The 57,671-nt window shown below is 40.3% G+C and carries 56 protein-coding genes and 1 riboswitch (1 of these 57 running past the window's edge); of the genes, 21 read left to right on the forward strand and 35 right to left on the reverse strand.

Annotated features, from left to right (window positions below; all coding sequences use genetic code 11):
* Positions 1–154: 154 nt before the first annotated feature.
* Positions 155–505, reverse strand: a complete 351-nt coding sequence (locus VB693_RS20880) for a histidine triad nucleotide-binding protein (RefSeq protein ID WP_190708591.1) — start codon at positions 503–505, stop codon at positions 155–157.
* Between the two features lie 67 nt (positions 506–572).
* On the opposite strand from VB693_RS20880, the gene VB693_RS20885 reads away from it, so the two are divergent.
* Positions 573–2,102: a YifB family Mg chelatase-like AAA ATPase gene (locus VB693_RS20885; protein ID WP_323267937.1), complete on the forward strand. Its 1,530-nt coding sequence runs from the start codon at positions 573–575 to the stop codon at positions 2,100–2,102.
* A gap of 115 nt (positions 2,103–2,217) precedes the next feature.
* Here VB693_RS20885 and aspS read toward each other — a convergent pair whose 3' ends face one another.
* The 5 genes from aspS to VB693_RS20910 form a co-directional block, all read right to left on the reverse strand.
* Positions 2,218–4,005, reverse strand: a complete 1,788-nt coding sequence (gene aspS, locus VB693_RS20890) for an aspartate--tRNA ligase (protein WP_323267938.1) — start codon at positions 4,003–4,005, stop codon at positions 2,218–2,220.
* Positions 4,006–4,146: 141 nt separating this feature from the next.
* Positions 4,147–4,377, reverse strand: coding sequence for a type II toxin-antitoxin system HicB family antitoxin (locus VB693_RS20895; RefSeq protein ID WP_323267939.1), 231 nt, complete (start codon positions 4,375–4,377; stop codon positions 4,147–4,149).
* A complete protein-coding gene (locus tag VB693_RS20900) occupies positions 4,374–4,610 on the reverse strand; it encodes a type II toxin-antitoxin system HicA family toxin (protein WP_323267940.1) in 237 nt (78 codons plus the stop codon). Before VB693_RS20900 ends, VB693_RS20895 begins: the two co-directional genes overlap by 4 nt.
* A gap of 135 nt (positions 4,611–4,745) precedes the next feature.
* Positions 4,746–5,162: a hypothetical protein gene (locus tag VB693_RS20905; protein ID WP_323267941.1), complete on the reverse strand. Its 417-nt coding sequence runs from the start codon at positions 5,160–5,162 to the stop codon at positions 4,746–4,748.
* Between the two features lie 67 nt (positions 5,163–5,229).
* Entirely contained in the window at positions 5,230–6,096 is an 867-nt protein-coding gene (locus tag VB693_RS20910; protein WP_323267942.1) for a zinc metalloprotease HtpX, read from the reverse strand.
* Between the two features lie 425 nt (positions 6,097–6,521).
* Positions 6,522–6,605, forward strand: a riboswitch (Fluoride riboswitch).
* Between the two features lie 96 nt (positions 6,606–6,701).
* Here VB693_RS20910 and VB693_RS20915 point away from each other — a divergent pair.
* The 3 genes from VB693_RS20915 to VB693_RS20925 are packed head-to-tail and all read left to right on the forward strand — an operon-like array spanning position 6,702 to position 9,148.
* Positions 6,702–8,324, forward strand: coding sequence for a cation:proton antiporter (locus VB693_RS20915; RefSeq protein WP_323267943.1), 1,623 nt, complete (start codon positions 6,702–6,704; stop codon positions 8,322–8,324).
* A 7-nt stretch (positions 8,325–8,331) separates the two neighbouring features.
* Positions 8,332–8,805 carry a fluoride efflux transporter CrcB gene (crcB, locus tag VB693_RS20920; protein WP_323267944.1) on the forward strand — a complete coding sequence of 158 codons (474 nt, stop codon included), beginning with the start codon at positions 8,332–8,334 and terminating at the stop codon, positions 8,803–8,805.
* A 19-nt stretch (positions 8,806–8,824) separates the two neighbouring features.
* Positions 8,825–9,148, forward strand: coding sequence for a DUF190 domain-containing protein (locus tag VB693_RS20925; RefSeq protein ID WP_323267945.1), 324 nt, complete (start codon positions 8,825–8,827; stop codon positions 9,146–9,148).
* Positions 9,149–9,194: 46 nt separating this feature from the next.
* Here VB693_RS20925 and VB693_RS20930 read toward each other — a convergent pair whose 3' ends face one another.
* The gene (locus tag VB693_RS20930; protein ID WP_323267946.1) at positions 9,195–10,745 is read right to left on the reverse strand and encodes an aminotransferase class I/II-fold pyridoxal phosphate-dependent enzyme; all 1,551 of its coding nucleotides are present in this window, start codon (positions 10,743–10,745) and stop codon (positions 9,195–9,197) included.
* 393 nt (positions 10,746–11,138) lie between these two features.
* On the opposite strand from VB693_RS20930, the gene VB693_RS20935 reads away from it, so the two are divergent.
* The 3 genes from VB693_RS20935 to ychF all read left to right on the forward strand — a co-directional run bounded on the left by VB693_RS20935 (position 11,139) and on the right by ychF (position 13,463).
* Positions 11,139–11,516 (forward strand): hypothetical protein, encoded by a 378-nt coding sequence (locus VB693_RS20935; protein WP_323267947.1) that lies wholly within the window; start codon positions 11,139–11,141, stop codon positions 11,514–11,516.
* Between the two features lie 619 nt (positions 11,517–12,135).
* Positions 12,136–12,333, forward strand: coding sequence for a hypothetical protein (locus tag VB693_RS20940; RefSeq protein ID WP_323267948.1), 198 nt, complete (start codon positions 12,136–12,138; stop codon positions 12,331–12,333).
* Positions 12,334–12,371: 38 nt separating this feature from the next.
* The gene (ychF, locus tag VB693_RS20945; RefSeq protein ID WP_323267949.1) at positions 12,372–13,463 is read left to right on the forward strand and encodes a redox-regulated ATPase YchF; all 1,092 of its coding nucleotides are present in this window, start codon (positions 12,372–12,374) and stop codon (positions 13,461–13,463) included.
* 136 nt (positions 13,464–13,599) lie between these two features.
* On the opposite strand, the gene VB693_RS20950 is transcribed toward ychF, so the two are convergent.
* Positions 13,600–14,517, reverse strand: coding sequence for a hypothetical protein (locus VB693_RS20950; protein ID WP_323267950.1), 918 nt, complete (start codon positions 14,515–14,517; stop codon positions 13,600–13,602).
* Positions 14,518–14,680: 163 nt separating this feature from the next.
* Here VB693_RS20950 and VB693_RS20955 point away from each other — a divergent pair, with 163 nt between their 5' ends.
* The gene (locus VB693_RS20955) at positions 14,681–15,778 is read left to right on the forward strand and encodes a glutamate--cysteine ligase (RefSeq protein ID WP_323267951.1); all 1,098 of its coding nucleotides are present in this window, start codon (positions 14,681–14,683) and stop codon (positions 15,776–15,778) included.
* A 112-nt stretch (positions 15,779–15,890) separates the two neighbouring features.
* Here the strand turns inward: VB693_RS20955 and VB693_RS20960 are convergent, their stop codons facing one another.
* A complete protein-coding gene (locus VB693_RS20960; protein WP_323267952.1) occupies positions 15,891–17,753 on the reverse strand; it encodes a penicillin-binding protein 2 in 1,863 nt (620 codons plus the stop codon).
* A 45-nt stretch (positions 17,754–17,798) separates the two neighbouring features.
* A complete protein-coding gene (locus VB693_RS20965; RefSeq protein ID WP_323267953.1) occupies positions 17,799–18,473 on the reverse strand; it encodes a hypothetical protein in 675 nt (224 codons plus the stop codon).
* A 415-nt stretch (positions 18,474–18,888) separates the two neighbouring features.
* On the opposite strand from VB693_RS20965, the gene VB693_RS20970 reads away from it, so the two are divergent.
* Both VB693_RS20970 and VB693_RS20975 read left to right on the forward strand, forming a co-directional pair.
* Positions 18,889–19,047 carry a hypothetical protein gene (locus tag VB693_RS20970; RefSeq protein ID WP_190708816.1) on the forward strand — a complete coding sequence of 53 codons (159 nt, stop codon included), beginning with the start codon at positions 18,889–18,891 and terminating at the stop codon, positions 19,045–19,047.
* A 236-nt stretch (positions 19,048–19,283) separates the two neighbouring features.
* Positions 19,284–19,607 carry a hypothetical protein gene (locus VB693_RS20975; protein WP_323267954.1) on the forward strand — a complete coding sequence of 108 codons (324 nt, stop codon included), beginning with the start codon at positions 19,284–19,286 and terminating at the stop codon, positions 19,605–19,607.
* A gap of 102 nt (positions 19,608–19,709) precedes the next feature.
* On the opposite strand, the gene VB693_RS20980 is transcribed toward VB693_RS20975, so the two are convergent.
* The 10 genes from VB693_RS20980 to VB693_RS21025 all read right to left on the reverse strand — a co-directional run bounded on the left by VB693_RS20980 (position 19,710) and on the right by VB693_RS21025 (position 31,070).
* Complete coding sequence (locus VB693_RS20980; RefSeq protein ID WP_323267955.1) at positions 19,710–21,032, reverse strand: CO2 hydration protein; 1,323 nt, start codon at positions 21,030–21,032, stop codon at positions 19,710–19,712.
* Positions 21,033–21,138: 106 nt separating this feature from the next.
* The gene (locus VB693_RS20985; RefSeq protein WP_323267956.1) at positions 21,139–22,641 is read right to left on the reverse strand and encodes an NADH-quinone oxidoreductase subunit M; all 1,503 of its coding nucleotides are present in this window, start codon (positions 22,639–22,641) and stop codon (positions 21,139–21,141) included.
* 148 nt (positions 22,642–22,789) lie between these two features.
* The gene (locus tag VB693_RS20990) at positions 22,790–24,649 is read right to left on the reverse strand and encodes an NAD(P)H-quinone oxidoreductase subunit F (protein WP_323267957.1); all 1,860 of its coding nucleotides are present in this window, start codon (positions 24,647–24,649) and stop codon (positions 22,790–22,792) included.
* 331 nt (positions 24,650–24,980) lie between these two features.
* Positions 24,981–25,154 carry a hypothetical protein gene (locus VB693_RS20995; RefSeq protein WP_323267958.1) on the reverse strand — a complete coding sequence of 58 codons (174 nt, stop codon included), beginning with the start codon at positions 25,152–25,154 and terminating at the stop codon, positions 24,981–24,983.
* A 9-nt stretch (positions 25,155–25,163) separates the two neighbouring features.
* Positions 25,164–25,289, reverse strand: a complete 126-nt coding sequence (locus VB693_RS21000) for a hypothetical protein (protein ID WP_323267959.1) — start codon at positions 25,287–25,289, stop codon at positions 25,164–25,166.
* Between the two features lie 2 nt (positions 25,290–25,291).
* A complete protein-coding gene (locus VB693_RS21005; protein WP_323267960.1) occupies positions 25,292–26,284 on the reverse strand; it encodes a glycosyltransferase family 2 protein in 993 nt (330 codons plus the stop codon).
* Positions 26,285–26,488: 204 nt separating this feature from the next.
* Positions 26,489–27,763 (reverse strand): ABC transporter ATP-binding protein, encoded by a 1,275-nt coding sequence (locus VB693_RS21010; RefSeq protein WP_323267990.1) that lies wholly within the window; start codon positions 27,761–27,763, stop codon positions 26,489–26,491.
* A 2-nt stretch (positions 27,764–27,765) separates the two neighbouring features.
* Positions 27,766–28,611 (reverse strand): ABC transporter permease, encoded by an 846-nt coding sequence (locus tag VB693_RS21015; RefSeq protein ID WP_323267961.1) that lies wholly within the window; start codon positions 28,609–28,611, stop codon positions 27,766–27,768.
* 25 nt (positions 28,612–28,636) lie between these two features.
* The gene (locus VB693_RS21020; RefSeq protein ID WP_323267962.1) at positions 28,637–29,710 is read right to left on the reverse strand and encodes a glycosyltransferase family 2 protein; all 1,074 of its coding nucleotides are present in this window, start codon (positions 29,708–29,710) and stop codon (positions 28,637–28,639) included.
* 70 nt (positions 29,711–29,780) lie between these two features.
* On the reverse strand, positions 29,781–31,070 hold the full coding sequence (locus tag VB693_RS21025) for a glycosyltransferase (protein ID WP_323267963.1): 1,290 nt from the start codon (positions 31,068–31,070) through the stop codon (positions 29,781–29,783).
* Positions 31,071–31,503: 433 nt separating this feature from the next.
* Here VB693_RS21025 and VB693_RS21030 point away from each other — a divergent pair, with 433 nt between their 5' ends.
* The gene (locus VB693_RS21030) at positions 31,504–33,048 is read left to right on the forward strand and encodes an FAD-dependent oxidoreductase (protein ID WP_323267964.1); all 1,545 of its coding nucleotides are present in this window, start codon (positions 31,504–31,506) and stop codon (positions 33,046–33,048) included.
* Between the two features lie 233 nt (positions 33,049–33,281).
* Here VB693_RS21030 and VB693_RS21035 read toward each other — a convergent pair whose 3' ends face one another.
* Positions 33,282–33,632, reverse strand: a complete 351-nt coding sequence (locus VB693_RS21035) for a Rieske (2Fe-2S) protein (protein WP_190708795.1) — start codon at positions 33,630–33,632, stop codon at positions 33,282–33,284.
* A gap of 370 nt (positions 33,633–34,002) precedes the next feature.
* On the opposite strand from VB693_RS21035, the gene VB693_RS21040 reads away from it, so the two are divergent.
* The gene (locus VB693_RS21040; protein ID WP_323267965.1) at positions 34,003–36,594 is read left to right on the forward strand and encodes a GAF domain-containing protein; all 2,592 of its coding nucleotides are present in this window, start codon (positions 34,003–34,005) and stop codon (positions 36,592–36,594) included.
* 11 nt (positions 36,595–36,605) lie between these two features.
* Here the strand turns inward: VB693_RS21040 and VB693_RS21045 are convergent, their stop codons facing one another.
* On the reverse strand, positions 36,606–37,283 hold the full coding sequence (locus VB693_RS21045; RefSeq protein ID WP_323267966.1) for a hypothetical protein: 678 nt from the start codon (positions 37,281–37,283) through the stop codon (positions 36,606–36,608).
* Positions 37,284–37,922: 639 nt separating this feature from the next.
* Positions 37,923–38,489: a DUF2808 domain-containing protein gene (locus VB693_RS21050; protein WP_323267967.1), complete on the reverse strand. Its 567-nt coding sequence runs from the start codon at positions 38,487–38,489 to the stop codon at positions 37,923–37,925.
* 208 nt (positions 38,490–38,697) lie between these two features.
* Here VB693_RS21050 and VB693_RS21055 point away from each other — a divergent pair, with 208 nt between their 5' ends.
* The 3 genes from VB693_RS21055 to VB693_RS21065 are packed head-to-tail and all read left to right on the forward strand — an operon-like array spanning position 38,698 to position 40,303.
* A complete protein-coding gene (locus VB693_RS21055) occupies positions 38,698–39,186 on the forward strand; it encodes a hypothetical protein (RefSeq protein WP_323267968.1) in 489 nt (162 codons plus the stop codon).
* A 27-nt stretch (positions 39,187–39,213) separates the two neighbouring features.
* The gene (locus tag VB693_RS21060; protein WP_323267969.1) at positions 39,214–39,885 is read left to right on the forward strand and encodes a hypothetical protein; all 672 of its coding nucleotides are present in this window, start codon (positions 39,214–39,216) and stop codon (positions 39,883–39,885) included.
* Positions 39,886–39,934: 49 nt separating this feature from the next.
* Positions 39,935–40,303, forward strand: coding sequence for a hypothetical protein (locus VB693_RS21065; RefSeq protein ID WP_323267970.1), 369 nt, complete (start codon positions 39,935–39,937; stop codon positions 40,301–40,303).
* On the opposite strand, the gene VB693_RS21070 is transcribed toward VB693_RS21065, so the two are convergent.
* The 4 genes from VB693_RS21070 to VB693_RS21085 form a co-directional block, all read right to left on the reverse strand.
* Positions 40,295–41,239, reverse strand: coding sequence for a hypothetical protein (locus VB693_RS21070; RefSeq protein ID WP_323267971.1), 945 nt, complete (start codon positions 41,237–41,239; stop codon positions 40,295–40,297). The genes VB693_RS21065 and VB693_RS21070 overlap by 9 nt on opposite strands.
* A gap of 23 nt (positions 41,240–41,262) precedes the next feature.
* The gene (locus VB693_RS21075) at positions 41,263–41,931 is read right to left on the reverse strand and encodes a hypothetical protein (protein ID WP_323267972.1); all 669 of its coding nucleotides are present in this window, start codon (positions 41,929–41,931) and stop codon (positions 41,263–41,265) included.
* 82 nt (positions 41,932–42,013) lie between these two features.
* Entirely contained in the window at positions 42,014–42,688 is a 675-nt protein-coding gene (locus VB693_RS21080; RefSeq protein ID WP_323267991.1) for a response regulator transcription factor, read from the reverse strand.
* 54 nt (positions 42,689–42,742) lie between these two features.
* Positions 42,743–43,840: a HAMP domain-containing sensor histidine kinase gene (locus tag VB693_RS21085; protein ID WP_323267973.1), complete on the reverse strand. Its 1,098-nt coding sequence runs from the start codon at positions 43,838–43,840 to the stop codon at positions 42,743–42,745.
* 684 nt (positions 43,841–44,524) lie between these two features.
* Between VB693_RS21085 and kdpA the strand changes: the two genes are divergently transcribed.
* From kdpA to kdpC, 4 genes are read left to right on the forward strand one after another with little or no spacing between them, the layout of a single operon-like run.
* On the forward strand, positions 44,525–46,204 hold the full coding sequence (kdpA, locus tag VB693_RS21090; protein WP_323267974.1) for a potassium-transporting ATPase subunit KdpA: 1,680 nt from the start codon (positions 44,525–44,527) through the stop codon (positions 46,202–46,204).
* A gap of 46 nt (positions 46,205–46,250) precedes the next feature.
* Positions 46,251–48,314 (forward strand): potassium-transporting ATPase subunit KdpB, encoded by a 2,064-nt coding sequence (kdpB, locus tag VB693_RS21095; protein ID WP_323267975.1) that lies wholly within the window; start codon positions 46,251–46,253, stop codon positions 48,312–48,314.
* 21 nt (positions 48,315–48,335) lie between these two features.
* On the forward strand, positions 48,336–48,581 hold the full coding sequence (gene kdpF / locus VB693_RS21100) for a K(+)-transporting ATPase subunit F (RefSeq protein ID WP_323267976.1): 246 nt from the start codon (positions 48,336–48,338) through the stop codon (positions 48,579–48,581).
* A gap of 1 nt (position 48,582) precedes the next feature.
* A complete protein-coding gene (kdpC, locus tag VB693_RS21105) occupies positions 48,583–49,227 on the forward strand; it encodes a K(+)-transporting ATPase subunit C (RefSeq protein WP_323267977.1) in 645 nt (214 codons plus the stop codon).
* 73 nt (positions 49,228–49,300) lie between these two features.
* On the opposite strand, the gene VB693_RS21110 is transcribed toward kdpC, so the two are convergent.
* Positions 49,301–50,173: an S-methyl-5'-thioadenosine phosphorylase gene (locus VB693_RS21110; RefSeq protein ID WP_323267978.1), complete on the reverse strand. Its 873-nt coding sequence runs from the start codon at positions 50,171–50,173 to the stop codon at positions 49,301–49,303.
* A 185-nt stretch (positions 50,174–50,358) separates the two neighbouring features.
* On the opposite strand from VB693_RS21110, the gene VB693_RS21115 reads away from it, so the two are divergent.
* Positions 50,359–50,562: a hypothetical protein gene (locus VB693_RS21115; RefSeq protein WP_323267979.1), complete on the forward strand. Its 204-nt coding sequence runs from the start codon at positions 50,359–50,361 to the stop codon at positions 50,560–50,562.
* Positions 50,563–50,725: 163 nt separating this feature from the next.
* On the opposite strand, the gene VB693_RS21120 is transcribed toward VB693_RS21115, so the two are convergent.
* The 7 genes from VB693_RS21120 to VB693_RS21150 all read right to left on the reverse strand — a co-directional run bounded on the left by VB693_RS21120 (position 50,726) and on the right by VB693_RS21150 (position 56,917).
* Positions 50,726–52,537 carry an ABC transporter ATP-binding protein gene (locus VB693_RS21120; RefSeq protein ID WP_323267980.1) on the reverse strand — a complete coding sequence of 604 codons (1,812 nt, stop codon included), beginning with the start codon at positions 52,535–52,537 and terminating at the stop codon, positions 50,726–50,728.
* Positions 52,538–52,542: 5 nt separating this feature from the next.
* Positions 52,543–53,490 carry a hypothetical protein gene (locus tag VB693_RS21125; protein ID WP_323267981.1) on the reverse strand — a complete coding sequence of 316 codons (948 nt, stop codon included), beginning with the start codon at positions 53,488–53,490 and terminating at the stop codon, positions 52,543–52,545.
* A gap of 250 nt (positions 53,491–53,740) precedes the next feature.
* Complete coding sequence (locus tag VB693_RS21130) at positions 53,741–53,872, reverse strand: hypothetical protein (RefSeq protein WP_277880790.1); 132 nt, start codon at positions 53,870–53,872, stop codon at positions 53,741–53,743.
* 112 nt (positions 53,873–53,984) lie between these two features.
* On the reverse strand, positions 53,985–54,122 hold the full coding sequence (locus VB693_RS21135; RefSeq protein ID WP_323267982.1) for a hypothetical protein: 138 nt from the start codon (positions 54,120–54,122) through the stop codon (positions 53,985–53,987).
* Between the two features lie 125 nt (positions 54,123–54,247).
* The gene (locus tag VB693_RS21140; protein WP_323267983.1) at positions 54,248–56,197 is read right to left on the reverse strand and encodes a lasso peptide isopeptide bond-forming cyclase; all 1,950 of its coding nucleotides are present in this window, start codon (positions 56,195–56,197) and stop codon (positions 54,248–54,250) included.
* Complete coding sequence (locus VB693_RS21145) at positions 56,194–56,628, reverse strand: lasso peptide biosynthesis B2 protein (RefSeq protein WP_323267984.1); 435 nt, start codon at positions 56,626–56,628, stop codon at positions 56,194–56,196. Before VB693_RS21145 ends, VB693_RS21140 begins: the two co-directional genes overlap by 4 nt.
* A complete protein-coding gene (locus VB693_RS21150; RefSeq protein WP_323267985.1) occupies positions 56,612–56,917 on the reverse strand; it encodes a lasso peptide biosynthesis PqqD family chaperone in 306 nt (101 codons plus the stop codon). Before VB693_RS21150 ends, VB693_RS21145 begins: the two co-directional genes overlap by 17 nt.
* A gap of 457 nt (positions 56,918–57,374) precedes the next feature.
* Between VB693_RS21150 and VB693_RS21155 the strand changes: the two genes are divergently transcribed.
* Positions 57,375–57,671, forward strand: the beginning of a protein-coding gene (locus VB693_RS21155) for a DUF58 domain-containing protein (protein WP_323267986.1). Its footprint extends 1,029 nt past the window's final position; 297 of the gene's 1,326 nt are visible here — the first part of the coding sequence; its start codon is at positions 57,375–57,377; its stop codon lies off the right edge, out of view.

The following is a 57,671-nucleotide window of genomic DNA, read 5'->3' on the forward strand; positions in this document are numbered from 1 at the left end:
GGTTTTTATGATTTAGGTAGGTATTTTTCCCTATCTGTTTACTACCTTAGACGGAAGATGGAGTTTTGTAAAGGTAATTTAATTAAATATTACTTATTGAAATTATTCGCTTTACTTATCAATCCCGTCAATCGACGGGATGAATTAGTTTATATCAACCAGGAGGCCATGCCATTTGCCGTCCGCCTAGAATGTGCAGATGTAGGTGGTAAACGGTTTGACCGCCATCATTACCCGTGTTGATAACGACACGATAGCCGTCTGTTAGTCCCGCTTCTTCAGCCACACGCTTGGCAGTTAACAAAAGATGCCCTAAAAGTGCATGATCTTCAGGTGTGGCATCAGCTAATTTGGGAATCGGTTTTTTAGGAATCAGCAGAATGTGTACTGGTGCTTGGGGATTAACATCTTTGAAGGCCAGGGCTAAATCATCCTCATAAATAATATTGGCTGGGATTTCCCGACGGATGATTTTGCTGAAAATTGTCTCTGTGGTTTCACTCATGCGTTTCTAATTACTCATCTGCTAGAGATTCTAAAGGTTTACTGTTTATAGAAGAAATATTTAACCAATGCTTGCTAGAGTCTGGAGTGCGTCAATTGTCGGCATCGATGCTGTGAAAGTCGGCGTAGAAGTGGATGTTTCAGGAGGTTTGCCAGGAATTGTGGTTTTGGGGCTACCAGATTCAGCAGTTCAGGAGTCAAAGGAGAGAGTCAAAGCCACTTTGAAAAATGCCGGGTTTGCCTTTCCGATGCGAAAAATTGTGATTAACTTAACGCCAGCCGATTTACGCAAGGAAGGCCCCTGTTTTGATTTGCCTATTAGTGTGGGTATTTTGGCTGCTTCTGAGCAAGTTAGTGCTGATTTGTTGGGTGATTATATTTTTTTGGGCGAAGTGTCATTAGATGGCAGCCTACGTCCGGTGGCGGGTGTTTTGCCGATCGCGGCTACTGCTCAGAAAATGGGAATTGCAGGTTTAGTTGTGCCTGCTGATAATGCTCAAGAAGCATCGGTGGTACAAGGGTTAGATGTGTATGGCTGTAAGAATATCTCTGAGGTGGTTGATTTATTGAATCATCCAGGGAAGTACAAACCTGTAAAGTTAGATGAATTAAAAGAGTTACCACCGATAACTCATGCTGTTGCAGATTTAAAGGATGTCAAAGGACAGGCTCATGCTCGTCGGGCTTTAGAAATTGCGGCGGCTGGGGGGCATAATCTAATTTTTGTGGGGCCGCCTGGGAGTGGCAAAACGATGTTAGCACGACGCTTACCGGGGATATTGCCCCCGTTAAGCTTTGCGGAGGCTTTAGAAGTGACTCGGATTCACTCTGTCGCTGGGTTATTAAAGAATCGTGGCTCATTAGTACGCGATCGCCCTTTTCGTAGTCCCCACCACTCAGCATCAGGGCCGTCTTTAGTCGGTGGTGGCGGGTTTCCGCGTCCTGGTGAAATTTCTTTATCTCACCGGGGCATCTTGTTTTTGGATGAATTGACAGAATTTAAACGAGATGTCTTAGAATTTTTGCGTCAGCCCTTAGAAGATGGTTTTGTGACGATTTCCCGCACCAGACAATCAGTTACATTTCCCGCACAATTTACTTTAGTCGCTAGTACAAATCCCTGTCCTTGTGGTTACTACGGCGATACTATTCAGCAATGTACCTGCTCACCAAGACAACGAGAACAATATTGGGCAAAACTTTCTGGCCCCTTGATGGATCGGATTGATTTACAAGTGGCGGTGAATCGCTTGAAACCAGAAGAAATTACCCAACAACCGACAGGAGAAGGTTCGATGTCTGTACTGGATAGGGTAAAACAAGCACGCGATCGCGCCACTATTCGTTTCCAAGAAGAATCAAATCTGCGGTGCAATGCCCAAATGCAAAGCCGACACCTCCAGAAATGGTGCAAACTAGATGATGCTAGCCGGAATTTATTAGAAGCCGCAATTAAAAAATTAGGGTTATCAGCCAGGGCTAGCGATCGCATTCTCAAAGTCGCCCGCACAATCGCAGATTTAGCGGGCGATGAAGAACTCAAAGCTAATCATGTCGCTGAAGCCATTCAATATCGCACTATAGATAGAATGCAGTAGGAAGGTGACAGGTGACAGGTGACAGAGGAGCAGAGGAGAGGAAATCCCCAATGCCCAACTCATTACTCAGCACCGGCTAAACGCCGCGCTACCGCTAACATTACTCAGCACTCCCTTAAGCTTTGGGTTTGTATATCGAAGCAACGTGTAGTTCTTTTAACTGCTTGACATCTACACCAGAAGGTGCATCTGTTAACAAACAACGGGCTTGTTGTGTCTTCGGAAAAGCAATGACATCCCGAATGGATTCTTCGCCACTAAGTAACATTACCAACCGATCTAAACCGTAGGCGATACCACCATGCGGCGGTGTACCATATTCAAACGCTTCTAAGAGAAAGCCAAATTTATTTTGTGCTTCCTCTGGAGACAAACCAATAGCTTCAAACACCTGTTCTTGAATGTCTCGTTGATAAATCCGCAGACTACCGCCGCCAACTTCAAAGCCGTTGAATACTAAGTCATAGGCTTGGGCGCGGGCGGTTTTTAAGTCATGCAAATCGTCGGGACGGGGTGCTGTAAATGGGTGGTGTAATGCTTCGAGGCGTTTTTCGTTTGCATTCCACTCAAACATGGGGAAATCTACAATCCAGAGGAGGTTGATTTTTTCTAGATCGATTAAGTTGAATTCTTTGGCGACAACTTGACGTAATCTATCTAAGGTTTTATTGACAGTGGGTGCATCACCTGCTCCAAACAGTAACAAATGTCCTGGTTTTGCACCTGTACGCTGTAAGATTTCCTGTTTTTGTTCTTCTGAGAGGTTGTCTTTAATTGCTCCAATGGTGTCAATTTCGCCGTTGTCTCTCACCCGGATATAAGCTAAACCTTTAGCACCGGCTTCGCTGGCTTCTTTGAATAAATCTCCACCTGGTTTGATGCGGACATTAGAAATTTGGTCGTTACCGTTAGGGATGGGGAGAATTTTGACAATACCACCATTGGCTACAGCATCCCGAAAGACTTTAAAGCCGGAGTCTTTCATCACATCGGAAACGTTGACTAATTCCAAACCGTAGCGGGTATCTGGTTTATCGCTACCGTAACGTTCCATCGCCTCAGCGTAGGTGAGACGGGGGAAGGGTGTATGTAATTCAATCCCTTTAACGATTTTGAAGATATAACTAACTAACTTTTCGTTGATTTCGATAATTTCTTCTTGGGACATGAAACTCATTTCCATGTCCAACTGCGTAAATTCTGGCTGTCTGTCGGCGCGTAAGTCTTCATCGCGGAAGCAACGGGCAATCTGATAGTATCTATCCATTCCCGATACCATCAATATTTGTTTAAATAATTGTGGTGATTGAGGTAAGGCGAACCATTCACCCTCATTAACGCGACTAGGTAGAATATAGTCTCTTGCACCTTCTGGGGTAGAACGGGTGAGGATGGGGGTTTCAACTTCAATAAAACCCTCTATGTCTTCCAAGTAGCGGCGCATGGCTTTAACGACTTGATGACGTAGCTGCATATTCCGCGCCATGCGATCGCGTCTTAAATCCAAGTAACGATATTTTAGCCGCAAATCTTCCCGCACGTTTTCGGTGTCGGCACTGGAAACTTGGAAGGGTAACTGTTTGCGCACACCGTTTAGCAGAGTGATCTTATCGGCGTAAATTTCCACTTCGCCTGTAGGGATGCGGGTATTCAGGGATTCTTCGGGACGTTGTGTGACTCTTCCTGTGATTTCCACAACGTATTCGTTACGTAGAGAGTTAGCCGGTTCGTAGGAATCTGGGGTGCGTTGCGGATCGCTGACAATCTGGACAGTGCCAGAGCGATCGCGTAAATCTAAGAATATCACGCCCCCATGATCGCGGCGACGGTCTACCCATCCATACAAGGTAACAGTTGCTCCAATATGCTCTTTTCGGAGTTCGCCGCAATAGTGAGTTCGCATAGTTATTAATCTGTTCTTCCGGGCTAGATTGGCTGGTGAATGACAAAGCTTTCCCATTATCTAGCATCAATCGTATCTAATTGAAGAACAGTTCGCATAATCTCATGTAACTGGAAATTTAATTTTAGAGGATTTCCCAGTCTACGCTACTTTTAAAGGCTTTTCAGGTAACGCAATTGGCTCTGGCAAAGCTTTGTTCTGTTCTTGATACCACTCAATTAGTGATTCAATAACTTCTTGTCCATGTTTTGCGGCTTCTTGGTAGGTTGTTCCGTGGGTGTGGTATTGTTGCCAAGGAAATTCCGGTAGGTGAACTAAATAGCAGTTATCTTCATCTGACCATTGAATAACCATACTGTAGCGATAATTCATTCTTCCTCCATGTCAATTTTCTCAGGCTTCTGCACTTGCTCTAATTTACCCAAAACTCGGTTCACCTGTTTTTCTAGGTATTTTGGTGCATCGTCTCCATCTTTACCTGCTATCGTGACTGGTTCATCAGGTACGAGTGGATGAGTCCAGAATGTATGACTTCCCTTTGCCTGACGGTAGTTAAAACCTGCTTTTTGTAATCTTGCTTTTAACTCTCGAATTTTTTTAGGCATTAATTCTTATTTTCAAGTATCCGGCTCAAACGAAAGAGTTGTACCTGTATAGAATCTCTTTCTAAACGCCGATTTTACTTTAAATTAAAATATTAGGCTGGGTTTCCTTTGTCAACCCAACCTTGTGTCTTAGATTTAACCTTGATGGCGTGGTACGTTGAAGGCTTCCCAGCCGGCTTTTAGTGCATGTTGTAGACGGGTATTAAAGTCTACAAACTCTTTCATCATTAAGTGCCAGTTTCTTTCTGCTTCTTCTTGAAATACTACCCAGAAATATTCTAGGCGATCGCTCTCAATGATTTTTTCTTTTTCAATGGTTTCCCGTGCTTTGCGAACCGCTTTTAAGTAAGTCTCACGGGTGAGAGTTCCGGCTGATTCGGCTTCCGATTGAGCGCGTCTTCTGAGGGCTTCAATTAGTGCTTTGGTTTCGCGCTTTAATTCATCAGTCTCGCCAGCCATTTCGGTTTCTACAAGTTCGTCAGTTTGTGAACTAACCTCTACTACTATTGTGGATTCAACGATTTCGACAGATTCGATGTTGTCATTATTCATGGTTGAAACATCCTTTTAATCAACAGTTATTAGTCATTAGTCATTCACCCCTACACCAGATTCCTTACTACCTACTCCCTGCAATTTGTTGTTCTAGTTTCAGTAATTGTTCAACTCGTGCTTCAGTAGCTGGGTGACTGGAGAACAAGTTACCGAGAAATTGTCCAGAGATGGGATTGATAATTAATAGTGGTTCAAAAGCAGGGTTGGCATTTAAAGGTAGTTGTCGCGCAGTGGTTTCTAATCTTTGCAATGCACGGGCTAAGGCACGGGGATTACCTGTTAATCTAGCAGAACCTGCATCAGCAGAAAACTCTCTTGTGCGGGATATTGCTAACTGAATAATTGTGGCAGCTATAGGGGCTAAGACAACCGTTAACAATACTCCTAAAGGATTACCTCTTTCGTTATCTCGTCCACCACCACCACCGAACCATAAGCTATAACTCAGCATCTGCGCTAAGAAAGAGATTGCACCAGCGACGGTAGCAGCTACGGCTTGGGTTAAAGTATCTCTATTAATAATATGTGTGAGTTCGTGAGCAATTACACCTTCTAGCTCATCCTCTGGCAAGATATTTAAAATACCTTCAGTTACAGCTACAGCCGCGTGTTCTGGATTTCTTCCTGTGGCGAAAGCATTAGCTGTTTGGCTGGGGATTATATAAACTCCTGGTGTGGGAATATTAGCACGTTGTGACAATCGCTCTACCATGCGATATAGTCCTGGTGCTTGGCTTTCACTTACAGGCTGGGCGCGGTAAACAGCTAGGGCAATTTTGTCTGATTGATACCAAGAAAATAAGTTAGTGACTGCTGCTAATCCAATACCTATAATTACGCCGCTAGTACCACCAATTACCCAATAACTAATAGCAATTAATAAGCCACTGAGGGCAGCAAGTAAAGCAAGTGTTTTGAATTGATTTCCCATGTTTATGCTCTCCTGCTTATGCTGTCTTGATTTTTTACAAGAACATTGATTGGTTATGGGGAGCATCCCAAAACGCGGAGGGGCGCGGAGGTTTTATGAAAAAATCGGGATGCTCTCAAGTTGTACTTTGATTGTATCTATCTCATCAGGGATTTATCAGGTAGAAATTGTGTCCCAATATAAGTACGGTTTTCACTATCAAATGGGAAATATATGTTTTGGTATTTATTAATATTCATTTTTAGTTGTTTGTATTGCAGAATAATTTTTTATCATTAATTCATCATTTAATATTAAATTAAGCGCAAATTTTATTGTGATTTTATAGTCATTTCCAGCTAATTGGCTAGATGATATTGTCGGTAAGTAGTCGCTATTTTCTAAAGTTTTGATGTATCACAAAAGTTAAACATGGTATTATCAAGGTGAATAATGGCAATGGAGCTTGCCAAAACCGCTATTCCAGTGCCGAAACTATAATCTGGAAAGCTGATAGCTCCTACTTACCTAGCTGATTGCGGGATAGTAGGAGTTTTGTTGTATTTATCTCCTGACTTCCCCGTAGTCAGCATTCGTCTACAAATTGCTGCTTTGGGGGTCATGAGATGTTACTTAGCATAGTTTTGATTTTAATGATGGGCTTTTTTGCCGGTCAAATTGCCCGTCGTTTAGGCGCACCGCCTTTAATCGGGATGATTTTAGTGGGTATTGTTCTCAGTCCTCCAGTTCTTAATGTCATTTCTCCAGAGGTGTTGGGTGCTGCTGATGAATTGAGAACTGTAGCAGTAATGATTATTTTAATGAAAGCTGGACTGGGATTAGACCGGGAAAAACTGGCTCAACAGGGAAGTGTGGCGTTACGTTTGGGATTTTTGCCGGCGATGTGTGAAGCGATCGCGATCGCAATTGCTGCTATGGTAATATTCCAATTTAATTTGACCACAGGTTTACTTTTAGGCTGCATTATCGGCGCGGAGTCTCCGGCTGTAATTGTTCCGGGAATGTTGCGCCTGAAAAGTTTAGGTTTGGGTGTAACTAAAGGTATCCCCGACGCAATTTTAACTGGTAGTGCTTTATCTGATGTATTGTTATTACTGGTTTTTAGCTTGTTGCTAAATTTCTTGCGGGATGGTGGTGTTGAGCAAATTACTCTGTTTGGGGGATTTACTGTCAACACAGTGTATTTGCTGCCATTTCAAGTAATGCTACAGGTTATATTAGGAGTTTTATTTGGTTATTTAGCAGCGCGTTTACTAGTTTTACTATTAACAAAACAAAACTGGACTCAGAATGCTGTCCAAGATACGGTAATCGCCGCAGGATTAGCGTTATTTCTGGTACTTATCGCTAATACATTGCCTTACTTTTCTGGATATTTGGCAACAATGGCGATGGGATTTTTTTTAATTGAACTAGATGCTCCCTTAGCTAGAAGATTGCGGGGCGGGTTTGATAGTTTATGGGTAGTAGCTGAGATTTTTTTGTTTGTTTTGTTAGGAGCAAGTATTCAATTGCAAACATTGGAGAAAGTTTTATTACCTGGTATTTTAGTGCTGGTAATTGGTTTATTTATCGGGCGCATGATAGGGTGGTATCTCTCAACTTTGGGTAGTAATTGGAATTGGCATGAAAGATTATTTTTACTACCAGGAAACTCTGCTAAAGCTACGGTACAAGCGGCGATTGGGGCAATTCCTTTAGCTCAGGGTATTGCAGGAGGTGAGATAATTTTAGCGATCGCAGCTCTTTCGATTCTCATCACTGCGCCTTTGGGGGCTTGGTCTACAGGTTTTTTTGCCCCTAAATTGTTAACTAAAGGCGAAGTTGATCCCACAAAAGTGACAGTTGCAACTCGAACTATATTACTAGCAGCAGTGGATACATCTAGTTTAGCAACAGCAGTTTTAACTAAAGTTGCAGACTTAGCACGTCGTAGTCATGGTGAAGCAATCGTTCTGCACGTAGTTAATACCTCAAACCTGTCAGATATTCAAAGATTACAAGAACAAGCCAAACAAATATTATCTGATATTAGATATGAATTTCTGGTTGTAAATGGTGCTGTTCCAGAAACAATTATTCATATTGCTGAAACTTATCAGGTGACAGAAATTGTGATGGGGAAACGTGGACATCAACCCTTGGGCATACTGATTGGTTCAGTATCACAAGCAGTTTTAGAAATGAGTTCAATACCTGTAATATTGCTGGAAAACCGCAAAAGGTAGGTTCAGTATGGGATTTGGGTTAAAAAGTTTATTCGAGCATAGTGTGCAATTACTAACTGTTGCACCAAGATTAGTCCCAGAAGTATTGCAACAGCCCTCAGTTCGTAATCCTGTAGCTGTAAGTTTAGGTGCGATCGCAGGTGCTTTAAGTCGCTACTATTTAAGTTTGTGGTTTGCTCAACACTTCGGTACAAGTTTTCCCTATGGGACATTGTTCATCAATATTAGCGGCTGTTTAGCTATGGGTTTCTTCTTCACACTTGCTTTAGAAAGAGTAGCTATAATTTCTCCAGAATTACGGTTATTAGTAGCTGTGGGTTTTTTAGGAGCTTACACTACTTTTTCTACCTATGCGTTAGATACTGTAAACCTGTTAAATAATCAAAACTTTATTCCCGCAGGTTTTTATTTAGTTAGCAGTGTCATATTAGGAATTATCAGCATTCAACTAGGGATGATTTTAGCTCGATTGTGGTATTAGCAGCAGGGAAATATATGCGATGAAAGTCTGGAAACAACTAACAATATATATCGGTGAATCAAATCATTGGCATCACCAACCACTTTACATGGCTATCATTGAAACTGCACGTCAACGAGGATTAGCTGGTGCAACAGTCACACGAGCCATAGCAGGTTATGGGAAAAATAGCACGATTCACACTACTCAATTGTGGGAATTATCTGCTGATTTACCAATAGTGGTAACTATCATTGACAGTGAGAAAGCGATCGCTGATTTTATTCCTTTAGTTCAAGAAATGGTAAAAGATGGTTTGGTAGCATTACAAACTGTAGAAATTATCCATCATGCCCCTCTTTAAATATTAAGAAATCTCAACATGAAGAATTTTTCTCAAATTGCAGAACTCATTTTTTTACTACTTTTAAAGTCTGGAGAGTAGTATCATGACAACCGCTAATAAACCCGCCTTGCTGTTGAATCTTCTGTAAATATTCCAGCATAGATGGCGTAATCACTTCCCCAGGAATTAACGCCGGGATTCCCGGTGGGTAGGGACAGACAAATTCTGCACAGATGCGATCGCACGTCTCTAATATAGGTAATATTTCACTAGCCGCAAAAAAAGCCTCACGAGGAGAAATTCGCTTTAACTCTTGCTCCCCTTCCCTGTCTACGACACGCTCCGTGTTGGCGTAGCCTCTCGTAGAGAATGTAGGGAAGGGGTTAGGGGTTAGGTTTGAAAGCAAGTAGCACACGGCGTTATCCATGTTCGGTAGCTGTAAGGACGATGGCTTAATTTCCACTAAACTCATTAAACCCTGCACCAACTGCTCAATATCATCTGCTGTATTCCCTAAACTAATAATAAAAGTAATATTTTGCAGTGTGGAAAACTCAGCCGTTACACCCTGTGCATCTAATAGTTCTTCCACTTCAAATCCCGTCAAACCTAAACCTGAAACCGTAACAGTTAGGCGTGTTTGATCCAAATCGACAAACCCAGGTGATAAACATCCCTCTAGTGGTAACTGCAAAACTGATAACCCAGGTATTTGACTGATTCTGCTTCTAGCATCTTCTGCAAGCTGCAAAGTGCGAGACATGAGTTCTTTCCCCTCCATCGCCATTTGCTGACGCGCCGCATCTAGGGAAGCTAACAGCACATAACTGGGACTGGTAGACTGTAAAAGTTGCAAGGCTTTACTTACTCGGTCAATATCTATCCTCTCACCTTGGACGTGCAGCATTGATGCTTGTGTCATCGCACCGAGTACCTTGTGAATTGACTGTACAGTTAAATCTGCACCGGCGGCTAAAGCTGGGGTAGGTAGTTGGGGATGAAAAGCAAAATGTGCGCCGTGGGCTTCGTCTACCAGTAAAGGAATATGATATTGATGGGTAATTTGAGCGATCGCCTGTAAGTCTCCACAAACACCGTAATATGTCGGGTAAACTGTCAACACTGCCTTAGCATCTGGATGTTCTTGCAAAGCAGCTTGTAAGCTATCAGGCGTGATACTGTGGGCAATATCTAAAACTGGGTCATATTCAGGGTTAACGAAAATTGGGATTGCACCAGAAAGAATTAAACCAGCGATCGCAGATGAATGCACATTACGCGGCAAAATTATCTTATCCCCTACACCACAAGTAGCGAGAATTGCCGCCTCAATTCCACAAGTAGAACCATTGACAAGAAACCATGTTTGTGCAGCACCAAAAGCCGCAGCCGCTAACTGTTGCGCCTGTTGAATTACCCCTTGAGGTGCAGATAAATTATCTAAATCAGCCAATTCTGTTAAATCAACACCAAACACATCTCTACCCAACAAATCAGCCAAAGGTTGAGCAATTCCCCGTCCCCGCTTATGTCCTGGGGTGTAAAAAGCAGCGTGAGGACGAGCAGCACAGTTTTTCAAAGCTTCTAGTAAAGGTGCTTGGTTTTGATTCAACATTTGTCAAGAATTGTACCGCTTAAAACTCACCTCATTTCTTGAGATGAGACGTGGAAAATTTTTTAAGATACGCTTACTTAACACTCAGTAATAAAGGCAGTACCTGGTTTTGGTAGCTAGTCTATTTTACACAACCCATATAGTGAGGTTTCTAGCATTAGATAATTATTTCTTCAAAAGTAAATGCACCCATTTTTCCTCTGCTAAAACTAAGCCGCTATTATACAGCGTTCACCCCCTTCTCTGCACAAAAATTAATCCAGATGGATAGATTGAGATATCTCGCACACATTTTGGCAAAATATTTTTTCTTAAGTGTCTTAACTGTCCTTGTTTTTCTTTTTCAATCCTGGTAACTTTGCTTACGAGATAGTTATTAACATACAGAAAATTATGGAAAGTATTGCTGTTAAACCAGACAATTTTGAAACTGAAGTTTTGAAATCTGACAAGCCTGCATTGGTAATTATGCTACCAATTGATTATGGTGATGAGTCAGATCCTAGTGACGATTCAATACAATTCTTCGATATTACTTTAGCCGAGTTTCAATCAGAAATTCAAAAAACTGCCGGGGATAATTATAAAGTTGCTTTAGTTGATCGCAGATATGAGTTTGAATTGAATTTATTTGTTCCTGTACCACCAATGTATCCGCCTCCTATTCCATTTTTGGTTCTTGAAAAAGGCGAACGGGTAAAAATTGGATTTTTAATGGGCTTTTCTAAAGACACAATATTTCAATCATTAAAGCAGCAACTCAGTAACTGATACTAAATCAGAGTTAGCTAGCCCCTTGATAATCTAGCCCGCGTTTGCGTACCGTAATATTTCTGAACTCGTTCGGAAAATTACTGAAGGCATTACGTGGGTTTTGTTCATCAAAGCCTTTTAAAAGTTGGGTCTATTTGACTTTGAGAATCCACTAAATATTTGATATATTCTCAAAGATTTAGCAGATATTTTTCTACTTTTTTACGTCCTCTACCACGATAATTATCTACACAAATAATATATTTAATTTTTTAATTCCTTTTCCGATTTCTACTATTAGGGATAGATAGTGATAATTTAGCTCCAGCTTGGCTTGCCACCATGAATACATTTTGAAAAAAACGAGGTCTTGTAGCGCATACCTCAGCTACATCTTACAGAAATATTCAACTAGTAGATCCGGCAAGTGAACTCAGAATGGTCAAGCACATTACTCATCAGCTTTTAACAGTAGATGAATTAATCAATAAGTTGATGAAATGATTTCCCTCATGTTTAACCCTGGCATATTATAGTTGTAAATTATAAAAGGGGTTGGGTATAGTCATTTGGGGAGATGTCAAAAATTCGATTTGTCATCTAGCTTGAGAAGGTTGAGTAATTTATGAGATGAATCATGATTCGACCTACAGCTATTACTATCCCCGAACCGCAAATTCCCAACCCTGAGCCAAACCCATTACCAGAACCAACACAAACACCGGGGCCTACAATTCCCCGTCCCTTTCCAGAGCCTGTACCAGAACCAGTACCTGCTCCCATTCCCCAACCAGTACCTGCTCCTATTCCCCAGACTGTACCAAGTCCTGTTTAGTTTAACCCTGTACATAAACTCAAAATCTAACATCTAAAATGCTAAGAGCCGGAATTGTCGGACTTCCTAACGTCGGAAAATCTACTTTATTTAATGCTGTAGTTGCTAACGCCAAAGCAGAAGCAGCTAATTTCCCATTTTGTACCATTGAACCAAATGTCGGCGTTGTTGCAGTACCCGATGAACGCTTAAACGTGCTTGCTAAAATTTCCGGTTCAGCACAAATTATTCCCGCACGAGTTGAGTTTGTGGATATTGCTGGCTTGGTAAAAGGTGCTAGCCAAGGTGAAGGACTGGGTAATCAGTTTCTCTCTCACATTCGGGAAGTTGATGCGATCGTTCATGTGGTACGTTGTTTTGAAAATGATGATATTATCCACGTTGCCGGTTCAGTTGACCCAGCAAGAGATATTGAAATCATTAATCTAGAACTAGGTTTAGCAGATTTATCCCAAATTGAACGTCGTATTGAACGTACCCGCAAGCAAGCACGTACTAGTAAAGAAGCACAATTTGAAGTTGCAATCTTAGAAAGATTAGCTGTGGCTTTAAATGAAGGTAAATCAATCCGTCAAGTCAGTTTAACTGATGAGGAAGCCGAAATTATTCAAGGCTTAGGAATGCTGACCAATAAGCCAATTATCTACGCTGCTAATGTATCTGAAGATGACTTAGCAACAGGTAATGATTTTGTGGAACAAGTACGAAAAATTGCATCTCAAGAAAATGCTCAAGTCGTAATTGTCTCTGCTCAAGTAGAAGCAGAATTAGTAGAATTACCAGAAGAAGATAAAGCTGATTTTCTTGAATCTTTAGGTGTAAAAGAAGGTGGTCTAAAATCTTTAATTACTGCAACTTACACCCTCTTAGGTTTGCGGACATATTTTACCTGTGGGCCAAAAGAAACCCGCGCTTGGACTATTCATGCTGGGATGTCAGCACCTCAAGCAGCAGGAGTAATTCACTCTGACTTTGAACGCGGCTTTATTCGTGCTGAAACCGTTGCTTACAATGATTTAGTCACCAACGGTTCAATGAATGGAGCAAAAGAAAAAGGTTTAGTGCGGAGTGAAGGTAAAGAGTATACTGTACAAGAAGGGGATGTAATGTTATTCAGATTTAACGTCTAATTGTAGAGACGCGACTTATCGCCTCTTAATTCATCACTTTTTGATTGATCCATCCCACTTCCAAACCAGGATTTCAAAGTCTCTCTCCTCGTAGGAGAGAGGTTTTCCAGATACCGTGAAAAGTTAGATTCTATATTTACAAAACATCATCACCCAAGATGTAAATATAACCGCCTAAATTTTCATCATCTGTACCCACAACTACACCACCATCTGCACCGGGAATAAGTTCTATAGCTTCGATTTTATGGTAGTTAAACCGTTGTAGAGGAAATAGTTGGCTGTTCTGTCGCCAGACGATTCTGTTGCTACGTAACCCCATATAACCAGCAACATAAACAGCAGATTGAAATGGCCCATCATCTCCTGTGTCACTCGCTGCGGTGACGTATAAAATCCCGGCTGTATCTAATTTTAGGTCGGAAATATGCCGCACATTGCTAGAAGGAAATGGTACTATTAGCTGTGCAGAACCTGCGGGAATTATTTGATATTTAGCTAAGTCAAATAATCCCCAATAAATAGTTGCTGGTTGTTTATCTTCGCCTCGATGCGCCCAAACAGCTACTAATTTACCTTCAATATTTTGTAGGGTAAACGCTTCAAAATTACTTCCTGGAGGAATGTTTGGTAGTTCAAATACTTTGATGACTGAGATAGTTTTTTTTATAGGTTCTAACTGAAAAGCATAAGCTTTACCCGCACTACTTAAAGCTATGAACCGTGAGCCTGTTTTACCGGGAATAGATGTTAACGCTTCTAAGTCTATGGGTAATTCTGTGTTACTAGGCCAATCTATAGGTAAATAGTCTAGTTGTTTTTTATCTTTAATACTAATAATTGCTAGACGACCTTGATTTTTTTGTTTGTTGTCATGGACAATAAGGAAATCAAGTGAGGAACTTTGCTGGCTTAAGAGTGACATACCACTGATACCAAAGGTAATACCACCGCGAACAGGTCGCCAAGTTTGTGCCAAAACTTGCTGAGATATCAGTAGTAAAGACCCTAAAATCAAGATTTTTAGAATCAATTTATGTTTAAGTTTTTTCATCAATATTTCTGGGATCAAGTGTAATAAAAATAACACAGAAGTAGCGATCGCCTGAGAAACTGCAAAGGCACAAATATTTTACTGATAAGAGTTAATCCGCCACCATACTACCTTGGTGTATTATATTCTGGTGAACTTATTAAGAATATTTCCTATTTAATTTATGACTTTCTTATTTGGTGTTGAACATGAAGTAGCTTTCCTCAACCGAGATGGAAAGTTCGCAGATTTTACTTGTACAAAATTTGCCGATTTCGCTCAAATTATTGATAGACTACCCACTTACGCTGATGACCATCTGCAATTGCGTGTGGGTGATGCTGGTATTAGAAGCAAGAGATGGTACATCGAAGGATTTGAAAGATTCTCCGATTCTGATAAAGTAATCGATTGTACCTCAAAAGGTATAGAAATTAGAACCACAATACACTCTGATATTCAGGGCGTGATTAAGGAATTAACCACCAGTTTTGAATTATTACGTGAGGTAGCTGGTGAATTGGGATTTTTACCAGTGTTAACTAGTTTTAATCCCTACAAAACAGTTTTTGAACCCTACCCACCTTTAAATGATTATGAAATTAAGCAATTACAGGCTTATCCTGATGAACAAACTGCGTACATTTATATGGTGACATACGGGCCAGACTTAAATATTTCTGTGCCAGATTTACCTATTGAACAGGTAATTGATATTGGTAAAAAATTGACTTATTACAGCCCTTATATTGTGCCTTTTAGTTATAGTTCCCCTTTTTATAACGGCACACTTTGGGAAGGATTATCAGTGAGAACATTTATCAGAACTGGCAAAAGGCCTGCGGCTTTAGTATTTGTTCCAGAAGAGGAACAATTAATTAAGAGTGCGCCATCGTTAACAAAAATTGCCCGGCTACCAGCCGAGATAGGTCGCATTGAATTTAAAGCTTTTGACAGTTGTGACGATTTTTCTACCTATGCGGCATTATTGGCATTATTAAAGGGTTTAATATTAGATAAATCTTTATTTGGTAGAGCAATTACACCCGACGCATCTCTACATCAAATTTCAGCAAAAGAGGGCTTTGACAACAAAGATATATTAATGAATGCTAGAGAAATTTTGCAAGCGGCAGAAGTTTCTCTGGGAGATGATCCAGATGTGGAATTGTTAGCACCATTGAAATTAATGTTAGAACAACGACAAACAAAATCTCACCAATTAATAGAGCTTTTCCAGCGTGTAGGTTCTATCGAAGATGCGCTCAAGCAAACTTATTAGTAGGGGACAGGGGACAGGGGACAGGGGACAGGGGACAGGGGACAGAGAAGAAGAGCGCAGTCAATTACGAATTACGTTAGCGGAGCGGGACGTTAGTCCATTACGAATTGTTTTAATCTTTGACTGTTTCTTTATTACTATTTTGAGTGGATTTTGGCTCAATTTCTTGGCTGGGGGGAATCTTTTCAATGGGAATGAGTGCATTCATCACAGCCTTAACAATGGGGGCTGCAACCGTTGAACCATAAGCATTTGCGCCTTTTGGTTCATCTACCACAGCCAAAATTACATAGCGGGGAGATTCCACGGGTAAAATAGCGACAAAACTAGTAATTCTTGCCCCAGGAATATAACCACCATTCGGGCTAGCTTTTTGGGCTGTGCCGGTTTTGCCTGCAATACGATATCCAGGAATTTGGGCAGCCTTACCAGTCCCTACAGTAACGACAGTTTCCATCATTTCCACTACTGTTTGAGCTGTAGTAGTTGAGAAAATTTGGCGTGGTGCGGGGCGAGTAGGTGTGTAGTGAGTTTGTCCCTTGCTATCAATTAACCCTTGGATGACGTGAGGTGTCACCAACTTACCACCGTTAGCTAACGCACCTTGCATTTGTACTAGTTGTAATGGTGTGAGAGAAAAACCTTGCCCAAAGGAGGTGGTTGCATTCTCAATTGGTGAACGAATAAATATTTCTTGATTTTTGAGTTTACCACTAGCTACAGAGGGTAAATCTGTATCAACTGGTTGTCCTACCCCCAAACGTTCTAGCCAGTTGTAATACACCGATGGTTTTAATTTTTGGATGATTTTCACCATGCCAATGTTGCTAGAATTTTGGAGAATTTGAGCAATACTAATCTGCCCATAACCGTTAAGTCCAGCATTTCTGATAGTATATTTACCTATTTGAATTGCCCCAGGGTCATTAAATGTATCATCTGCTTTGATTACACCATTTTCTAGTGCGATCGCTATATTCAAAGGTTTAAATGTTGATCCCGGCTCATAAAGATCCGAGACTGTCCAGTTTTTAAATAAGGAAATATCTGCTTTAGAGTATTCATTGGGGTTATAGGTAGGCTGAGAAACTAGGGCTAAAATAGAGCCATCCAAGGCATCCATCACAATTACTGCCCCACGTTTGCCCTTAAACTGTTCCAGTTGTTCTTTGAGTGCCGCACGGGTAGCCCTCTGGAGACGACTATCAATAGTCAATTTCATCCGTAAATCATCGGAAGTTAAGAAACCTTCAGAGGCATTATCTGGCATCACCGCCCCATTTCCAGATCGGCTTAAGCTCACAGTTTTTTGAGAACGCTCTAACCACTGGTCTTGGGAGTATTCCACACCAGCCTGACCACGACGGTCAACATTTACGTATCCCACAATATCAGCCATTAAATCACCCTGGGGGTAATATCGGGAATATTTGGAAATCAACTCTAAACCGTTTAAGCGTAATCCCTTCACCTGATCAGCAATGGTTTCTGGTAAAGCAGAGGAGAGTGTAATGCCACTTTTTTGCCTTTGAAAAACTTTGACTAACTCAGCCGGAGTTTTATCTAGAAACGGGGCTAGTTTTTCAGCGATCGCTTCATTTGTTTTGTCAAACAGCTTGGGGTGGGCATACACGGTATAGACAGGACGGTCAATAGCTAACACATTATCATTGCGATCGACGATGAGGCGACGGGGCATATAAGGGCGCAATTTCACCATTTGCTGGTTTTTAGCTCTTTGGGTGAGCTTTGTCCCTTGAATAATTTGTAAGTTATACAAATTGATTGCTAACCCCAGACCCGCAGCCATCAATATCCCCCAAACAGTCAATAATCGAAATTTAGCATTTGATATTTGCTCTGGATTCGATGGGAGATTGGCTTTCATGTCACTGTTTCTAGCCACTCTTTGCCGCCCGGTAAATTCGGGCTTACGCAATTTTCTAAACTTTAATTTATTTGATGATTTTTGCATTCTCCTACTCAGCTATTATTTGTGTTGTGTCTTGTTTCCTGTTAATTAATATCCCGGTGGGGAAGAAATGGGCGACTGTATTTTTGATGGTAGTTTTGTACTAGGAGATAGTACATCAGTTTGATGACTTGCTGGAGGAAGAAAAATAGTATTAGCAGGAGTTGGCGATACTAGACCAGTTTTTGAGTTTTCTGCTTCTTCAGCTATTTTGTTGGTTAGTGTCGCATTAGTTGTTGTCATCTGTCGCTCATGACGTTGGAGGTTTTGCAGCCTGCGATAGTTTTGATCCCAAAGGTCTTGAGCATAGACTGTGCATCCATATACAACTAAAGTTGCTGCTACTAATAAGAACGCTACTACTGAGGAATGACGATTTAAGATATGCAGTCGCAATAACCATAAAGGCATGGCTGTGGCAGTAGGGACTACAGGCACATTGAGAAATTTTGAGTTTGAGCTTCTTGGTTTAGGACTTGACCGACTTGTAGGATGAGATATCTGAGATGATTTTAAATTTTCTCTGCCGGGAGTGACGGGAAGCGAGAGATTTTTCGAGGATTGCCGTTGTCTTGTGCTAGGTACTGACGTGGTTTGAGTCACATCTATCGAAGCATTCTGCACTGTTGATTCTAAACGTGCCGATTGACGCTTCCTGCGCCTGGGAGTAGCACCTTGTCCACTTCCCGGTTTAGCAGTATTTGATTTGCGAACAGCAGTCATAAATTTTTGCGATTAGAAATAATGTATTGTAGACTGATTATTCATTTTTGCTAAGGTTAGACTCACCCTCCTTGTCACAAATACAAATAACACATTGTATAGATGGGTATGACATCTCAAGTATGGCAACCTCAAGCTCCTAGGGGCAAGAGTCGGCAGAAGATAGCTTCATCCTGTTACGCCTGTTGCCTCAACTATTGATTTTTCTTTTTTAAATGTCAATTCATCTCAACTTAGTTGGCTCTGAAATCTAAGCTACATAATGAACTCAGATATAAAACTAATCCCAATAAACTTAGCTCAAAGTATAGCTTTTGAATATGTATGGGCAGGGTTTTAAAAAATAAGCAACAAATAGGTTATCGTATTCAACAGGCGAAATTTTTTATTGCCGCAATTGGTGAAAGAGGAGTTTATGAAAACAAAAATCTTTGGTTTTGCATTGATGTTAACTCTGGCTGGGTTTCTAGGAGCTTGTGAAGGTACTCCTGACACAACCACTACCCCTGCTGCTACCCCTAATGAGCCAGCAGATACAGGTGCTACCCCTCCTGCTACTCCCGCTACCCCATAGAAGATAATAAATGGGTTTAAGACTCCCACTAAATCTTCTGGAGCAAGACGCTACGTGAATGATTTAGTGGTATTCCTTAAAGGGAGGCTGCGCGTAGCGTGCTTCGACCTGGGATTGCAATCAGTGGAGGGTTTAAATTCCCCACTGATTGGTTCTAAGGGATTATAAATTCTCTACTTATCTCAAGAAGCGATCGCTGCGTAAGTATAGTACAGAGTTTTAAAATATACTAAATAATGAAGTGGATCAGGTTTTCCGTTTTTAGCCTCAGTAGTATCATTGTGGTGTGGTTGAGTAGTCATTTGGGAACACCTGCAATGGTCGCAGATGCACTACCACCGATAGAAGATACACCAGAAGAAATATTACGTACAGAAATTATTATAGATGCGCGATCGCCCATAGATGGTAAACCCCTCACACCTGTCGAATACGCACAACTACAAGAAAAGTTACAAGTTAGCCCACCGCCTAAACTGAGTCAGAATTTACGGCAAACGGTTTTTTTGTTACGGTTACGTAAAACTCTACTTCAGGTTTTCCCATTTTTGGATTTGTAGGGGTGAAATTTAAACGCAGAGGGGCGCGGAGGTTCACGCGGAGGGGCGTGGAGGGTTCATGTGAAAGAAGTCCTCTTCCCCTCATCTGCTGTCACCTGTCACCTATCTATAATCTTGACTTTGGATGTCTCGTAGGCGGGCGGCGTTCCGCATATTGTATTCTGTGCGAGTAAAGCGGTTGAGTTGGGCTTCAAAAAACTCGCGGTTGGCTTGCAAGTGTTTGGGGTTGGGGTCGTCTAGGGGATATAATAAGGCAGTTCGTAATGCTTGAATTACCGCAGAGGTAACGTTATACATGGAACGTTGGAAGGTAATACCTAACTGAATTAGGATATCTTCTTCTCCGCGACAATATTTTTGGTAATAATCTACAAGATATTGGGGTAAAAAATGCAACATATCTTGCATTAATAATGTCGGTGGAATCCCTGCTGTACCTACGGGAAATACATCGGCGTAGAGAATGCCATAATGAAAGTCTTTTTGGTCATTGGGTACTTGACCTGCTTGGGCATTATAAGATTTTGTGCCTCTAAAGGGGGCTGTACGGTAAAATACAGCTTCTACGTAGGGTAGTGCAGCTTCGTATAGCCAGGTAAAACCTTTAGATTTGGGAATAATCTCGTAGCATTCCCCACGAATATACACATGATGATAAATCGGACGACCAGCGATCGCAAATATGCCATTAACTAAAAAGTTCATCGCGTCGGGGACACCTTTAAAGCCACCTTCATCATAGATATCCGACATCTCAAAGAATACCGGGGCCATGACTTCCCAGAATAAGCCGAGGTTTGAGTAGTAAGACATCTGGCGACACTGTTCTAAAAACATATCGGGGAACAGCTTGTACATTCCCAGCATGACTGGGTTGCCTTGAAAGTACGCTTTAATTGCCCTGTCTGCATTGGCTTTGTATTCTTCCGAGTCGAGGTAAGCATCAAATTGGTTAACTGGGGCATACATCTGACGATGCCACAGCATAGCCCGCATACACGCTTCCGCAAATTCCATGTTAATGCGATCGTGTAATAAATGATGCAATAATTTTGGCATCTTGACGGTTTCACCCTTTTCCATAAATGCCAATAATTCAGGGTGGGCAGTTGCTTCACCGCGCCAAATTCTTAAATCAGCATCATCACCAGCATAGTGATTATGTCTGTCTAAATATTCTTGGGATATAAAATATTTGAAAAAAGGAAAAGGATTTAAAAATTCCTGTTCAGCGATATACAGCAAGTCACGCCAATAGAAATCCATCGGTACAGCATAAGCTTTATAAATACCGATAATTTGCATCAAATTCTCTGGCGTATCTGGCAACATCGAACCGCCAGCTTCTAGGCGATGAATGATATCAGCAAATTCATGCTGGGACGGAGGTAATTTTGTAACAGGTTTATCTGGAGTTTGTACCATTGCAATTTCTTAGATAATAAAATTAACCTCTGTGTCTCTGTGCCTCTGTGGTTAAGAAAAATTTTTTCACCACAGAGACACGGAGACACAAAGAAAAATCGATTTCTTACTGCTTCAAAGCCACTTGAGAGACTATGGTTTTTTCAATAGGAGGAATTGTTGCTATCATTGCTGTGGTTGTGTTTTCACTCCAACGCACCAACCAAGTGGGTTGTATACCTAAAAAGATAATCAGGGATGCCAAAACTAAGGCGGGTATTTTCTCAGCCCATACAACTTTGGGATAATAGGCGAGGTTATCCAACTTGCCAAAGCAGGTACGGTTGAGGAGGATGACAAAATACACTGCTGTTAAACCGCTAGAGGCTACACATAACAGCGTTGGCAGTGGGAAGACGGAGAAGCTACCTTGAAAAACGATAAATTCCGCGATAAATCCTGTTAAACCGGGAATTCCAGCACTCGCCATACCACTGAGAACTAGTAGCGCACTAATTAAGGGTAAACCACGAATGGGACTCATTAAACCATTGAGTTTGTCTAACTCCCGTGTGCCTACTTTCGCTTCTACAATCCCTACTAGGTGGAATAAAATTGCCAGAATCAAACCGTGGCTGAACATTTGGGAGACAGCACCAACTAGTGCTAAAGCGGTGCTAGAGGCACTAGCCAGCAATACATAGCCCATGTGACCGATAGAGCTGTATGCTACCATGCGCTTGATATCTTTTTGCGCGATCGCAATTACTGCCCCATAAATTGCACTAATTGCCCCCCAAATGGCTAAGGTTGGTGCAACGACACTCCAAGCTTCGGGAAACATTCCCATCCCAAACCGCAATAGCCCATAAGTTCCCAACTTCGCCAACACGCCACCTAACAAAATAGCGATGGGTGCGGAAGCTTCAACATAAGCATCGGGTAGCCAAGTATGGAAGGGAACAAGGGGAATTTTGATGCCAAACCCTAAGATAATTCCGACTAAGAGGATGAATTGCAAGCTGGCGGAGAGAGTTTGTGTAGATACGGCATCGAAGGCAAAGCTGGTAGAACCAGTTAAAAATACCATGCCTAAGAAAGTTGCCAGAATCAAAGCACCGGAAACAGCCGTGTAAATTAAGAATTTGATGCCTGCATAAGCCCGTTTTTCTCCTCCCCAAATGGAAATTAGTAAATAAAACGGGATTAATTCTAGTTCGTAAAACAGGAAGAACAGCAATAAATTTTCTGCTAAAAATGCTCCAGCAACGCCACCACTAATTAATAAAATTAGAGAGTAAAAAAGTCTGGGGCGGTGAGTTTCTTTATCACTGCTGTAAATCGCAATCCAGGTAAGTAGGCTATTGAGTATCAACATCAAAATTGATAACCCATCAACGCCTAATTGATAACTCAAACCCAAGGTTTCATTCCAAGGGAGATATTCTCGAAACTGCATCCCTGGATTGCTGATATCAAATTTCAGCAAAATAAACAAGTTCCAAAGTAAAACTATGCCGGCAATAGTTAAAGATACTAATCTCACCCGACTAGCTGGAACAACTTTACCAGGTAAAAACCCGATAATTATAGCACTTAGAATTGGTATCCAAATTAGAACACTTAGCATATAGCAGTCCGCTTTGATTTTGGAAATTACTTGCTTAGGAGGGGGAATTAGGTGACAGGGGACAGGTGATAGGGGAAAAGAAAGCAGGGGAAGCGGGGGGGGAGAAAAATACAATGCCTACCTACTCATTACTCATTACTCATTACTATTAAAAAATCAAACTTAAAAACTGTACTCCCCAGAATGGCCAAGTTACCCATGCGCCTAAAACACCTACACCTAAAAGCACGGTCAAGGCATAAAATTGAGTTTGTCCATTGGTGCTGTACTTCAAACCTTCCCCACCTAATAGGGAAAACAAACCAACTAAGTTAACAATGCCATCAACTACAAAACGGTCAATCATATCAGCAAATTTGGAAAGTTGGGCAACGCCGAAAATGATGGTTATGCGATAGAGTTTAGGTGTGTAAAAATCGTAAGCAAACAAGTCTTGTAAAGGTTTCCAAGGTAGGCGGACTGGCTTGGGAATATTGCCTAAATAAATGATTGCGCTAATACTGCAACCAAAAATACTTGACCAAATTAGTAATAGTGCAACATCTTTATTGAGGTCTGCCCAACTGGGTAGTAATGATAAACTTTTTAACACCAAAGGCAGATGTAAAACAAAGCCTAATAAAATCATCATGGTTAATATCATCGGCCAGTGAACTTCAGGCGATCGCTCACTCATTTGTTTTACTTTACCACCGAAAATTAACCCAAATTCTCTGGTTAAACTCACTGCTGTTAAAGTGTTAACTGCAATCACAATTCCCACTAACCAAGGGTAATTTCCCCACAAGCCATCAGCTAGTTTTAACAAAGCCCAAAAGCTACCCAAGGGGGGAAAGCCAATTAACCCCAAAGTTCCCACAATAAAGGCTAAACCGGAAATGGGGCGACGTGACCATAAGCCACCCAGTTGAGTTAAGTCTTGAGTGATGCTATTCCAAACAATTCCACCGGTACTCATGACTAAGAGTGCAGATGATAAAGCGTGGGTGAGTACCAAAAGTAATGCTGCATCGTCTTGCTGTGCGCCTACGGCAATGAACACTAAGCCCATGTAAGCACTAACAGAATAAGATAAACAGCGTTTGAGATCAATCTGCGCGATCGCAATTAATGAAGCACCAATGGCTGTAACCGCACCAATAGCAACAATAAATGCCGAAACTACAGGCGATAAAGTTAATACAGGTTGGAGTTTAATTAGTACCCACGCACCACTAGCAACTACTACCGAATTCCTTAAAATTGTGCTGGGGACAGGGCCTTCCATTGCCTCATCTAACCACAGATGCAAAGGAAACTGGGCGCACTTACCCATCGGCCCAGCTACTAAAGCTAAACCTACCAATGCCATCACAGTGGGGTCAACTTGAGCAGTAGCAGCCCAGTCTGCTAAGTCTGTGTAATTCCAAGTACCTGATAGATTCCACAGTCCCAAGACTCCCATTAATAAGAATAAGTCACCTACCCGCTTGGTTAAAAAAGCATCTCTTGCACCAGTCACTACCAAAGGTTGACTGAACCATAAGCCTACTAATAGGTATGTTCCTAAAGTCAAGACTTCCAAAATTACATAGCTAAAAAATAGATTATTGCATAGAACTAAGGCGCATAATCCCGCTTCAAATAATCCCAATAAAGAATAGAAACGTCCCCAACCCCAGTCCATTTCCATGTAACCAAGCGCAAAAATTTGTGCTAGCAAATTTAAGCTAGTAATTACCACTATTGCACCCACACTCACCGCAGAAATTTCTAAGGTGATAGTCAGGTTTAAACCTGCGGTTGATAGCCAAGGTATAAATACTTCTTGGGGTGGTTGATTCCAGGTTGCTTGTAAAGCTATGACACTATGAAGCAACGCCAAAAATGTCATGATTAGATTTACATAACCTGCTGGCCTTGGCCCCGTTCTACGAATGAGTCCTGGCGACCAAGGAATCGCCAACATTCCACCTATTAAGGCGTAGCACGGAACTAGCCAAACAGTCTCTAGTAGAAACTGAGCCATGAAATTAACCTCTGGATTTACAGCACAAATCAACTAATCTGGGGGCAAACTTAACTTTGCTCCTAGTCAGCAAATTATTGTAGATAAGGGAATTTATTTTTGCTTAATATTGTTTTAAGCTTACCGTTATATTTACCAAAAAGGAATTACTTAACAAAATAAATCTACGATGTCTACTCTAATTAATTCTTATATAATCAATTTTCTGATTTTAATCATAGACTCTATTCTATAGGTTAACTTATGGCTAACCCATACAAAGCATCGAATTTTATCTATGGTTATAAAAATTAATATAGAGACGCTATTCGCTGCGTCTCTAGGTTAGCAACTAAAATACAGATGTAATTACCAAAGCCATAACTTTTGATAATTGGTGAAGTTGACTGATGGGGGCGGGCTGCATATCACGATAGTCTAATATTTGCACAACGATGAGATAAGCGATCGCTAATAGAACAGAAATTGCCCCCGTGATAATTGCTACAATTTTAGAGCGATTCATTAGTATTTCCTACAATGCAGATTCTGGGAGTGTACCTATATCTACATTGCCACAGCCGATGCCAAAATTAATCGTTAACCTAACTGCGATCGCTTCTAGCAGGTACAATATTATTTGGCGAGCAATAAATATCACGTTTATGATGTCATACCAAATTTTTCTTTTGGATACGCAAAGCTAGAATTTACAAGTCTTTTGAGAAATAAGACACTACAGGCAATGCGTTCAGTTTGCCGAAAGCCTAAAATATCTTGAACCAGCCGATAGACTGTTCTCTTACTGTTAGCTTTAAACTCTGGAAATATTACCAAAGCTTTTTCTAAGAACATCAAATATTGGAAATAATCAAAAAATAAAGCTTCTCTAGCCAGTTCAAAATATGATTTGGCTAAAGCCTGGCGGTACTTTATTGAAAGTTGATTCCTTTGCAATAGTTCCTGTTCTACTTTCTGTAATACTAGATGGTGGCTTTTTAACCAGCGACTTTTAGAAGCAGTCGAAACTGTCACAGCACCATATTTTCTGTAGATAGCATAACAGCCTGGTTGGTACGCAACTTTACCTCCATTCATCACCACGGATAGAAAAAAAGCTCTATCCTGCGCGGCGGGTAAATTTTCATCCCATCCCCGACTATTTTCTACTGCACTTCTCTTATACATTAAAGCAGCCAAAGCCACCCACCAATTTGCTAATAAAGCCGCTAAAATATCTGCTTGGGTTTTAGCGATTTCTATTTTATCCAGAACACTAGAACCATCAGCTAAATGACGCTGATGTCTCCAGTCACTATAAACAACATCTGCGCCTGTAGCTTCTAACAGACTGACCTGTTTTTCTATCTTTTCAGGGAAAATATAATCATCTGCATCTAAATATTGAATATATTTTCCCTGAGATAAATCAAAGCCTCTATTGCGAGCGTAATTACCGCCTTGATGTAAATAACTACGCCAAATAATTTTATCGCCGTAGCTTTTGATAATTTCCAAAGAGTTATCTGTAGAACCGTCATCAATGACAATGATTTCCAGATGAGAATAGGTTTGTTGTAAGCAGCTATCAATTGCTTCAGCTAACCACTTCTCAGCATTAAAACAGGGTATGATTACTGAAACTAATTGGGACATAATATAGATTTCTCTTGATTTTATCTCAAATATGTCTTGCATCACATCTTGCACCAGTTATTTAATGCCAATTTTTGTAGATTTTGCAATGTTTTTACTGCCATGAAACCCCAATTTTTACCTCATTGGCATTGCCCAAACTACGGTTATTGATAATAGTGCAAGATATCAGTTATTATTAACAGTTCACGAATTCAATGTTCATCAATTTTTGCTAATCACCTGCCATACGCGAGGTTGATAAAACAAAGATTTACTGCTAACTTTTCCAGCTTTGACAGCAAATCGATAAGATTCCACAATATCAAATGAGCATACGCCTTCTTTAACATATATTTTGGCGTTATACATACCAGGTAATAGACAACAATAAGGCATTTGCATCTGGATTTCCACTCTGCCAGGAAGGAGATTGAGAGTTTCGTTATCACTGGCAGAAGTCATATATAAAACCCGTTCATTTTGTCCAGATAACGTAGAAATTAATACACCCAAGTTAGCAGATTCAACTGGACGATTGACTTGACATTCTACACAAAAATAAGCAGGTTCACCACAACGGGGAGCTTCGATTGTATTTCCTAGCTCATCTTTAAAACAGATAGAGACAATATCTACACCTAAACTCTGAGGTTTTTCTGGTAATAACATTACCCCTGGAGGTGCATTTTCTCCACCTAAAGATAAGTCCTCTTCATATTGGCGAATTACTGCTTCAGTTTCACCAGCACTGATTAATTGACCTTTAGCTAGATAAAGAGAATTTTCACAGACATTTAATACAACGTGGGGGTTATGAGAAACTAAAATGAATGCTGTACCTGCTTCCCGTAATTTTGCTAGCTTGTGATAACATTTCATCCTGAAGCTAATATCACCAACAGCTAATACTTCATCAATTAATAAAATATCTGGTTCAATATGTACTGCACAAGCAAAACCCAATCGAGCAGCCATACCAGAACTATATGTTTGTACTGGTGCATCAATCGCATCACCAATTCCAGAAAAATCTATTACTTCTTCAAATTTGGCTGCTATCTTCTTAGTAGATAGACCTAAAATTGACATATTAGCATAGATATTTTCTCGCCCCGTCAAAATAGGATTAAACCCTGCGCCCAAAGCAATTAATGGAGCTAATCTACCTCTAACTTTTACACATCCAGTATCAGGTTTAATCAAACCACTGATAATGCGTAGTAGTGTGCTTTTACCTGCTCCATTTGAACCTACTAAACCAAGAGCTTCTCCCCGGCGTAATTGAAAGCTGATATCTTTCACCGCCCAAAACTCTTTTTGGCGCAAAGTATCACTTTTTCTATTGCCTCCTGATAACTCTGTGGCAATATCTTGCAGACCATATAATAAAGATTGCTTTAAGTCTCTACAGAATTTTTTAGAAACTTGCTCAACTGAAATTAATAAATCAGTATCTGGAGAATTTATGGAAGTTTCTTGCTCTATTAACTTAATCATCATTAAGAACTAACTCTCTCAACCACAAAAGGCATAGCCAAACGGAATGCAACCCAAGTTACTAATAATGCTACTAAAGTAATTGCACTGACCAACCAAAAACCAGCAGGATTTGATACTATTCCGGTTGTGGCTAATTCTCGTGTTGTTACTAGTAGGGGAGTCACCGGGTTAAAATTTACTAACCATCCAAATAGTCCCGCTTTGGGAATAGGATAAATTACAGGAGTGAGGAACAGCCAAAAGCCTGTAATGAGAGATAATCCTTTAGATATATCTTGATACAGTATCCCTAAAGGAGCTAATAAAATCCCGATAAATGTTCCCAACAAAACTAAGTGAATCAATGGAATTGGAGTTAAAATCACTGTCCAATTGGTGGGAATGCGAAACCAGATAAATAATCCCACGATTAAAATCAGCTTAATAGCGAAGTTAAAGAATACTTCGCCCACCTTGGCTAAAAGCAGTGCTTCTCGTGGGAAGTTCACTCTGGCTAACATCGGTTTTGCTACTGCTACTGCTTGCACCGGCCCATTTAAAGCTTCCACAAATGTCTGCCATAATGCCGTGCTGAACATGACATAAGCTGGGTAGGGTAAATCTGTGTCACCAATATTAATCACGTTGGCTTCATTGGCGAGAGTAAAACTAGCAGCCATAACAATTGGGGGTAAAAAAGCCCAAGCGATTCCTAGAAATGATTGCCGATATTGAGCATTTATATCCCGTACCATCAATCGCCAAGCCAGTTCACGAGAAGCTAACAAGTCTCGCCACATTAGTCTTAATAATTGAATGGGATGCCTAAGCATACTCTCAGGCTTATAGACTATCTCTGGTAGCATAATTGTCAGACCTCATGAGAGTTTATCAACCACGAGACGATGCTGTGATTGCAGATTTTGCTGGTGGTATCAGGGCTTTGGATTGCAGATTTTGCAAATGTTTTTGAGCATAGCGGGTAGTCATATAACGGTTAACTACTTTGTCTATAGTTAGCAACAGCTTCCCAGCTACGCGCCAGCCAAATTTACCAATAGGGAGTTTACGTACAAAAGGACTGATAATTGCCATTTGTCGCCGCCATCCCAAGCGTTTGTACTTGTTTTTGAAATACTCATCTTCGGTAAGATTCCACTTTTCACTTAAGCGTTTGAGACTGGCTAGTTCCCAAGCATCACTCCAACGCAGCATATAGTAACTTATGTCTGTTGGCTGTAATGGTTTGTCTGTGACGTAAGTCATCAGAGATTCAGGTTCGAGGTAGACTGTACCGCCAGCTTCGGCTACTAAGATACACAAATCTACGTGTTCTTTGGTGTTTAGCAATGCTTCATCCAAAAGACCAATTTGTTGGAATACTTCTGTGCGTACCATCATGCAGTGAAATTCTGCTAGTCCAGTTTTTTGACGTTGCAGTTGGGGGTGGACATCTGCTACCTTCCGACCTTGTTTATAAATCTTTTCAATCATCCGTCGTCTGATGATTTCGCCTTGAGTTTCTACCTTAATTCCCGATTCTCCACCTGCACAATGTATTTCGGTGTGTAAAGGACTACCTTGGCAAACTAGGGGGCTAACTATAGTTGCACTTGTGTCTTCTGCACACTGAACTAAAGGCTTGAGCCAGGCGGGGGTAACTACTACATCGTTATCAATAAATACGACATACTTGCTGGTGACGTGACGCAAAGCAAGGTTACGTGCATGGTTTGGGGAAAGATAGTAATCTGTGCGAATTAGCTGAAATTGCTTTTGTTGTGCTTGCTGTGCCAAATAATCTTTAATATGACTGGGAGAACCGCCATCTACGTAAATTAATTCAAAGGGATAATCAGTGTGTTGGTAAATACTTTCTAGGGCTTCACAGGTGCAACTGAAACGTTCTCGTGGAGCAACAATGATGGTTACGTCGGGAGTTGCGATCGCAGATGAGTTTGTCATGATAATCTAAATTATTGATCTATTTGTGGATAGCTCCAGCCAGCATCAAGAGTGATAAATTTTGTAGGGTTCATCTCATAGCTGCTGTGGAAACAAAGACTGGCTCTGGAGTAGGTAAATTATTGGTTATGACGTAGCGATAAATTTCCACCAGCTCATCATTGAGCTTGTTCATGTCATAGTGAGATTTGACAAAAGTATGGCCAGCACGACCCATTGATGGCCAAATTTCTGGATGCTCTATGAGATACGTTAACTTTTCTGCTATAGCATCAGTATCCCGTTCTGGAACTAAAAAACCAGAAATCGCATCTTCAACTAGTTCAGGAATACCACCGTGAGTAGTAGCTATGACTGGTAAACCCATAATCATTGCTTCTTTTAACGTATTAACTGGGGCATCTTGATTACCATTTTTAGCTGTGACGCTGGGAGCGATAAAAATATCAGATTGTGTGAGAATATCAATGATTTCTGGCTGGGTTTTCCATCCCACTAGTTTGACTTGCTCAGAAATATTCAAGGAGTGGATTAGCTGCTGTAAGTTTTCCTTTAACTCTCCATCTCCAATGATGTGATATTCAATATTGGGATAAATTTTAGCTACTTTCGCTACAGCAATAATGCTATATTCTATACCTTTTTTTTCAATCAAACGACCAGTTGTAGCAATACGGATTTTTCTACCTGGTTCATGATATCTTTCTTGGTAAGGAAAACGATGGCAATCTATTCCTGAACCATGCACTAAAACTTTCTGAGGTTCACAACCTAGTTTGATAGCTCTGGCTCTGAAATATTCGCAGTTGGTGAGAAAAAAATCGCCTTTAGCAAATAGTGAATCATAAACATTTTCTCCCTTTTGTTGAACAAATAAACTGATATCATAGCCACGAAATGAAGTAATTAACTTTCCTGTGATAGCACCGATATCACGCAGATTCATCCCTTCTAAGGCAAATGTTCCAAACTGGCAATGGATGAGATCATAGGGTGAAGATTTTAACATTGGGATAGCCAAATACAGTAACCGCAAGGAAGCTGCTTGTTTACCGTATTTGAAAATATTGAGCGATCGCAGCAGAATTAAAGGGCTTTTATGAAAATTTGCAAGGATTAAGAACAGACCTCTTAAAAAGCGATATAAGTAATTGTTAGGAATGTCCGGTTTATGATGAGTTAACCTTAGCAGATGATATTTTTCCACATCTGGATGAAACTTAGCAGAATTATTTAGTTGCCTATTTTCATGGACATAAATATCTACTTTATGTCCCCGAACAATCAGTCCTGTAACTTGATTTAAAATAAATGTCTCTGATATGACAGGAAAGTTTCCGACAATGAAGGCAATTCTCATAATTTTATCTCACATTCTATGAGGAGTTTCATATATGCAAGTCCTCTTAAGCTCGCACTTTTTGTCTGTTCTTATTTCTTATAAATCGGCACGAGTTGAGTATATAGTAAATCTTTTTATTATTCAATTAAAAAAAGAATATTCTTACTCAAGACAGATTTTATTATTATTTTTCTGTTGCCCATTAACTAAGGATGTATAAGCTATAAGCTGACAACTATAAATATTTCAGATTTGCCGATCAAAATATATACTTAATGTCTTATTTTCTTGGCAATAAATTTGTTCATCATAGACAAAAAATAAGAGCTAATTAATAAAACAGCCATCATTTACACAATCAGCAAAAATTGCATTAAAATTATGTATATAATAAATTTAAATTCAATTAAAGCTACTTTTAATACAAGGAACTCTGCTAGAGTTAACTGTTATGTCCCTGACTGAAGAGATTCTCAACCAACTACCTGGTAATGTTTTAGACGGCTTGCGTAGTGCCGATCGCATCCTCAAATCTATCAGAGAAAATACCGCACCAGTCCCTTCATTAGTCAAAGAAAATCAACAGCCTTTAGGTGCTGTAGACTGGGACGTAATTATCTGTGGTGGGACTTTAGGGATTTTAATTGGTTGCGCCTTAGCAGTGCGGGGATTGCGGGTGGCGTTGCTGGAAAGAGGTATTTTGCGGGGAAGAGAACAGGAGTGGAATATCTCCCGTCAAGAGTTAGAAGTCTTTGTGGAATTGAACCTGCTAACAGAGTCAGAATTGGTAAGTGCGATCGCTACCCAATACAACCCAGCTAGGGTCAAATTTAAAGATGGTGCAGAAGTTTGGGTAGAAAATGTCTTAAATATCGGTGTAAATCCGGTTTATTTATTAGCTACACTGAAAACCAAATTTCTCGCGGTTGGTGGAGAGTTATTAGAAAATACACCCTTTAGCGATGTAGTGGTTCATCCAGATGGGGTGATAGTTAATAATCAATTCAAAGCCAAATTATTACTCGACGCAATGGGACATCTTTCCCCCATCACTCAACAAGCACGTCAAGGGAAAAAGCCAGATGCCCTTTGTTTAGTAGTAGGAAGTTGCGCCGAAGGTTTCCCTGAAAATAACGCTGGAGATTTAATATTATCATTTACTTCTTTACAGAATCAATGTCAGTATTTTTGGGAAGCTTTCCCCGCTAGAGATGGTAGAACAACGTATTTATTTACTTATATGGATGCCCATCCCCAACGTTTGGGCTTAGAAACATTATTTGAAGAATATCTGCGTTTATTACCAGAATACCAAGGCGTAGAATTGAGCCAACTAAAATTTCAACGCGCCTTGTTTGGTTTTTTCCCAACTTATCGCCAAAGTCCCCTCCAAACCCCTTGGCATCGAATTTTACCAGTGGGAGATAGTAGTGGTAGTCAATCGCCCTTAAGTTTTGGTGGTTTCGGTGCAATGGTGCGTCACCTGAAGCGGTTAACAATTGGCATTGAAGAGGCATTACAAACTGAGCAGATTTCTGCAAAAGCTTTGGCACAATTGCAACCATACCAACCTAGTTTGAGTGTGACTTGGTTATTTCAAAAAGCTATGAGTGTTAGTGTTAATCAGACAATTCCACCAGAGCAAATTAACCAATTACTCTCGGCGGTATTTGCGGAAATGCAGCAGTTAGGAACGCCAGTGCTAAAACCATTTTTACAAGATATAGTGCAGTTTTCCGCCCTGACACAAACATTAGTAAAAACTGGTTTAAATCATCCTGTTTTAGTTGCTAAAATTATCCCACAGGTGGGTTTAATTAACTTGTTAGATTGGCTATTACATTATAGTAATTTAGGATTATACTCTGCCTTATTTGCGATAAGTACCATACTAGAAATATGGATTAAGAATTTGCCAAATACACAACAATATTATTGGCATCGCTTGATTGATGCTTGGAAGTTTGGTTCTGGCGGTGATTACTCTAATTCGTAATTCGTAGTTGAACAAAAAGGAGAAAAGCATCTTCCCCGCAAGCAGGGCTACGGTGTATACACAAATCATCTGATCCCCCTAAATCCACCTTAAAAAGGGGGACTTTGAATCTATTCCCTCTTTTTTAAGGGGGGTTAGGGGGGATCAAAACGTTGTAGGGTTAGGTTCTTAGACTTGTGTGTACACCGCAGCGCAAGCGAGGAGGGTGTTAAGGTTAGGTGCTTGTAGAAACTCTATAAACTAACCCAAATGCTACCTTCTTCAACGCGGGTAGGGAAGACGGAGAGTGCTTTTTCTTTGGAAACCATACCCATCAATTTACCGATACCAGGAGGAAAGGGAGTCCAGTCTTGAGCATTACCAGTAGCTAGATCAAAGGCACTACGATGGAAGGGACATACAATAGCCCCATCATCTGTGATTTTGCCCTTCTGTAAGGGTAGCTTGAGGTGGGGACAAGAATTTTCTACTGCAAAAACTTGATTGTTGTGGTGAATTAACAGGATTTTGCGTTGTTCAACTTTTACCACTTTACGCCCATTGGGTGGTAGTTCATCTTGGGGAATCACTTTAATCCAGTTCATTGATACCTCTCGTGATGTTTAAAGGGATGCAGCTTATTAAGTACATCATTTCACAAGTTCGTCCGAGAAGTGTTAGTTTTGCTCAGTCATAGGGAATCATATATCTATAGTCCACAGGTATAGCCATTCAAGCAAGTTATCGCTTGCATATTAAAGTATATTTTTTAACTACAATCTTCTGTAGTTGTGGTTGTATATAAATTTTTAAAGATGCGGCCAGCTCCTGTGGATATTGGGTAAAACAAGGAGTAAAGCAGGATGACGCTGAGTTAACAACAGATTAAACTGTGGGTAATGCTAATCACTAGTTGCATCTGCAACACTTAGTTGAATTTCTAACTTTTTAATCCTGCTATATCAAAAATTACCTATGTCAGCTCAACAGCGTAGTTTTGGGGAGACGGCTGATTTGATTATTGGTGTTCGCAATCAAGAAAATCAAGGTTTGCCAGTAAATGCTTCTCCAGTGGGGACTCTAGCCCGCCGGAAAGGGACTATTTCGACATTTCTAGCTCCCCTGACTCAAGATACTTTTAAACAAGTTGTTACAGAAGTTGAGCAGAAATTACAGATTGTGCATCAAACCCTGTCGATGTTAGATTCCCAGGGTTTTGAAACAATTCTGCAAGAAATGTTGCAGTCAATTACCTTAAAAACTGGGGAATTATTGGGAGCAGATCGGACAACTATCTTTTTACTAGATGAAGAAAAACAAGAACTGTGGTCAATAGTCGCTGAAGGAGAAGGCGATCGCTCTTTAGAAATTCGTATCCCCGCCGATAAGGGAATCGCTGGCGAAGTGGCTACTTTTAGAAAAGTAATTAATATTCCATTCGATTTTTATAACGATCCACGCTCTATATTTGCTCAAGAAAAAGAAAAAATTACAGGCTACCGTACCTACACAATGCTGGCCTTACCGCTACTGAATGAACAAGGGCGATTAGTAGCAGTGTTACAGTTACTCAACAAATTAAAGTCTACATATAATCATGATGCGCCACTGGCAGAACGCATTGATACCATTGGCTTTACTGGTGTTGATGAAGACTTATTTCAGGAATTTGCCCCTTCTATTCGCCTGATTTTAGAGTCGTCACGTTCTTTTTACATCGCGACTCAAAAACAAAGAGCCGCAGCTGCAATGATGAAGGCGGTTAAGTCTCTGAGTCAAAGCAGTCTAGACTTGGAAGATACCCTCAAACGGGTAATGGATGAAGCCAAGGAATTGATGAACGCCGATCGCAGTACCTTATGGCTGATAGACTGCGATCGCCATGAACTATGGACTAAAATTACTCAAGATGATGGTTCTACTAGGGAGTTACGAGTTCCTATCGGTAAGGGTTTTGCTGGTATAGTTGCAGCCTCTGGTCAAAAACTCAATATTCCTTTTGATTTGTATAACCATCCCGACTCGGAAACAGCCAAACAAATTGACCAGCAAAATGGTTATCGTACCTGTAGTTTACTTTGTATGCCCGTATTTAACGCCGATCAAGAGTTAATCGGCGTGACTCAATTAGTCAATAAAAAGAAATCAGGGGATTTTCCACACTATAATCCACTTGATTGGCCTCAAGCTCCTGAATGCTTCCAAGCAAGTTTTGATCGCAATGATGAAGAATTTATGGAGGCTTTTAATATTCAAGCTGGGGTAGCCCTGCAAAATGCCCAGTTATTTGCCAAAGTGAAGCAGCAAGAACAAATGCAACGGGATATTCTGCGGAGTCTTTCTAATGGTGTAATTTCCACAGATAAAGCAGGAGCAATTATTGCGGCGAATGAAAGTGCTAAAAGGTTATTGGGATTGGCTGATGAAGACCGTTTAGAAGGTAAATTAATTAATGAGGCGATCGCCATTCAAGAAGGGGATTTTAGTAAATGGTATGGAAATGCTTTACACGGTGAAGACCTGAAGCTTCGTCAGCAATATTATCCAGACCGCACCTTATTAAGTATAGGTTCAGCACCAGAAAAACACAGTATCAATTTATCGATTAATACGATTGCTGATGCTAGCGACCCACAGCAAGTTTGTGGCGCACTGGTAGTCATGGAAGATATCAGTGATGAAAAACGCCTCAAGAGTACAATGTACCGCTACATGACTCAAGAATTAGCAGAAGAATTGTTGAAATTAGATGATGCTAAACTTGGAGGCGATCGCAAGGAAGTTTCGATTTTATTTTCGGATATTCGTGGCTACACCACTTTGACAGAAAATCTGGAAGCGGAAGAAGTGGTAAGTATGCTGAATGAATATTTTGAATCAATGGTAGATGCTGTTTTTAAACACAAAGGGACTCTCGATAAATACATTGGTGATGCGATTATGGCTGTGTTTGGTTCGCCTCTCCCTCTGGAAGAACACGCTTGGATGGCGGTACAAACATCTCTCGAAATGCGCCATCGCTTAAAGGAATTTAATCAACGTCGCTACGCTGCTAATAAACCGAGAATTAATATTGGCATAGGCATTAATTCTGATACTGTCATTAGTGGTAATATCGGCTCTAGTAAACGGATGGAATTTACTGCGATTGGTGATGGTGTTAATTTAGGATCTCGCCTGGAAAGTGTGAGTAAGCAATATGGTTGCGATATTATTCTCAGTGATAATACTTTTAAACCTTGCCAAAATCATATTTGGGCGCGAGAACTAGACTACATTCGTGTTAAAGGTAGAAACGAGCCGGTAGCTATCTACGAATTAGTGGGTTTACGTTCAGATCCCATTGGTAGCGACAAATTACAAGTAATAGAGCATTATCACAAAGGTCGTGAGTATTATCTTCGACAAGAATTTGCTTTAGCTAGAGCAGAATTTGCCAATGTTTTAGCAGCAGATAAGCATGATAAAGCTGCGATGTTGTATCTTTTACGTTGTCAGCATTGGTTACAATCACCCCCAACAACTTCTGAGTGGGATGAGGGTGTTTGGACTTTTCAGGAAAAGTAAATACTGTGTGTCTATCTAATCAGAGAAGATGCTTGCTCTTTTAAAGGTGAAACATTCAATATGCTACTAATCTCGCGCAGACATAGCCGCACGAAATAAGTTACCCAAGTAGTAATTCCCACCAACTTAAATGTATCCTCTATAAAAGTAGGTATTCCTTGCCATATAGTGTCACAAATTATAGATAGCCCTAAAGATAGGATTGCAGCTAAAAGAATCAGAAATTCTGTTTTTTTGAAAATTTTTCTAAACCTCATGAAAAATGAGGAGAACAAAATCATATAGATTGCATATACTATACGTTCACTAATATGATATTTGGGAAATACAGCTTCATGCAGTAAGAAAAAATCATCCACTAACAATAAAGTGGTTAATAAACCAGAATATAGAAAAAATTTGGCATATTCTTGAGCTTGATTAGTTACTTTGAGAATCGCATAACTAAATAAACAAATTGCTGCACATATACACCACAATAATATACCAATATTAGAAAATAATCCTATGTAGGGAGGTACATTCGCTACCGCCGATTGATCCATTGTCAAATGCGATAAATTTAAATCAGTTGTCAAATAAACAACTATTAAAACTGAAGATAACGGAATAATCGTTGCTAAAGTGACTAGCAAAACAATTTTGCTTTGATGCGTGTATATTGATTTGTTGGTAATTAATTTTTGCATGATTGTCTTGGTTTGTATCGAAATACTTGACCACAGCTTTGTTTCTCTGTTGAGGAATGATCGATAAATCACTAAAACTTAGCGGTGGAAAAGCTTCCTTTTTATGTAATACATGATTGCTCTAACACATGATAATGATTGCCTGATGGGTATAAATGTGATCCATCAGCCTGAAAATTCACCATATTTATCAAGGCTTATTTAAACGAGAAAAATGTGCTTTTTTGGCTGAAATGGTTTGTTCATGAGACTGTAAAAACTGAAGTGCTTGATTTGCAAAGCTCTTAAATTAAGATAAGGTTAATAAAACTTTGTGTAAATCTACCGATAGTCATATATTAACTTTGTATATGCGATATCCTAGAAGCTTAATTTAGTTAAAATTTTGATGAAGATGACTGCATAATGCGGATAATTACTAATATTGAGTAATTTATTTTACTAGCTGATTAAGTATAAAAAATACTGGCGTAAAAATTACAAGTGATATGTAAAACATTTTAAATAACGTAGAATGAGCAAAGCCTACGTATATTTAAAAATCAAATATGAATCCTATAAATATATTTATTTTTGAATTTTGTAGCTTGTTTTCCTAGGTCGCCGTAAACCTAACCTAGAGGATATTTTGAATTATTATTACCAACCATAAAGGAAGGGAAAATAGTTACTTCTATGGTTATAAAAATGGAATCTGCCAAAACCAAGAAATTGACTGTGGTTTTTCTCCCCTTGGGGAAAAGCGGTCACTCCAAATAAGTAAACACCCGCAGATGAGGGATTTTGCCAGGGTTTTAAACCTATGGTGATAGTTTTACCGGGTGATACTGATGGGTCAAAGATTAAAGATACTGTTCTAGTTTTGCGATCGCTAGTTACATCTTTTAATCTAATGCTCTCACCTCTGCGTGAGCGTGTACCCTCAAAGGCAATAGTGTTTTTCAGGTCAAAACGAATATGATCTACTCCCTCACGCTGATTAATCGTCATCTTTTGTAATGGTTCACCCGCATTTTCTGGCACGCTGACAGTGAAATAATAGGTTGCACCCCAGATATAGACTTCATTGTATGTAGTTGCAGATTCGACTAGGCGAGGCGGTTGAACAAAATACACTGTCCCATCTTGTAGCTGAATCGCTTGACTCTGACTACATATTAAAGCTGTGGTAGCGATCGCTGTACCCAATACAACTGCAAGGCGCATGGCTTTATTGATATAACCAACTAGATCACAATTATACCGGGTATATTAGTTCAAAACTCTCTAAAAAAATTAATATTTATTATTAATACATTGCAAGAATCACTATTATTACTTAAAGCTTCAAGGTTTTGTTAAACTTAGTTGATAAGTGTTGTCAAAGTTACTGTTGAGGTTAGAAACTAAAGGTACAACACAGGCAATTATTCTTATGAATACTATTTCTAAATTTGAATTCAGACGGTCAAGTTGGCAAAATGCTGTCTTGCTTGCTCTTGGCTTTTGGCTAAGTGCTAGTCTCGTATTAGATTGGGTAATTATGCCTAGTCTTTATCTCTCTGGCATGATGAACCAAGATGGTTTTACTACCGTTGGCTATGTGATTTTTTGGGCTTTTAATCGCCTAGAATTATTATTTGCCGCCGGAGTTCTGACTGGTGTACTGGCTTGGAGAAAAACTTATGATCAGTGGAATACTAACTGTCTACTTTTCGCAGTCATACTATTTGCGATCGCTCTTTTAAACACCTATCTATTAACTCCGCAAATGTGTGCGCTTGGTGTTCATCTCAATTTATTTGACACAGTATCGACAATTCCCGCAGAGATGAATCTGCTTCATGGTAGTTATTTCTTCCTAGAAGTAATCAAGCTAGTAGCAGGTGGCGCACTGTTTATCCGTTGCTGGCAGCAGTCTTAAGGATTAATATCGTGTCGGGGAATAGTTATGAAAATTAATCGAGTTGCTTGGGTACTCATAGTATTAGGTTTAATCTCGATTAGTTTTCTCATTTTTTTTCAAATCAATTCATTCCAATCAAAAGATGCCAAACGTGTAAAGTTTTGTAAAGGTGCTAAAGCACTAACAGCAAGATCGGAAGTCATCGCAGTCGATAAATATGATGCGAATGGAGTTAAGTATCGAGGGGGAACATTATTCAGAGAAATCTCCCTGAAGCCTGACAGAACAATTCCCGTAATTATTTTTCCGCAATCTCTCTCTGCTAAGGTTTGGTTAAAGTTTCCCCAATCATCTATTTATTATCTCGGTCGTGGGGGTGATAAAAGTTGGCAAGAATGGCTTTCCTCTGACCACTTTTATCTGCTAGAAGTTCCACCACAGGTAACTGGTTTAGCCTTTGGTAGACTCTGTTATCGCAATGGTGATGTTGGCGTTAAAACTATCAAAAATGTAGAAAAAATCTCGGCTAATAAAATAGTTATCAATGATGAAATTTATCTTTCTCTGACCTCACCATTACCTAAAATTAATTCATCTCATATCATTGTCAATGCAGGAAGCGATCGCCGCGATACCCTAGGGTTAAAAACAGAAGTATATTTCACAGCCGAAAAATTTGTTCCACATAGCCTACAGCAAGCTACAAGCCCCCACTAATTGTCTTTAATTTTTAATTTTTAATTGGAGCGTTCGCGTAGTGTCTCGTATGAGAAGCGACTTGACGCAGTTGTTAGCATTAATGATTTCCTGGGTAATTGAGCTACCGACAGTGTTAATTCTACTAGGAATTACCCAGCAAATACGTTCTCGTGGGGATGTCTACAATACGTTAATTTTAGCGTGTGCTGCAACCCTCTTTACCCATCCCCTAGCTTGGGAAAGTAACCAAATACTGATTCCTTACATGAAATTTCCTCTGAGAGTAGCAATAATAGAAAGTTTAGTTGTAATTGCTGAAGGTATTCTATATAAAATATTTTTAAAGTTAGATTGGCGAAAAGGGTTTTTTTTATCCATGATTGCTAATACAACTTCGTTTTTAGGCGGGCTGTTAATTCATAAATTGTCAAGATGAAATACTTTCACAATTCATTTTGCTTTTTTCTGGGATTGCTAAAGCTAGAAGCAAAATTGGAATTTCCACCCAAGCATGAACTGCTGCGATAATTCCATAAACAGCACGGGCATTGATGAATGATACAGTAAACCCAACAAATAACAACGTACTTAAAAACACCACTAACCAAGGAAAAAAACTGTTAGTTATTTTATATTGATGAGGATTCTCCCACTTAGGTAAGACTCCAATAACTACGGCGTAGTGCATAAATTGTAGAAACACTGCTGCGGAAAAAGCATGAATTGTGATCGCTTGATTTTGTAGTTGCGGTGGTATAAATACTCCCAAATGAAACTCCAGTCCCCCTGCGGGAAATAAAGATGCTTTTAAGTCTACTAAACCAATAGAAGATAAAAATTGGTCGAGGAGTCCAGAAATAATAACTAAGGGAACTAAAATAAATACTATAGAACAGGCTAATAAAGCATAATTTCGTTGTCTACCTCGCAATTTTTCAGCGATAAATCCCACTGGGGTAATGTTATGTAATACAGCTAACAACAATAACGTGAGAGTTGCTGACCAAAATATCCCTACGGCGAGAATGGCACATAATGCAATCCCCAAAATTCCTAATCGCCAGTCTTTTTTCACTAATACTGGTGTCACAAGTGCAACTAATCCAATTACACAACTTAATTCTAAGGGGATACTTACCCAAGTAGAAACTAGTCCAAATACTTGCAAGCTGCGAAAACAAATGATTAGTAATAATAACTGGTTAATTCTCAAACGCAAATCATTTCCAAGACGCTGGCTAAAGCGATTATTAACGTAATGTAGTTCTGTTAAAACATGGGTAAGTCCAAATGTTGCTAACGTAAATGTGTAAGTAGCAAGAGGAAAAGCAACAGATAATATTGCACTAATTAATACTAAAACAGTAGCCACAACTATTGACATTATTCTGAAAATTAGCTTTGGTTTCTGAAAATTTTTGATTTTTTATAAACTAGCATCATGCCAACTATTGATAGTCCAGGGATTATCAAATTTAAAAAGTTTACTTGATGATTAAAGGAAGGTAAAGGTCTTTTATCTTGTGCTTGATAAGCTTTTATTTCTGAAGTGTCTAGTTGAGAAGTATAGATGACTTCTTTATATTTTAATTCGATAAATTTGGGTGTAATCGCCACAATTTCTAAAATATCAGAGACTTTTTTGACTCCATATCTATCTGGTAATAATCGCAGAGAAGAAATACTATTTTTACTATGAATTAAAAGCGATGCTTTACTATCCCAGTCTTTAATAGATTCATCTCCATTACTCTCAAGAATATCCTGAGATTTCACTTGAGATTTTTCGATGGCGTAGATATCGCTATACTCTCGATACCCATTTAATTCCAAACATTTACCTTGTTTGATAATTCTGTTATATGTTGGTAGACTGGGGTTTTGTGATTTTATCTGGGCAATTAATAAATAATTGGAATATTTATTAAGATTTGCTATTTGGAAACAGTAAGAAACTGGAGATTCTCCGGGAGGTAAAACATCCGCCCACGCCGGGGGTGATTGGATGTGGGTAATGAAAGTCAGTAAAATTGATATTTTGACGATGTTTTTCAGGGATTTCATGAGTATAAAAGTAAAATAAATTTACAGATTATAGTTATAACCTATAGGAATAAATAAAATTCTAAATCTAACATGGGGACTGTCAAAGAAATTTGTTGTGTTTGATCAATTGTTTTTGTAAAGCCATCATAACTGCTGCTTGGCGATCGCTGACTTCTAATTTATGCAAGATAGCATGGACGTGTACCCTGACTGTACCGGGTGTAATGTAGAGGATTTCAGCTATTTGCTGATTGGTTTTTCCATCTGCTAGCAGTTCTAAGATTTCTTGTTCGCGCTGGGTAAGAGGATTAGCGATTTGGGGGTTGGAGTCAAGTTGTGACGTATTGGCTGTAAAAGAAGAACGAATTTCTTGGGTTGCAGTTTCATCCCACCAAGATGCACCACTCGCCACTGAACGCAGTGCTAATACTAATTTTTCCGCCGCAATACCTTTTAAACAATAACCTTGTGCGCCAGCTTCAATCAACTTGGTAATGAGGGTTTTTTGGGAGTGGGATGTGAGGATTAATACAGGTAAAGGGGGATTTTGTTGTTTAATCAGACGACAGGCTTCAATTCCACCAATCCCTGGTAATCCTACATCCAAAAGCACAACATCAAAAGGATATTGCTTAGTTAATTCAATTGCTGTTTCACCGTCTTCGGCTTCAGCCGTAATCTCAAATAGGCTATCTTGTTGCAATCGCACACGCAAGCCTAGGCGGAAGAGTTCATCATCCTCAACTAAGAGAATTTTGATTGGGGTAGAAGACATTTGGACTGGGGACTGGGGACTGGGGAATGAGAGACAGATAACCTTACTCACAACTCAATACTCAGCACTCATTGGGAGAACTGGTAGTTTAAAACTAAAGATCGCACCAGTAGGCATTCTGTTCTCTGCCCAGATTATACCGCCATGTGCAGCAATAATTTGGCGAGATAGGTAAAGTCCCAATCCAGAACCTTTCGCTTGTCTGTCGCTATGTCCTTGATAAAATCGCTCGAATAAGTAGGGAAAGTTTTCGGGTGAAATACCTGCACCTGTATCTAAAATTTTCACTACTTGATAGGAGGCTTGTGTCTCTAAGACTACCTCAACGCGATCGCCTCGTCGAGAATGATTAATAGCGTTGACTAACAAATTAGTGAAGACTCTTTGTAATTGCAGTGCATCACCGTTTACCCACAGCGATCGCCTAAAATCTGAATCACCATAATTAAACGATAGATGTACACGACGACTAGCAGCTAATTGCGTTAGAGTCATAGAAACCTCCTCCGCCAAAAAAGTTAAATCTACAGGTGCTAGATTCAGCTTTAAGCCTTCGGTATCATTGCGATAGATATCTAATAAAGTTTCTAATAGTTGCAGAGACGTTTCATGGCTACGTGCCATTGTTGCTAAGATTGGCTGTTGGGTTGGTAAAACTGCACCAAATTGCTCTTTTTGAAAGGCTTTGATAGTTTCAATTGCACCTAACAATGGCGTTTTCAAATCGTGGGTAAGCGTAGAAGCAAAATCTTCTCGTAATCTTGCTAATTTCTCTTGTGATTCTAACTTGGTTTTGGTGAGAGCGATCGCTTCTTGTGAACGACGCAATCTTTGACTTAAAAACCCCGTTACAATTAAAGCCATTGCAGCAATAAAACGACTAGCAAATACAGAAATTTTCATGGCTGCGTTTCCAGGTAGCCATACATTTAATATTGTGAGGAGAACTGCTACAAATGTGGCTTGTACAGTTGCCCGTTCTCCAAACCAAGAGTTTACTAATAGAATCGCTCCACTGTAGAGATATCCAAATACGTATTCACTAGGCGTAGAATACTCTAAAACTCCTAATATGATAAATATCACTAAAATAGTCAAACTTCTGACATATTGTATCTTCGTAGATAGTATATTCTTTTTGAACTCGACCATTTATTAATAACCTGTTAATTACTCAAATAAATCTCTATTGAGTTACTTCTTTTTTAATCATTCATAACCGTCAACTCTATATAAAATCCGGTTTGATTTGGAGAAAAAATCTCGCACCCCCAGAGCTTTCGGTGCGTTACGGCTTACGCCTAACACACCATACATATTTGTTCAAAAATCAAATATAAATCCTATATTAATTTTATTTCATGAAAATCGCGTTTATTTAAAAATATATGGCGTTTAGATGGGAACTAAACACAGTAAACACTAAATAAACGTTTATTTATATCTTCTATACCTTGTTTTCAGATTTTCTACAATCCATCATATAAATTAATAAAACTAGAAATAGAGCCAGTCTCTATCCAGGGAAAGATGCTGTTATGGCATTAGGTTTAATTAGTGTAAAAGTACAGAGCAACAATTGTTGGTGTGGTGTGGCTGTAAGTAATCTCCAACTTCCACTCAACTGCTTTTTGATAGGTCTTGTCAGAGGAAATCAAGTCATCTCAGCAAGTGCAGAACCAACTTTTGTGGGGACGAATTGCTGAGTTTGGCATTAAATTCAGCCCAAGTACCAGAATTAAAGTTTGTATTACAGAAAACCCATCCAATTTACTACTCATTTAACGAGTGTTTACTAAATAATTCCACTATTCCTGTCAGGAGTTTAAAAAATTCATGCTGCAAGGATGGATACAAATAGCTTTGACCTTAATGATTGTCATTGCTATCACTCCCTTCTTTGGGAGATATATGGCTCGTGTTTACATGGGAGAAAAAACACTACTTGATCCCATACTCAATCCCGTGGAAAGGCTAATTTACGCCTTGAGTGGCTTGTATTTGCAACAAGACATGACAGGGAAACAATATGCTACGGCAGTATTGTACAGCAATCTGATGATGGGAATGTTGGTGTTTTCCATCTTCATGTTACAAGGACTGCTCCCCCTAAATCCTACTGGTGTCGGCGCACCAAGTTGGGATTTAGCACTACACACCGCCATATCTTTTGTTACCAATACAAATCAACAGCACTACTCAGGTGAGACAACCTATAGCTACGCCAGCCAAATGTTTGCTTTAGGTTTTTTAATGTTCACCTCAGCTGCAACAGGTTTGGCGGTGGGTATAGCGTTTATTCGGGGCTTGACTGGTAGACCATTGGGGCATTTTTATGTTGACTTAACTAGGTCAATTACACGTATATTGCTACCGTTATCTATTCTGGGGGGCTTATTGTTAATCTTGGCGGGTGTACCAGAAACCCTAGCAGGAGTAGCAATCGCCAATACTCTAGAAGGTTCAACCCAGGCGATCGCCCGCGGCCCTGTCGCCCATTTTGAGATCATTAAACAATTAGGAGAAAATGGCGGCGGTTTTTTTGGCATCAACTCAGCCCATCCCCTAGAAAATCCCAATGGTTTCTCTAACTTATTAGAGACTGTAGCCATGATTTCCATCCCTACAGCCTTAATTTACACCTATGGTGTATTTGCCAACAACCGTAAACAAGCGTGGCTAATCTACTGGATGGTATTTATTATATTTGTGGTCTTGATTGCGATCGCAGCTATAGGAGAATATCAAGGCAATCCCCAAGTTAATGCCCTGTTAGGGTCACAACAACCGAACTTAGAAGGGAAAGAAGTCCGCTTTGGTTGGGCGCAAACCGCACTATGGGCAGTCACTACCACCGCTACAATGTGCGGCGCAGTCAACGGAATGCACGATTCCTTAATGCCTCCCGGTGGATTTGTGACTCTATTTAATATGTTCTTGCAGATTATTTGGGGAGGTCAAGGAACAGGTACAGCCTACCTATTTATCTACTTAATTTTGGCAGTATTTCTCACAGGCTTAATGGTAGGACGCACACCAGAATTTTTAGGACGCAAAATTGAGAAAAAAGAAATCATCCTCGCCAGCGTCGTCCTCTTAGTTCATCCCTTCGCCATTTTAATTCCTTGGGCAATAGTCTTTGCCTTCCCCGATACCCTCGGAGGCATTAGCAACCCTGGTTTTCACGGTGTTTCCCAAGTAGTTTATGAATACGCTTCCGCCGCCGCCAACAACGGTTCAGGCTTTGAAGGATTAGGTGATAACACCCTGTGGTGGAATCTCACTACCAGCCTCAGTATCTTAGCCGGTCGCTATATCCCCATCATCGCCTTACTACTCCTAGCAGACAGTATGTCCCGCAAACAGCCCGTTCCCATGACCTCCGGCACACTCAGAACGGACACCAGACTATTCACCACAGTCACAGCCGGCGTAATCCTCATCCTGGGTGCATTAACCTTCTTCCCTGTACTAGTCTTAGGCCCCATCGCCGAAGCCTTCCTCATCGCCTCTTAAAAACCTTTGCGTAAACCTTTGCGCCCCTCTGCGTTAAAAAACACCCATGAAAACCAAAACTCGCCAAGAACGCAAACATACACCCAAACCCAAAACCACCGGACTCTACACCAGAGCATTTAAACAAGCGTTTGTTAAATTAGATCCCCGACATCTACTCAAAAATCCGGTGATGTTCCTAGTTTGGATCGGCACAATTATTACAGCATTAGTCACAATTGAGCCTAACCTTTTCGGCAACACTCCCGGTAACAACCCCCGATTGTTTAACGGTTTAATTACCTTAATTTTGTTCTTCACCATTGTATTTGCCAACTTTGCCGAAGCCGTGGCGGAAGGACGGGGTAAAGCTCAAGCTGACACTTTACGAGCCACAAAATCTGATACTACCGCCCGCAAACTGCTTTCTGATGGCACGATTCAAGAAGTTAGTTCTACTAGTTTACGTCGCGGCGACCAAATTAAAGTTATTGCTGGTGACATGATTCCAGCCGATGGCGAGGTGATTGCTGGGGTTGCTTCTGTGGATGAATCTGCAATTACAGGGGAATCAGCACCAGTATTAAAAGAACCAGGAACAGATATTGCCAGTTCTGTCACCGGAGGAACACGGATCATCTCTGATGAATTGGTCATCCGTGTCACATCTGACCCCGGACAAGGTTTTATTGACCGCATGATTTCCCTGGTGGAAGGTGCAGCCCGCACTAAAACACCGAATGAAATCGCACTGACAGTTTTATTAGCGGTTTTAACTCAAGTCTTTTTAGTGGTGATTGCGACGTTACCTACAGTATCAGTCTACGTAAAATCACCAGTGAGTATTGCCGTTTTAATCGCCTTATTAGTGGCACTGATTCCTACAACCATTGGCGGATTATTAAGTGCGATCGGGATTGCTGGTATGGATAGAGTTGCCCAATTTAACGTCATCGCTACCTCTGGACGAGCTGTAGAAGCCTGTGGAGATATTAACACTTTAGTATTAGATAAAACCGGGACGATTACTTTAGGCAACCGCTTGGCAGAAGAATTTATTCCTGTTAACGGTCATACTTTGGATGATGTAGCCAGAGTAGCATTAGCATCCAGTGTATTTGATGAAACTCCAGAAGGTAAATCTATTATCAAACTGTCCGAAAAATTTGGCGCAAGATTGGATTTCGACACGAAAAAATCAACAGGAATTGAGTTTTCTGCTAAAACGCGGATGAGTGGAACTGACTTACCCAATGGGTTAGAAATTCGCAAAGGGGCAGTAGATGCTATTAAAGGATTTGTGCGTTCTAGAAATGGGCAAATCAGTCCCGAATTAGATGCAGCTTATGGGAGAGTTTCTAGATTAGGTGGAACTCCATTAGCAGTGTGTCAAGATGGTGATATCTATGGCGTAATTTATCTCAAAGATATTATCAAACCCGGCATTAGAGAACGCTTTGACCAAATGCGCCGCATGGGAATTAAAACTATCATGCTCACAGGAGATAACCGCATCACGGCATCTGTAATTGCTCAAGAAGCAGGAGTTGATGACTTTATTGCTGAAGCCACTCCAGAAGATAAAATTGAGGTAATCCGTCGTGAACAAGCCCAAGGTAAATTAGTAGCTATGACAGGGGATGGTACTAATGATGCCCCTGCACTAGCTCAAGCAAATGTTGGTGTAGCTATGAATTCTGGGACACAAGCAGCCAAGGAAGCTGCTAATATGGTGGACTTAGATTCTGACCCCACAAAATTAATTGATATTGTCACTATTGGCAAGCAATTGTTAATTACCCGTGGAGCATTAACAACTTTTTCTATTGCTAACGATGTCGCCAAATATTTTGCAATTATTCCAGCTATTTTTCCGGGAATTGGTGTTAGTGGTTTAAATATTATGGGTTTAGTTAGTACCCAATCTGCGGTTTTATCAGCTTTGATTTATAACGCTTTGATTATTCCAGCGTTGATTCCCCTAGCATTAACTGGGGTAAAATTTCGACCGTTAACTGCTGATCAACTTTTGCAGCGCAATATCTTTATTTATGGACTTGGTGGTGTGATTGCTCCTTTTATCGCTATCAAAATTATTGATGTTTTGATTGCTAACATTGGACTAGCTTAATGTAATTGAGAAGTTAAAATCATGAAATATTTACTATCACAGGATGTTTTAGAAATGGTTGCCTTCATCAATGCAAAAAGTCACAGAATACCTCTGACTATATTTTTGATCCTGTGTTTTAACGTGCTGCTATCACCAGTCGTTGCAGCCGCCACACCTGGAAAAGTATCACATTGGCAAGTTTACACTATTAGTCTTTTAGGATTAGTGATAGTTGCTCTTTGTATTTATTTATTCGTTGTGATTTTTCAACCAGAGAAATTTTAAAATGAGCCAGATCCGTCAAATTAGTAAAGCTATCCGTTCTACCGCAACTCTGTGGATATTGACAGCATTTATTTATCCCTTTTTTATGCTACTCTGTGGACAAATATTATTTCCTTTTCAAGCTAATGCTAGCTTAATTACTAACTCCCAAGGAACGGTAATTGGTTCAGCATTAATTGGTCAACCTTTTGCTGGTGAACAATATTTTTGGAGTCGTCCCAGCACCACCAACTACAGCACGGCTGATCCGAAAAATGATCAAGCGGGAATCTTAAAAACTGGAGTTTCTGGTGCTAGTAATTTAGCTCCTAGTAACCCAGCATTGTTAGAACGTATCCAAGGTAAAGATGATCCTGATCCTAGTAAAAAAATTGTCGGCGACTTGACACGGTTACAAAATTTCGGAGTGCAACCAACCGCAGATTTAGTTTATACATCAGCGTCTAGCCTTGATCCTCACATTACCCTCGAAGGAGCTAAAGCGCAAATTGCACGAGTCGCCCAGGCGCGGGGTGTTGAAACCAACCAATTGGAAACTTTAATTACTCAAAATATTGATGGTCGTTTTTTAGGTATCTTTGGTGAATCTGGCGTGAATGTGTTGAAGTTGAATTTAGCTTTAGATGTCTTAAAGCCTGCTAGTTAATATTTGGCGTTGCTGAGTGAAAATATGATTTATATTCAAATTCAGCAACAACCAAAATTGAGTTACGAGAAGTCTACAAATATTTCTTTAACAACAAACCCAACTTCTCTTTTGTCTCTGCTGGTGCTTTAGCTAAGTTTGTCAAAATGGCATATTTCAAAGCTGAGTGTGCGTCGCTGGTGGGTGGATTTTCACTCAAGCGGCGGACAGTTTCTTGAATCACTTTTTGAGCGTTAACGGCATTACGTTGTAAATTCGCAATTACCATCTCTACTGTGACGCTATCATGATCTGGATGCCAACAATCATAATCTGTCACTAATGCTAAGGTTGCATAGGCAATTTCGGCTTCCCTGGCTAATTTAGCTTCTGGTAAATTGGTCATACCAATGACGGTTGCACCCCAACTGCGATAAAGATTTGATTCGGCTTTAGTGGAGAATGCTGGCCCTTCCATACAAACATAAGTACCACCACGATGCAGAGTGACATCTGGTAAATTTAAAGATGCGATCGCCTCCCCTAAAACCCCTGCTAAATTTTGACAAATCGGCTCACCAAAGGCAATATGTGCCACAATCCCTTCCCCAAAGAATGTAGAAACCCGATTTTTGGTTCTATCTATAAACTGATCTGGGACTACCATATCCAGTGGTTTTGCTTCTGCTTTCAAAGAACCCACCGCACTAGCCGAGATTAAATACTCTACACCTAGTTGCTTCATGGCATAGATATTGGCACGGAAGGGTAACTCTGAAGGTAACAGCGTATGATTACGACCATGACGCGCTAAAAAGGCTACTCGCACTCCATCCAAACTCCCCATAATTAACGCATCAGAAGGTGAACCAAAAGGCGTTTCAATTTGCGCCTCTTCCACATCTTTTAGGGCTTCCATTTTATATAAACCGCTACCACCAATAATCCCAATCTTTGCATTAGCCATGAGCTTTGACCTATTTCTTGCTAATCTGCCTAGTCATTCTACCGAAAAGGCGAGTATCAGAGGAGGCATAACAGCCATAACTATTGAGCTTAAGTGATTCCGTAGAGCCACTAATGTCACACTTTATAAAAAATTGTTATTTTGAGATAACTTAGTTTGAAAAACATAAAGTTTTGGTGAGGAATATGCAAGCTACCAGTAACTCAACCCCAATGTCTTTAGAGACAGTTTTGGAGCGCATATTTGCTATTGGCAGAATTACCCGACGTGATCAGCAGTTACTCATGTCTACACTGCTATCTAAAGAAGGGCTAAATGAAAGAGAACGGCAACAAATCAGTAGAATATTTGATGGTATACAAAGAGGATTGCTCAAGGTTGTAGATTAGCAAATGCAGAAATCACACCTGCTCTTGTTTCACGTTTAGGAATTTTCCACAGAACCTTATTTAATTGGCAGGACGTACTACACGAATCAAAGTTTCACGAATGTCAATCCTTTGATGTTGCGGAAGGCAGTATCTACAATTTTAACAAAGGTGCTAATACAAGCTATATCCGATATTGCTGCGCTTGAGTTTCAAACAAATAGGCGTAAGTCCCATTCATCTGCATGAGTTGATCATGAGTTCCGCTTTCCACAATAGTGCCATTGTCCATGACGTAAATGCGATCGCTCATTTTCACGGTAGATAGGCGATGACTAATCAAAATTGCAGATTGGTCTTTGATTAATTGGCGGAATTTTTCAAACACTTCATACTCAGCTTTGGGATCCATTGCACTGGTAGGTTCATCCAGGACAATTAACTGGGAATTTCTTAAAAATGCCCTGGCTAAAGCAACTTTTTGCCACTGACCAATACTCAGTTCTTCTCCTTGTGAAAACAATTGACCGAGGGTAGTATCATAACCTTGGGGTAATTTGGAAATCACATCATCAGCACCGGAACGTCGCGCGGCAGCAATAATATTTTCTGGTTCTGGTGGTAAGTCAATGTTGCCAAACCAAATATTTTCCTGGGCTGTGAAATTATACTTGGCATAATCTTGGAAAATCACGCTAATTTCGCGGCGTAATTCTGCTATTTTAAATTCTCTTAAGTCTATCCCATCAACAGTAATTGAACCTGTCGTAGGGTCATACAACCTGCATAAAAGTTTAATTAATGTAGTTTTACCTGACCCATTTTCACCAACTAAAGCCACAACTTCCCCTGGTCGAATAGTCAAGTTGACATCTCTAATTGCTTGACGGGTACTGTTGGCATATTTAAACCCAACATTTCGCACAACAATACCAGTCTGGATAACTTCTGGAAAAAGGACGGGATTTACAGGGTCAGCCAACTTAGGTTTTAGTTCCAGAAACTCGTAAAGATTAGCTAAAAATAGGTTGTCTTCATAAAGAGCCGATAGACTACTCAACAAGTTTTTAATATCACTTTCCCCACGCTGTAATGCTTGGGAATATAACACTAAATCTCCTATACGTAGGACACCTTGAATAGTCTGAAAAATAATAAACGCAAATACCCCTAAAACTACAATTCCTGATATTGTTTGGGCGATAAAGTTACCAAAAGCGCGTCTAGTGTCAATAGCTATGCTTTCTTTGTAGATTTGCCTTCTAATACGGAGATACCATTTACCAAAATAATCTCCTAGACTAAACAAGCGAATTTCTTTAGCAAATTGCTCCGATGTCAGTATCCAACCCAAATACTCTGATAGGCGTTCCATTCCAGTTTTCTTGCGTCGCCAATCATACATCACACGAGCATATTTAACTCGCACTAGCATAGCTGGAAGAGATATCACAATCAGCACCCCAGCAATAGACCAATGTAACGACAGCAATAAACCAATCATCCCTAATAAGGAAATACTACTTTGTCCTAGTTGTGCTAGACGATTGATAATTAAGGGTGGTCGATAACGAGCTTCTTGTTGCGCTCGTTGCATAGTGTCGTAATAGTGGGAATTTTCGTAGTATTCCAGGTCAGCTTCTATAGACTTAGCATGGAGAATATCTTGAATGTAGTCTGTCACCTTCTGGGAATGGGCATTATTTACCAACTCAGCCAAAGCATTACAGATCACAGTTGTAATAGTAACTGCACCAGCGAGAACAATTAAGAAAATAACTTGACTAACAGTTGCAGTTTTATCGGCAATTGTAAAACTAGCAGCCACCGTATCTATAATCAGTTTAGCTATATATATAGATATCAGAGGTAATATACCCTGAATCACCAACAATACTGTACGCGCGATCGCCCACCGAGGACTACTTTGCCATACCAAACGCAATGCAGGCAAAAGACGCAGCGTTCCCAGAAGCTTCCCTAACTTTCTCACCATCACCTCTAACAAACCTCCGCGCCACTTTGCGTAAACCTCCGCGCCACTTTGCGTTTAAAATTCCCCATCTGACACTGCACATGATCCTCCACATACTTAGCCACCTCAGATAACAGAGGTAAAGACCGGGGTCTTTTGAGCTTATAAATAGGTATACTCCTCAACAGTTCCACACATTGACTCAGATGCTGTTCACGGTTGAAAGCTTGCTGCAAAGAACAAATACCATAAGAGTTAGTAATTAATTCTAATATCGCCCCTTGCGACCGCACTTCCTCAATTGCCAACTCATCACTATCCACAAGTACATAGAGACTATGCAATTGTTGTGGCTTACAAGCAAAATCTTGCTCACGGCGATAACCATACTCTCCCAACAAAGGATGCAGATAAATCAACGATTCCAAATCATATCCACACGTAGTAGCAACTTCTGGACTCATCTTCATTTGGGGATAGCCAGGAACTACCTTAACTGGAGATTCTAAAATTACAGGTACAATATCATCAGAAACAATTTTGTGACCACGCGCCAGCATCGCTGCTGCGGCTGAAGATTTCCCCGCACCAGAATGTCCCAGAAAACAGATAACTTGGTGATCAACTGCTACTGCACTAGCGTGTAAGATGAGCGAAAATCCTCTTTGATAGAGCGAAATACCCATCGCACTACCAGAAAGGCACAATTGCATCAGTCGTTGATCTGCATTGGGTGCGGGAGTGACAATCACTTCTGCACCGTTGATGATGTGGAATATACCCACACCCTTCATTGCAACCATCGTTTCTTGTGGCGACACTTTGAGATATTCCCTAGGCTGAGAAGGCTCGACATATCCCTGGCTACTACTCTTAACTGTGACAGTAATATCACATTCCGTATCCAATTCCAGTAACTCTGGTAAAACTAGATTGGAATGTATACCTAAACCATACGCAAAGTATTTATACATTTCGCAATCTCATCATATTTAAAGTATTTTTGATATGTGCAATGCAGCTCCAAGCAGCATGAGTTGCTCTTGGAGCTTGTGATAGCTATGATTGAAACACGGTCATGCCAAATCTTCCAAAATTAAGGCACAGATGGAAGTCGGGAAAACTAACTACATCTGAGTTTCTTAATTTTGGATTGGGAATTGGTATCAGTCCAGGAAGTTTGTCTGGGGATACTATTAGCCGGTTATCCTCAGACAGATTCCTCTAAGCGTCACTTACACCAGAAACGCCAAAGTCGTCAGATGCGCCTAGTTTTTTGGGCTTAACTTGTTCTGTGATCGCTTCAACGTTACCGTAGACTGTGACGGTAGGTACTGTCCAAACTTTCTTACTCATGAACTCTACTCCTGTTTGTGAATTAAGTGAGTCTGCGCGCTAATTAGGGAAACACGCTCATCATCATAGGGATCTGCGATCGCTTAGTCAAGAAATACGTAAGTAGTTACGACTAAGCGTCACTTACACCAGCAACACCAAAGTCGTCAGAAGCACCTAGTTTTTTAGGCTTAACTTGTTCTGTGATTGCTTCAACATTGCCATAGACGGTGACAGCAGGTGCTGTCCAAACTTTTTTAGTTGTATTCATTGCTTAACTTCCTTTTTTTGGATGTACTCAAATCTAGTACATTTGTTGATAACTAGAGATTTTAAACAAAACCCCTAGTAGCTAACTCGTAATTTTTCATGCTCCTCCTCCAGTGAATATACTATTTAGTGATTAGTGGGTGCTGTTACACCTGACTGTTTAATCCATAAGGCGAGATTGACAGCGACGAAAATATCTACCGATTCTGGGTCTGCGGCATTAGGATTAGCAGCATAGCGGGAGTATGCTGATTGTAATTTGGGTATATTTACATAGTTTTCTATCAAATGTGACTCTTGAAAAATTACCTGCTCAAGAGTTGCTCTTTCGTCTCCCAGTAGTCTGAGCCGGAAGTTAGCCCCTAGATTACCCTTACCTAGCCGCCATTGTACGTCCTTGGGTAAAATTCCCTCCATCGCTCTCCGTAAAATTGAGCGTGTCCAACCCTTGTGTAATTTTTGACTAGAGGGGAGAGCTAAACAAAATTCTACCAAACGGCGATCGCAAAATGGATGGCGAGCTTCCAAAGAAAAGGCGGCTGCGGTTTTATCTAACCATTGCAAAGCATATCTCACCGAACCATTGTTTAGTGCTAGCCAGTGCGCTTCCCTAGCTGACATGGAAGACCTTTGATCCATTAAAGATTTCACTGTCTCTGTTTGCATCCGTTCCGCCATACCAAGGCGTTGAGCAAATTCTGGATTGAGTAGTGTTAAAGATTCTTCTAGTGAGTCATCTGTTTGGTAATTACCGCGCAGTCTTTGCAAAACTTCTACAATTGGTTCTGGTACAACTGACTTCAAACCATAGTTCCAAATCACATGACGCGCGGATTTCTTCCACACCTTGGCTAAAGCCGTTCCTTCTTCCATCAACTTCAGCCATCTAAAAGAAGCCGCTAACTCTGATAAATATTGGAATCCATAGGTAATTGTCGTATCACCATCAATCCCAGTGAACAAAACCCGTAAATTCTGCTCAGATGCAGCCTTAAAAACAGCCCAATCCATATAGAAATTTGGGGCGGGGATTGGTTCTTCACCATGCAAATAAACTTGTTTCAAATCCATCAAAGGACTTAATTGATCTGCATGGACATCGTGAGCCTGATAGCCACCTTGAGCTAACACAGCCGCCATGTAAGGACGTTCATCAATTTTGGGTGATATCTCCGCCAAACTCGGAAAAATTGCTGAGAACGTATGTAATTTTTGTCTACCTTCTTGGGCTAACAATTGCCTAGCAGTACACGCAATTGAAGAAGAATCTAAACCACCACTGAGGGTAGAACCAATCGGAAAAGCAGTCCGCAAACGACAACGGACTGCTTCCATAAAAATTTCTCGAAAAGCTTCTACATATTGCTCATCTGAGGATAAATTCAGTTCATAGGTAAGATCGGGACACCAATAAGACTTAATTTCAGTCCGATTGGGACTAATAGTTAAACTTTCCGCCGCCCGTAGTTCACGAATATCAGTATAAAATGAATCTTCCTTGCGACCGCAAAACAGAATTTTTGCCAGATAATCTGCAACCATTGCTTCGTTAATCTGGCAAGGAACACCAGGGAATGTCAACAGGGCTTTAATCTCAGACGCAAAGATAAATGTTTGCTCAAACCTGTAGTAATAGAAGGGTTTAACTCCCATCGCATCCCTAGCACAAAAAAGCTGCTGTTTGCGCTCATCCCAAATCGCAAAAGCAAAATCACCAATGAGATGTTTGGGACACTGCTCACCCCATTGTTCATAAGCAGCCAACACCAAATAACTATCCGTGATTTTTTCGGCTGGATAATGCTTGATTTGCAATGCAGAGATTAGTTCATCGCGATTATCTACCCTGATATCGGCTGTAAGCACTAAATTCCCGACTGGATTGAGCATGGGTAACTTCTCCTGCAAAGACTCAGGAGTAGTCCAAAGCATTCGATGACCCAAGCCTACAGATCCAGAACACCATACATCTGCCCCATCTGGCCCCCTATGAGCGATCGCATCTACCATTCGGGTGAGTTGCTCATGGTCTACTGGTTGTCCATTCAGTTGGTAGATCCCGACAATACCGCTCATAGTAAATTCCTCGGCAAAGTTGGTAGGGGTGTATAGGATGAGAGATTAGAGAGATAGCCAATCACAACTTTTCCCTGATTCTCTATCCAAGCATGAGCTTTTAGTTTTCCTTCCTCATTCTTAGCAACTCCAATGCGGAGTTCAGGAGAGTAACCGCTTTGAACCATAAAAACTTGGCAGGTCAAAGCACGAGCTAAACACTTCGCTCCTGGTATAAAATTAGTGCTGACATCAACAGCCCAGATAATTTTATGCACAGAAGGTTGTGATACTCTAGAGTTTGGTTGACTTATCCTATTTAGAAGTCGTCGTAAGGTGCTAAAGGGTAGTAACCACAATCCTAAATTGATCAACCCTAATAAAATCAAAGTATTGATCAGCAAATAGCGTTCGCTATGATTGAGGCGCAAAAACTTAAGCAGACGCGTCATTAGTAATATCTATCAGTCCCTTAGCTGCTAAATCTTGCAGTAGAACAGAAACTTCATGTTCGCAAGTTTCCGGTTCAACATCATATTCTGCTAGCAATGCGGCTTGAATTTCCTCCACAGTTTTGGGAACTTGAATAAAATTCCAGATGCTAGCCCCTACCTGATTCAATCCGTAGTAAACTCCCGACTTGATATCAAGAATAACGGCTTCTCCCTGTAGCTCTGAGTAAACCTGTTCTTTACTCACTACTATCCTGGAATGCTCAGATATTATTAGCTGTGCTGACATTTTTGTTCCAGTTAGATTACTTAAAGCTGGTCTTGATTAACCTCTCGATAATATATAACACCTCATAAAAAACACAGCTACGCCAAAGTAGTATCTTTACTTATTGTTCTAAATTTACCCTAGCTTTATGAAGTAGTTGTAAAGAAAACAGCACAATCATGTGTTTTTTGTTGATAAATACTACGGTATTTGCGGTAAACCCAGAAAATACTTAACACAAATGCAAATACTACTGAAACAAAGCTTGATTTATAGGCTTTTCACCTCTTTGAGATGCTAGCTTGATTTTTGCTGTCTTGTCCAGTTAGTTATAAATTACACTGAATGTAACAACAGTTATTTTTTAGGCTAAGTAAAAACACGATGGAAATATAGAAATTTAGGGTGACCCATAAACCCTTAAACCCCTATACCCCTTCCCCAATGGCAGATATAATCGAGTTTTACAAAAAAATTTATGGTTGCTGCTAAACGAGTTTATTTATTATTACTTTTGGGTTTAGCGATCGCTCTCCTATTATCCTTTTTCATCACCATTTCCGCTAGCATCACTATCACCCTCATCTTTGATATCGCTGTCTTAGCTTTAATGGTTATCGATGGTTTGCGTGTCAAGCCTCTGCGGGTGCAAATCACTCGCCAGTTACCATCCCGCTTTTCTATTGGACGGGATAATCCGGTTGTACTGACAATCACATCGGAGAAAACTAACGCCATCATTCAAATACGCGACTATTACCCCGCAGATTTTGGC

The sequence above is a fragment of the Anabaena sp. UHCC 0399 genome, from assembly GCF_034931465.1.
Lineage (GTDB): Bacteria > Cyanobacteriota > Cyanobacteriia > Cyanobacteriales > Nostocaceae > Trichormus > Trichormus minutissimus.

Bases quoted from the DNA above. Each gene is read 5' to 3' on its own strand.
- VB693_RS20895 (WP_323267939.1), bottom strand. From the start codon at position 4,377: ATGAATTATCGCTACAGTATGGTTATTCAATGGTCAGATGAAGATAAC.
- VB693_RS21005 (WP_323267960.1), bottom strand. From the start codon at position 26,284: ATGTCCCAATTAGTTTCAGTAATCATACCCTGTTTTAATGCTGAGAAG.
- VB693_RS20980 (WP_323267955.1), bottom strand. From the start codon at position 21,032: ATGGTACAAACTCCAGATAAACCTGTTACAAAATTACCTCCGTCCCAG.
- VB693_RS20885 (WP_323267937.1), top strand. From the start codon at position 573: ATGCTTGCTAGAGTCTGGAGTGCGTCAATTGTCGGCATCGATGCTGTG.
- VB693_RS20985 (WP_323267956.1), bottom strand. From the start codon at position 22,641: ATGCTAAGTGTTCTAATTTGGATACCAATTCTAAGTGCTATAATTATC.
- VB693_RS21110 (WP_323267978.1), bottom strand. From the start codon at position 50,173: ATGGCTAATGCAAAGATTGGGATTATTGGTGGTAGCGGTTTATATAAA.
- VB693_RS21030 (WP_323267964.1), top strand. From the start codon at position 31,504: ATGTCCCTGACTGAAGAGATTCTCAACCAACTACCTGGTAATGTTTTA.
- kdpA (WP_323267974.1), top strand. From the start codon at position 44,525: ATGCTGCAAGGATGGATACAAATAGCTTTGACCTTAATGATTGTCATT.
- VB693_RS20910 (WP_323267942.1), bottom strand. From the start codon at position 6,096: ATGGGAAATCAATTCAAAACACTTGCTTTACTTGCTGCCCTCAGTGGC.
- VB693_RS21145 (WP_323267984.1), bottom strand. From the start codon at position 56,628: ATGACGCGTCTGCTTAAGTTTTTGCGCCTCAATCATAGCGAACGCTAT.
- VB693_RS21115 (WP_323267979.1), top strand. From the start codon at position 50,359: ATGCAAGCTACCAGTAACTCAACCCCAATGTCTTTAGAGACAGTTTTG.
- VB693_RS21140 (WP_323267983.1), bottom strand. From the start codon at position 56,197: ATGAGCGGTATTGTCGGGATCTACCAACTGAATGGACAACCAGTAGAC.
- ychF (WP_323267949.1), top strand. From the start codon at position 12,372: ATGCTAAGAGCCGGAATTGTCGGACTTCCTAACGTCGGAAAATCTACT.
- VB693_RS21130 (WP_277880790.1), bottom strand. From the start codon at position 53,872: ATGAGTAAGAAAGTTTGGACAGTACCTACCGTCACAGTCTACGGTAAC.
- VB693_RS21080 (WP_323267991.1), bottom strand. From the start codon at position 42,688: ATGTCTTCTACCCCAATCAAAATTCTCTTAGTTGAGGATGATGAACTC.
- VB693_RS20970 (WP_190708816.1), top strand. From the start codon at position 18,889: ATGAAAACAAAAATCTTTGGTTTTGCATTGATGTTAACTCTGGCTGGG.
- VB693_RS21125 (WP_323267981.1), bottom strand. From the start codon at position 53,490: ATGTATAAATACTTTGCGTATGGTTTAGGTATACATTCCAATCTAGTT.
- VB693_RS21060 (WP_323267969.1), top strand. From the start codon at position 39,214: ATGAAAATTAATCGAGTTGCTTGGGTACTCATAGTATTAGGTTTAATC.
- VB693_RS20960 (WP_323267952.1), bottom strand. From the start codon at position 17,753: ATGCAAAAATCATCAAATAAATTAAAGTTTAGAAAATTGCGTAAGCCC.
- VB693_RS20955 (WP_323267951.1), top strand. From the start codon at position 14,681: ATGACTTTCTTATTTGGTGTTGAACATGAAGTAGCTTTCCTCAACCGA.
- VB693_RS21085 (WP_323267973.1), bottom strand. From the start codon at position 43,840: ATGGTCGAGTTCAAAAAGAATATACTATCTACGAAGATACAATATGTC.
- VB693_RS20940 (WP_323267948.1), top strand. From the start codon at position 12,136: ATGATTCGACCTACAGCTATTACTATCCCCGAACCGCAAATTCCCAAC.
- aspS (WP_323267938.1), bottom strand. From the start codon at position 4,005: ATGCGAACTCACTATTGCGGCGAACTCCGAAAAGAGCATATTGGAGCA.
- crcB (WP_323267944.1), top strand. From the start codon at position 8,332: ATGGGATTTGGGTTAAAAAGTTTATTCGAGCATAGTGTGCAATTACTA.
- kdpC (WP_323267977.1), top strand. From the start codon at position 48,583: ATGAGCCAGATCCGTCAAATTAGTAAAGCTATCCGTTCTACCGCAACT.
- VB693_RS20950 (WP_323267950.1), bottom strand. From the start codon at position 14,517: ATGAAAAAACTTAAACATAAATTGATTCTAAAAATCTTGATTTTAGGG.
- VB693_RS20880 (WP_190708591.1), bottom strand. From the start codon at position 505: ATGAGTGAAACCACAGAGACAATTTTCAGCAAAATCATCCGTCGGGAA.
- VB693_RS21040 (WP_323267965.1), top strand. From the start codon at position 34,003: ATGTCAGCTCAACAGCGTAGTTTTGGGGAGACGGCTGATTTGATTATT.
- VB693_RS21025 (WP_323267963.1), bottom strand. From the start codon at position 31,070: ATGAGAATTGCCTTCATTGTCGGAAACTTTCCTGTCATATCAGAGACA.
- VB693_RS21150 (WP_323267985.1), bottom strand. From the start codon at position 56,917: ATGTCAGCACAGCTAATAATATCTGAGCATTCCAGGATAGTAGTGAGT.
- VB693_RS20900 (WP_323267940.1), bottom strand. From the start codon at position 4,610: ATGCCTAAAAAAATTCGAGAGTTAAAAGCAAGATTACAAAAAGCAGGT.
- VB693_RS21135 (WP_323267982.1), bottom strand. From the start codon at position 54,122: ATGAATACAACTAAAAAAGTTTGGACAGCACCTGCTGTCACCGTCTAT.
- VB693_RS21015 (WP_323267961.1), bottom strand. From the start codon at position 28,611: ATGCTACCAGAGATAGTCTATAAGCCTGAGAGTATGCTTAGGCATCCC.
- VB693_RS20905 (WP_323267941.1), bottom strand. From the start codon at position 5,162: ATGAATAATGACAACATCGAATCTGTCGAAATCGTTGAATCCACAATA.
- kdpB (WP_323267975.1), top strand. From the start codon at position 46,251: ATGAAAACCAAAACTCGCCAAGAACGCAAACATACACCCAAACCCAAA.
- VB693_RS21045 (WP_323267966.1), bottom strand. From the start codon at position 37,283: ATGCAAAAATTAATTACCAACAAATCAATATACACGCATCAAAGCAAA.
- VB693_RS21010 (WP_323267990.1), bottom strand. From the start codon at position 27,763: ATGATTAAGTTAATAGAGCAAGAAACTTCCATAAATTCTCCAGATACT.
- VB693_RS20975 (WP_323267954.1), top strand. From the start codon at position 19,284: ATGAAGTGGATCAGGTTTTCCGTTTTTAGCCTCAGTAGTATCATTGTG.
- VB693_RS20915 (WP_323267943.1), top strand. From the start codon at position 6,702: ATGTTACTTAGCATAGTTTTGATTTTAATGATGGGCTTTTTTGCCGGT.
- VB693_RS20995 (WP_323267958.1), bottom strand. From the start codon at position 25,154: ATGAATCGCTCTAAAATTGTAGCAATTATCACGGGGGCAATTTCTGTT.
- VB693_RS21050 (WP_323267967.1), bottom strand. From the start codon at position 38,489: ATGCGCCTTGCAGTTGTATTGGGTACAGCGATCGCTACCACAGCTTTA.
- VB693_RS20930 (WP_323267946.1), bottom strand. From the start codon at position 10,745: ATGTTGAATCAAAACCAAGCACCTTTACTAGAAGCTTTGAAAAACTGT.
- VB693_RS21065 (WP_323267970.1), top strand. From the start codon at position 39,935: ATGAGAAGCGACTTGACGCAGTTGTTAGCATTAATGATTTCCTGGGTA.
- VB693_RS21035 (WP_190708795.1), bottom strand. From the start codon at position 33,632: ATGAACTGGATTAAAGTGATTCCCCAAGATGAACTACCACCCAATGGG.
- VB693_RS21120 (WP_323267980.1), bottom strand. From the start codon at position 52,537: ATGGTGAGAAAGTTAGGGAAGCTTCTGGGAACGCTGCGTCTTTTGCCT.
- VB693_RS20990 (WP_323267957.1), bottom strand. From the start codon at position 24,649: ATGGCTCAGTTTCTACTAGAGACTGTTTGGCTAGTTCCGTGCTACGCC.
- kdpF (WP_323267976.1), top strand. From the start codon at position 48,336: ATGAAATATTTACTATCACAGGATGTTTTAGAAATGGTTGCCTTCATC.
- VB693_RS21055 (WP_323267968.1), top strand. From the start codon at position 38,698: ATGAATACTATTTCTAAATTTGAATTCAGACGGTCAAGTTGGCAAAAT.
- VB693_RS21075 (WP_323267972.1), bottom strand. From the start codon at position 41,931: ATGAAATCCCTGAAAAACATCGTCAAAATATCAATTTTACTGACTTTC.
- VB693_RS20965 (WP_323267953.1), bottom strand. From the start codon at position 18,473: ATGACTGCTGTTCGCAAATCAAATACTGCTAAACCGGGAAGTGGACAA.
- VB693_RS20935 (WP_323267947.1), top strand. From the start codon at position 11,139: ATGGAAAGTATTGCTGTTAAACCAGACAATTTTGAAACTGAAGTTTTG.
- VB693_RS21020 (WP_323267962.1), bottom strand. From the start codon at position 29,710: ATGACAAACTCATCTGCGATCGCAACTCCCGACGTAACCATCATTGTT.
- VB693_RS20925 (WP_323267945.1), top strand. From the start codon at position 8,825: ATGAAAGTCTGGAAACAACTAACAATATATATCGGTGAATCAAATCAT.